The organism is Micromonospora phaseoli (genome assembly GCF_900109115.1).
GTDB lineage: Bacteria > Actinomycetota > Actinomycetes > Mycobacteriales > Micromonosporaceae > Micromonospora > Micromonospora phaseoli.
Genome location: NZ_FNYV01000003.1, coordinates 319,378 through 376,370 on the forward strand (window position 1 = coordinate 319,378; position 56,993 = coordinate 376,370).

The following is a 56,993-nucleotide window of genomic DNA, read 5'->3' on the forward strand; positions in this document are numbered from 1 at the left end:
CGAACAGGTTGAAGGCGAAGACCAGCGCGAAGATCGTGACGCCGGGAAAGAACACGAAAGCCGGATCGGTCTGCAGGTACTCCAGGCTCTGGTAGATCATCCGGCCGAAGCTCGGGATCTCCTCGCCCAGCCCGACGCCGATGAACGACAGCGCCGCCTCACCGGTGATGAACTGCGGCACCGCGAGCGAGAACGACACCAGGATCGGCGCCCAGATGTTCGGCAGCAGCTGCCGGAACAGCATGTGGCCGAGCCCGGCCCCGCTGGCCCGGGCCGCCTCCACGAACTCCCGCTCCCGCAGCGCGATCACCTGGCCCCGGACCAGCCGGGCGGTGCTCGTCCAACCGAAGACGGCGAAGATGGCGATCAGCACCGCGATACCGAAGGCCGGCGGCACCGCGTCCCGCTGACCGTAGAAACGCAGCGTCACCGTGGGGGTCAGGGCGAGCGCGACGACCAGGAAGGGCATGGCCAGGGTCAGATCGGTGATCCAGCTGACCACCGCGTCCAGCCAGCCGCCCAGGTAGCCGGCGAGGGTGCCGAGCACGACACCGATCACCGCGGTCAGCACCGCCGCCGCGAGGGCGATGACCAACGACCAACGCAGGCCGTGGACCAGGCGGATGAAGATGTCCCGGCCGAGCCCCGGCTCCAGCCCGAAGAAGTGCTCCGTCGAGATACCGCCGGCGTAGCCGAGCGGCATCCCGGACCCGTCCAGCTTGCCCTGGAACTGGTCCCGGGGATCGATGCCGTAGGCCAGCTCGATCAGCGACGCGCCGCACGCCACCAGTACGAACAGGGTCAACACCGCCCCGCTCACCAGCGCGGTGCGATCGCGACGCAGCCGCAGCCAGGCGAGCTGCCCGGGTGATCGGCCGGCGAGCCGGCGGTCCTGGCGTTCGGCGCGCTCGCTCACCCCACCGCCCCCGGCTCCGGCTCCGGATAGTGACACGCGATGGCCTGGTCAGCGCCGTCGCGCCGGGTCAGGGCCGGTTCCTCGACGGAGCACCGGTCGCGGGCCTTGGGGCACCGGGTGCGGAACCGGCAGCCGGACGGCGGGTCGAGGGCGCTCGGCACGTCACCGGTGAGCCGGATCCGATCGGCCGGGCCGGATCGGGTCACCTCCGGCACCGCCGACAGCAGCGCCCGGGTGTACGGGTGCCGGGGCCGTTCGTAGATGTCGTCCCGCGCGCCGATCTCGACGATCCGGCCGAGGTACATGACCGCCACCCGCTGACAGAAATGCCGCACCACGGCCAGATCGTGGGCGATGAAGACGAAGGCCAGCCCCAACTCGCGTTGCAGATCCCGCAGCAGGTTCACCACCTGCGCCTGAATCGAGACGTCCAGCGCGGAGACCGGCTCGTCGGCCACCACCAGCCGAGGTCCCGGCGCCAGGGCGCGGGCGATGCCGATGCGCTGGCGCTGGCCGCCGGAGAACTCGTGCGGGTACCGGTCGTAGTGCTCCGGGTTGAGGCCGACCAACTCCATCAGCTCCCGTACCCGGGCCTTCCTCCCACCGGCCGGAGTGATCCCGTTGACCTGCAACGGCATCGCGATGATCCGGCCGACCGTGTGACGAGGGTTCAGCGAGGCGTACGGATCCTGGAAGATGATCTGCAGATCGGGCCGCAGCGGGCGCAGCTTCCGGCGTCCGGCGTGGGTGATGTCCCGGCCGGCGAACTCGATGCTGCCACCGGTCGGCTCCAGCAGCCGCACCAGCAGCCGGCCCGTGGTGGTCTTACCACAGCCGGACTCCCCCACCAGGCCGAGCGTCTCGCCCGCCCGGACCTCGAAGTCCAGCCCGTCCACCGCCCGCACCGGACCAGACCGACGCCGGCCGCCCCGGGCCGGGAAGTGTTTGGTCAGCCCACGTACCCGCAACAGCGGCTCGGGGGTCGCCGCGTCCGTCACCGGGCCACCCCGACGCGGGCGACATCCTCGGCGTAGCGCCGGGCGCGCTCCTCGGTGCGCAGGTGGCAGGCCACCCGATGCCCCGCCGTCCCGGCCGCTCGCAGCTCGGGCAGCTCGGTGCCGCACCGGCCGGCGGTGTGCTCGGCGTACCGGCAGCGCGGGTGGAAGGCGCAGCCGGCCGGCACGTCGATCAGGCTCGGCGGGTTCCCCGGGATCGGCCGCAGGTCCGCCTCGGCGTCGCCGCGCAACGACGGCACGCTGGAGAGCAGCCCCCAGGTGTACGGATGCTGTGGCCGAAGCAGCACCTGTTCGACAGTGCCCTGCTCGACGGCCCGGCCGGCGTACATCACCAGCACCTCGTCTGCGACCTGGCTGACCACGCCGAGATCGTGGGTGATCAGGACGATCGCCGTGCCGGACTCGGCCTGAAGATCGGCCAGCAGTTCCAGGATCTGTGCCTGCACGGTGACGTCCAGCGCGGTCGTCGGCTCGTCGGCGATCAACAGGTCGGGGTCGTTCACCAGCGCCATCGCGATCATCACCCGCTGCCGCATGCCGCCGGAGAACTCGTGCGGGTACTGGTCGTACCGCCGGCCCGGCTGGGGAATGCCGACCCGGTCCAGCAGCTCGATCACGCGCCGGCGCGTCTCGGCCCGCCCGGCCCCCCGGTGGTGCACCCGGTACGCCTCGGCGATCTGCCTGCCCACCGGGTAGTAGGGGTGCAGCGCCGAGAGCGGATCCTGGAAGATCATGGCCGCGTCCCGGCCACGCAGTCGGCGTACCTCCGACTCCGGCCGGCCGATCAACTGCCGTCCGCCGACGGTGATCCCGCCGGTGACGGTGGCCCGCCGGGGGTCGTGCAGACCGAGGATCGCCAGCGAGGTCACGCTCTTGCCCGAGCCGGATTCGCCGACCACGCCGAGGGTGCGCCCGCGCTCGACCGAGAAGGAGAGCCCGTCGACCGCACGTACCACGCCGTCGGTGGTGTTGAAGCTGACCCGCAGGTCCTCCACCCGAAGGTAGGGGTCCACGATCGCCTCCCTCCGATCCGACGAAGGGAAGCTACCGCAATTCACGAACCCTGTTCGCCCGCCCACCGCCGGGCGGTGCCGTGCCGGCTGCCGCGCCGGGCGCACGGTAGGTGCGACGATGGAGGCAACCAGGCAGGCAGGATTCCGGCGGTACGAGCGGAGGTGACCATGACCGTGGCGGTGTTCGACCACGAGGGCCCGTGGACCGAGGAGGAGTACCTCGCCCTCGGCGAGACCTCCCAGCGCGTTGAACTCTTCGACGGGAGCCTGCACGTGACCCCAGCCCCCACCCCACGCCACCAGAACATCTCCGGCGAGCTACGCGTACTGTTCCGGGGCCCGGCCCGGGATGCCGGCCTGCACGTTCTGGAAGGGGTGAACGTACGGCTCAAGCCCGGCCGCATTCCCATCCCCGACCTCGTCATCACCGGCCCTATCGATTTCGACGCCCTCAACGTCGAGGCATGCGACGTCAGGCTCGTGTGCGAGATCATCTCGCCGAGCAACGCCGCCACCGACAAGGTGCTCAAGATGCACTACTACGCCGCCGCAGGCATCGAGTGGTACCTGCTCGTCGAGCAGGCGACCGCCGCGCTGCACCTCTACCGCAAGCGCGGTGCCCACTACGTCGTGCAGAGCGTCACCGAGCCCGGTGCGGTGCTGGTGCTCACCGAGCCGGTCAAGGCGACCATCCGTCCCGAGGATCTGCTTCCCTGACGGATGTCGGTCGGCTCGCTAGGGTCGGGCCATGAGCGAGCGTCAGCGAGTGAATCATCGCCGCAGCGTGAAAGTGCCTCATGGCGGCGCGCAGCGCAGCGGAGCGCCGACATGAGCGAGTTCGACGCGGCCGAGGCGGCCGTGCAGGCGGCGCTGGACGCGGGGGCCCGCTACGCCGACGCCCGGGTGATGCACCGGCGCTACGAGTCGATGACCGCCCGCAGCGGCGAGGTCGAGGCGCTGACCCAGGACGAGAATGTCGGGCTGGGGGTACGCGCGCTGGTGGGGTCGAGCTGGGGCTTCCAGGCCGTACCGGAGCTGTCCGACCGGGCCGCCCGCGACGCCGGCCGCCGCGCCGCGCGGACCGCGACGGCGAGCGGCCTGGTTCCCGGCCCGCCCGTCGATCTGGTCCCGGCCACGCCGGTCACGGCGAGCTGGTCCGCACCGTGCGAGGTGGACCCGCTCGGCGTCTCCCTCGCCACCAAGGGCGACCTGCTGGTGGCCGCCACCCGCACGATGGCCGACCACGGGGCTGACCTCGCCGAGGGCCTGTACCAGGTCTGGGACACCGCGAAGTGGTTCGTCTCCAGCGAAGGACACCGCATCGACCAGCGCATCCGCGAGTGCGGTGGCGGCATCTCGGCCACCTCGGTCGGTGACGGCGAGACGCAGCGGCGATCCTGGCCGAGCTACCGCGGCCAGTACGGCACGACCGGCTGGGAGCTGGTCGACTCGCTCGACCTGACCGCCCACGCCGCGCGGATCGCCGAGGAGTCGCGGGAGCTGCTGAGCGCGCCGCTCTGCCCGGCCGGCGAGACGGATCTGATCCTCGGTGGCGAGCAGTTGGCGTTGCAGATCCACGAGTCGGTCGGGCACGCCATCGAGCTGGACCGCATCCTGGGCTGGGAGGCGGCGTTCGCCGGCACCTCGTGGCTCGATCTCGCCCAGCTCGGCTCGCTGCGGTACGGCTCCGAGCTGATGAACGTCACCATCGACCCGACCATCCCCGGTGCGCTGGGCAGCTTCGGGTACGACGACGAGGGCTCGCCGGCGGTCAAGCGCGACGCGGTGCGCGCCGGGCGGTGGGTGGGCGTGCTGGCCGGCCGGGACTCGGCCGCCGTCGCCGGCCTCGACTACGGCGGCAGCGTCCGCGCCGACGGCTGGGCGCGGCTGCCGATGGTACGGATGACGAACGTGGGCCTGGAGCCCGGCCCGCACAGCCTGGAGGAGATCATCGCCGCCACCGACCAGGGGGTGCTGATGGACATCAACCGGTCCTGGTCCATCGACGACAAGCGGCTGAACTTCCAGTTCGGCTGCGAGATCGGTTGGGAGATCCGCAACGGCCGGCGCGGGCGGATGCTGCGCAACCCTACGTACACCGGCATCGGGCCGCTGTTCTGGCGCTCGATGGACATGCTCTCCGCCGAGATCGTCTCGTGGGGCACGCCGAACTGCGGCAAGGGTCAGCCCGGCCAGGTCGGGCACACCGGCCACCCGGCCGCGCCGGCCCGGTTCCGTAACGTCCGGGTCGGGGTGCACGCGTGAGTACCGGTTCGACCTGGGCCGCCGACGCCGAACTGGAGGTCGCCGGGCAGGTGGTGGAGCTGGTGGCCCGGCTGGCCGGAGCGGGCGCGCAGGCCGAGGTGACGGTGAGCCGCACGGAGTTGGCCCTGACCCGCTTCGCCAACTCGGCGATCCACCAGAACGTCGCCGGGTCCGCCGTGGACGTCCGGCTGCGGGTCCACGTGGCCGGGCGTACCGCCACCGGCGGCGGCAACGCGGTGCTGGCGGACGGGCTGCGTGCGCTGGTGGAGCGGGTACTCGCGGCAGCCCGGTTCACCCCACCCGACCCGGCCTGGTCGGGGCTCACGCCGCCGGTCACGGTGCTCGCCTCGACGGATTGGGACCCGGCCACCGCAGACGCCGGTCCGGACGAACGGGCGGCCCTGGTCCGGGCGTTCGTCGACGCGGCCGACGGGTTGGCGACCGCCGGCTACTGCCGCACCGCGTACCGCGCGGCGGCGTTCGCCAACTCGGCCGGGCACTCGGCGCGGGGCCGGGCGGCCGAGGCGGCGATGGACGGGATCGCCCGGGACGGTGGCGCGGACGGCACCGCCCGGCACTGGGTCGACCGACTCGCCGATCTCGACGGCGCCGCTCTCGGGCGGCGGGCCGCCGCGAAGGCACGGGCCGCGGCCGACCCGGTGGAGCTGGCGCCCGGCCGCTACCCGGTGGTGCTGGAACCGGCCGCCGTCGGGGACCTGCTGGAGAACCTGTCCTGGTACGGCTTCAACGGCAAGCGGTACGCCGAGCGACAGTCGTTCGCCGCACCCGGGGTGGCCCAGTTCGACCGCGCGGTGACCCTGGTCGACGATCCGCTCGCCGCGTCCGGCCTGCCGTTCGACCTGGAGGGCACCCCGACGCGAGCGCTGACCCTGGTGGACGCGGGCACCACCAACGCCGTGGCACACGACCGGCGCAGTGCCGCCGAGGTGGGTACCGCCTCGACCGGGCACGCCGGGCCCGACAGCTCGACCTTCGGCCCCGTCCCCCGCAACCTGCGCCTCGCCACGGCCGGCACGGCTGGCAGCGCGAGCACGGCCGGCAGCGCGAGCACGGCCGGCAGCGCGAGCATGGCCGGCGGTGACCTGGCCGGCGCGATCGCCGATCCGGAGACCGCCGCGCTGGTCTCCCGGATGCAGCGCGGTCTGCTGGTCAGCGACCTCTGGTACACCCGGGTGCTCGACCCGTTGAGTTTGGTCATCACCGGCCTGACCCGTAACGGGCTGTGGCTGGTCGAGGACGGCCGGGTCACCCGCGCGGTCCGCGATCTGCGCTTCACCGAGTCCTACCCTCGGGCGCTCGCGCCCGGCGCGGTGCTGGAGGTGGGGCGCCGGGCGCAACGCCTGCCGGACCGCACGGTCGGCGCCTGGTCGGAGGCACCGTCGCTGCGGCTGGCCTCCTGGAACTTCACCGGCGGGGCGTCCGGCTGACCGGCCGCCCGCCGTTGGACGATCTTTTTCGGACGCCCACATATTGATCATGGAGAGAGGCTTTCCAAAGGGCGGGACACACGGGACACTGCCTTGCGCGGACGGCCCGCCTAGATCGGCGTAACGTGTGTCACTTAGCTGCCCGGTACGCCCGGTGCGGCCGTTGGTGTGCGCATGACGTGGCACGTGGGCGCGGGTTAGCCGGTCCGCCTGCCGACCGGAAGTGTTCCGCCGCCCGTGACAGGGCCCCGTCAGGGAGACAACACGAATGACATCATCGGCAACGAAACCGCGAGGCGCGCGGGCACGCGCGGCCATCGCGGCGAAGACGTTGCGTACGGACCGTTGGTGGCTTGCCCCACTGATCACCGTCATCGGACTCGGTGCCTGGGTCACGTACGCGACGGTCCGGGTCTTCATGCACAAGTGGTACTGGGTGGAGGACTACCACTACCTGACCCCCTTCTACTCCCCGTGCGTGACCGACCGGTGCATTCCGGAGGCGTCCCACTTCGGGCAGTACCTGCCCGGCTGGTGGATCATCCCGGACGCCGCGTTCACCCTGCCGTTCCTGCTGCTGTTCCGGCTGACCTGCTACTACTACCGCAAGGCGTACTACCGGTCGTTCTGGCTCTCCCCGCCGGCCTGCGCGGTGCCCGACGGCCACGCCTCCTACGGCGGTGAGACCCGGTTCCCGCTGATCGTGCAGAACTCGCACCGGTACTTCTTCTACTTCGCCATGGTCATCTCGCTGATCAACACCTGGGACGCGATCCTGGCCTTCCACAGCCCCGAGGGCTTCGGTTTCGGGCTGGGCAACCTGATCCTGCTCGGTAACGTGATCATGCTCTGGGCGTACACCATCTCCTGCCACTCCTGCCGGCACATCATCGGCGGTCGGCTGAAGAACTTCTCCAAGCACCCGGTCCGCTACCGGGCCTGGGGCTACGTCTCCTGGCTGAACGTCCGGCACATGCAGCTCGCCTGGATCACGCTCGGCACGCTGGCGCTGGCCGACTTCTACGTCATGTCCGTCGCCGCCGGGTGGATCTCCGACCTGCGGTTCATCAACTGAGGGCCCTGAACATGACGACCACAACCACTCGCATCGAACGACACCACTACGACGTCGTCGTGATCGGGGCCGGCGGCGCCGGCCTGCGCGCGGCGATCGAGGCACGGCTCGCCGGCAAGAAGACGGCCATCATCTCCAAGTCGCTGTTCGGCAAGGCGCACACGGTGATGGCCGAGGGTGGCGCCGCCGCGGCCATGGGCAATGTGAACAGCCGGGACAGCTGGCAGGTGCACTTCCGCGACACCATGCGCGGCGGCAAGTTCCTCAACAACTTCCGGATGGCCGAGCTGCACGCGAAGGAGTCGCCGCAGCGGATCTGGGAGCTGGAGACCTACGGGGCGCTGTTCGACCGCACCAAGGACGGAAAGATCTCACAGCGCAACTTCGGCGGCCACGAGTACCCCCGGCTGGCGCACGTCGGCGACCGGACCGGCCTGGAGCTGATCCGCACCCTCCAGCAGAAGATCGTCTCGTTGCAGCAGGAGGACAAGCGCGAGCACGGCTCGTACGACGCACGAATCAAGGTCTTCTCCGAGACCACCATCACGGAGCTGCTGCTCGACGGCGACCGGGTCGCGGGCGCGTTCGGCTACTACCGGGAGTCCGGCGAGTTCGTCCTCTTCGAGGCGCCCGCCGTGGTGCTCGCCACCGGTGGCGTCGGTCGGTCCTACAAGGTCACCTCGAACTCGTGGGAGTACACCGGGGACGGCCACGCGCTGGCGCTGCGTGCCGGGGCGACTCTGATCAACATGGAGTTCCTCCAGTTCCACCCCACCGGCATGGTCTGGCCGGTCTCGGTCAAGGGCATCCTGGTCACCGAGTCGGTCCGTGGTGACGGTGGCATCCTCAAGAACTCCGAGGGCAAGCGGTTCATGTTCGACTACGTCCCCGACGTCTTCCGCAAGCAGTACGCGGAGACCCCGGAGGAGGCGGACCGCTGGTACACCGACCCGGACAACAACCGGCGCCCGCCGGAGCTGCTGCCCCGCGACGAGGTCGCGCGAGCGATCAACAGTGAGGTCAAGGCCGGTCGCGGTACGCCCGCCGGCGGCGTCTACCTGGACATCGCCTCCCGGCTGCCGGCCGAGGAGATCCGCCGTCGACTGCCGTCGATGCACCACCAGTTCAAGGGGCTGGCCGACGTCGACATCACAAAGGAGCCGATGGAGGTCGGGCCGACCTGCCACTACGTGATGGGCGGCATCGAGGTCGAGCCGGACAGCGGCGCCGCGCACGGCTCGGTACGCGGCCTGTTCGCCGCGGGCGAGGTCTCCGGCGGCATGCACGGCTCCAACCGCCTCGGCGGCAACTCCCTGTCCGACCTGCTGGTCTTCGGCAAGCGGGCGGGCGGTCACGCGGCCACCTACGTCGACCAGCTCGCCGCCCGGCCCAAGGTGGAGGTGGCCGCGGTGGAGACGGCGGTGGAGACCGCCCTTGCTCCTCTGCAGCGTGACACCGGCGAGAACCCGTACACCCTGCAGCAGGATCTCCAGGCGGTGATGGGGGATCTGGTCGGGATCATCCGGCGGGAGGCCGAGCTGGAGGAGTCACTGGTCCGGCTGGCCGAGCTGCGCGAGCGGGTGGCGAAGGTCAGCGCGACCGGTGGCCGGCGGTACAACCCGGGCTGGCATCTCGCGCTCGACCTGCGCAACATGCTGGTCGTCTCCGAGTGCACCGCGAAGGCCGCGCTGGAACGCCGGGAGTCGCGCGGCGGCCACACCCGCGAGGACTTTCCCACGATGGATCCGCAGTGGCGGCGGGTGAACCTGGTCTGCTCGCTTGAGGGCGACACCGTGCGGCTGAACCGCAAGCCGCTGCCGAAGATGCGTACCGAGCTGGTCGGCCTGTTCGACCGCGCGGAGCTGGCCAAGTACCTCACGGACGAGGAACTCGCCGAATTCGACGCCCTCTCCGCCGTCGACGCTGCCGCCGCCACCGACGACGCCACCGACGCCGCCGAGAAGGAGCGCTGAGGAATGGGTACTGAAACGTCTGGGGCGCCCGGCAAGCCGGGCGCGAAGCGCCAGTTCCGGATCTGGCGGGGCGACGCCGACGGCGGCGAACTCCAGGACTACATGGTCGAGGTCAACGAGGGCGAGGTCGTCCTCGACGTGATCCACCGGTTGCAGGCCACCGACGCTCCCGACCTGGCCTGCCGGTGGAACTGCAAGGCGGGCAAGTGTGGCTCCTGTTCGATGGAGATCAACGGGATGCCCAAGCTCGGCTGCATGACCCGGATGTCGACGTTCGAGGAGAACGAGACGGTCACGGTGACCCCGCTGCGCACCTTCCCGGTCATCCGGGACCTGGTCACCGACGTGTCGTTCAACTACGAGAAGGCCCGCGAGACGCCGGCCTTCGCTCCCCCGGCCGACCTGGCCCCCGGCGACTACCGGATGCAGCAGGTCGACGTGGAGCGCTCGCAGGAGTTCCGCAAGTGCATCGAGTGCTTCCTGTGCCAGAACGTCTGCCACGTGATCCGCGACCACGACGAGAACAAGCCGGCGTTCTCCGGCCCCCGGTACTTCATCCGGGCGGCGGAGCTGGACATGCACCCGCTGGACACCAGGACCGACCGCAAGGAGTACGCGCAGTCCGACCAGGGACTCGGCTTCTGCAACATCACCAAGTGCTGCACCGAGGTCTGCCCCGAGCACATCAAGATCACCGACAATGGGATCATCCCCATGAAGGAACGGGTCGTCGACCGCAGGTACGATCCACTCGTGTGGCTCGGTAGCAAGATCTTCCGGAGGGGTCAGGTGCCTCAGACCAACGTGACCAGCGAACACTCCCCGGGCGCGGTGCGCTCCACCGCCGCGATGGGCGGTGTGCACTCCCACGCTGGCGGCTCGCACGACGCCCAGGCCGAGGTGCAGGCCCAGCAGGGTGTCAACTGGCATCGAGAGGTGCCCCACCCGACCGCCCCGGCGACCGACGCGAGCGGCAGGCTGCCGCTGACGGAGCTCACCTTCGACCGCGCGGCGGCACCCTCGCCCTTCGGCGACGACGTGACCTTCCCGCTGCCCCCGGAGCACCTCAACTTCGCCCACCCCGAGCAGGACGAAAAGCACCACTGACCACCCGAACCAGCACTGCACCCGAACCACACGGGGGCCGCGGCATCCGCCGCGGCCCCCGTCCCCATCCCCCACCCCACCCGCCGACTCCCGGTTTGATCATGAGGTTGGCGGCAGTCAAGAAGAGTCAGGGGCGAGGAGGGGGCGCAGGGCGGCGACTATCGGGGCGTCGGCGGGGAGCCAGGTGACGGTGTCCAGCTCTGCCGCCGAGAGCCAACGCAACGCGGAGTGCTCCAGCGCCTGCGGCTCGTCACCATGCAGCAGGCGGGCCGCGTACACCTTGAGCACCGATCGGCCGTGCGCCATCCGGACGTTACGGCCGACCCGCTCGCCGATCTCCACGCGTACGGCCAACTCCTCGACGCATTCGCGGGCCAGTGCCGCCGTCTCGCTCTCCCCCGGCTCCACCTTGCCACCGGGGAACTCCCACATGCCCGCCACCTCGGGCGGGGCCGACCGGGCGCAGGCCAGCACGCGCCCATCCCTGATGATGGCCGCCCCGACGATGACTTTCGGATCCCGCTGGACGGCCTGTCCGCCGTCGTTAGCCCGTTCGGTCCGCACGGGCGTCCAGGGTGCCAGATCAATCGGCGGTTTGGGTAGCGTGGTCAGCCGTCAGGCCAGGAATACCCGGAAGTGTGGGCGTGGACACACCATCCGTGCGAGGTAAGACTAGGGGGCACCGACAAAGACACGGGGCGGCGACGATTTGGCCACAAGCCGGCAACGAAGCCTGGGAGGTGCGGTGATGCGTGCGCTGTTCGGCGGTCGCGCTAAGCACGACTACCTCAGCGACGCTCTCACCCTACTGAACGGGTGGACGCGCGAGGGCGAGCAGATCCGGCGCACCTTGGTCATCGACGACACCCAGCACGCGGCGCTGACCGAGCGGGTCAAGGTGGTCGCCGACGCGCTGCGGCTACGCCCGGAGATCAGCCGGCGGGCCGACCACACCCAGATCCGGGTCGGGCACGGCAACGAGCCGCTCTCTGAGGGCGAGGTCCTGCTGGCCGCCCGCATCGAGGACGCGTACCGCGCCGTCACCGCGGACTGACCGCGCACCTGATCCGCGCCATACCGCCGGAACGGCGCTCAGCGCCCCGACGCCACCATCCCGGGAGAACCGGAGCGGATCTTGCCGTTGGCGCGGGCCACCTACCGTTGGGTACATGACCAACGCGACCTATGACCGCAAGGAGCAGTTCCAGCAGATCCAGAGCGGGCTGCTCGACGGAGAACAGATCATCGCCGTCTACGACGCGGTCGGCACCGGCACCGGGTTCATCGGGCTGACCGACCGACGCGTGATCATCCAGGACCGCTCATTCGTCGGCAAGCGGTACGCGATCACCAGCATTCCGTACTCGAAGATCACCAGCGTGAGCGTGGTCAGCAACAAGTCCTGGGGCGGATCGTTCTTCTCCACCGGCGCCATCGCCATCCACGTCGGCACCCACACCTACGAGGTGGAGTTCCGGGGCGAGAAGAAGAGCCACCACGTGCACAACGTCATCCTGCACTACATCAGCTGAGCGATCGGCAACTCTATCAATCGATGAGATTCAGTGTGACGATGTTGCGAGGGTAAGTTGCGTGGGCGGGTGCCCGCCACGTCGGAGGGAGCACCTGATGCCGCTGTCGTCACACCGTGACGAATCACGTCGAGGCTGGCGGCGGGCAGCGGTCGGCGCGGGTGCCGCCCTTATCCTTGCCGCCGGCGGTGCCATCGCGGCCACCGGACCAGCCAACGCCGCTACCGGACCGGCCACCGTCAGCCACATCGGCACCTGGGCCGGCGAGCGGCAGACGCCGGGTCCAGCGGCGAAGGTGTCACTCACCAGCCCGGCAGAGGGCACCGTGCTCGTGTCGGTGTGTGCGATCCGGATGACCGCCGTGGCGCAGGCCCAGATCGGGACCATCGATCGGGTCGAGTTCTACATCAATGATCAGCTCGTCGGCAGCGACGCTCACGAGCCGTACGGGATCGACGTTCCGCCCGGCCACCCGGCGCTGCAGGGCAGCACCCGACACACCGCCTTCGCGCATGTCGTCACGGTCTCCCCGGCCGCCACCGCCGACTCGACGAGTGTCACCTTCGGTTATGGGCCGCCGCCCCCGGCGCTCATGGTGATCGCCTGCCCATCGCGGGTGGAGGTGCCCGCAGGTGGCTCGACGACCGTGACGTTCGTGACGGCGTGCGGCGGCGCACCCGGCCTACTGTTGACCGTCAGCGGTGGCCCCGAAATCAGCGTCACGCCGAGGGTCTCGCCGCCGGGCAACCGAGAACATCGGATCACCGTGTCAGCCGCGCCCGGCAGCACCGGCTCCGTCGCGTGGATCACCGCCAACGCCGACACGGGTGGCTGCATGCCCGCCACTGCGGCGGTCACTGTCAGCTGATCAGGCCCAGCCCCCGCAGGGGCGTCCCCCAGCGGCGAGCCGGAGCAGGTCGGCCAGGGACGGCACGTCGGGGCGGCGGGCCACCACGATCAGCCGGGCTCCAGGCCGCCCGGCGACGGCCCGGGCCATTCACGCCGCCCACGTGAACGCCGCCGCATTCCACCTCCACAACGTCATGAGGTGGGTGGCGAGCGCTGGCTGCTGGCCCGGTCGCGCGCGAGATCTTGGCACAGAGACATCCCCGTGGCACTTCGTGCCAAGATCTTCCGCCGTGCACGGGTGCGCAACGAACGCGCAATTGGGTGTGGGTTTGGTCGATCATGGGGGCGCGGCAGTCAGGACGAGGGTGCCTGAGGGCCGCGCCGGACGGGGTTGCGGTCAGCGCTGGTTGATCGAGTAGGTGACGCCGGTCGCACCGATGTGGACGTCGACGTACTGCCCGTCGAGGGAGGCCGGCACCAGGGCACCGACGAGGTGTACGGGGACTACGGGTTGGGCGGCCTGCCTGATCTGGGCGGCGGCGATGACGCGACTGAACTCTTCGTACGCGATGCCGTTGTCCTGGCTGCCACCGATCGCATACAGCTCGACCGGCCCGGTGTTGGGGTCCGGGCTGATTTTGGACATCTCCGTCAGCAGCCGGTTGAGCGAATCGGCGGCCAGTTTGAGGGTACTCATGTCGTTGGCGCTGAGATGGATGCAGCCGACCCTCAGACGGTTGCCGACCGGGACGCGGGCCAGGAGGGCAACGCACGGGCCGACGCCTCCGGTGCCGGCCGTGACATTCGACCCGATAGCGGCGACCGGCATGGCCAAATCAAAGAGCTTAGCCATCTTGGCCGAGGCATCCGGGAAGACGGTCTTGGTGTTCCCGGCGACGATCCGACCGTTGTGCGGCAACGCAGCGATGGCCTGGCCGAGCGCCTGCTGGTGGATCGCCTGGAAAGCTTTCGCGTCGCTGTGGTCCGGCTCGTACGTCTCATCGGTCCGGTCGAGGGTCGGCGCAGCAGTCCCGTCCACGGACGGGAGCACTTTGTAGATGGCTAGGTCGAAGGGGTCGATCAATTCGTTGGCATCAAGCGCGTCCGGGTCGGTCAGCCACTTCCACGCCGTACCCGCGAACGGAAACTTCGTTGCCTGGAGCATCCAGCACCACCTCAGGGCGTATTTGTCGGGTAGACCCGCCGCTTGACGCCGGGCCCCTGGGTTGCACCTTCCTGCCGCGGCACCGCCGGAATCCGGGCCACCGAAGGCGGTGGCGCGATCTTCGTCAACGGACCCGGAACGGCCAGTTGCTCGACCACCTGGATCTGGCCCGGCGGGATCGTCTCAGTGGTCTGGAAGTTGTTGCTGTCGCCGCTCTTGTCCTGGCGCCACCGATCGCTGCCGGCGATGCTCGCCTCCACCACGTCGAAACAGAGCACGAGCCCACCATGATCGGCCACGTCCCGCAGGGCCGGCTCGTGCGCCTTCATTCCCATGGCCCACTCGGTGTGCTGCCGCGCGTAGGAGAGCGCCACGTCGAAGCTGAGCGTGACGGTGTGCCAGCCCTGGTCCTTGTACTCCGAGGCGACGATGTGCTTCTCCCACCGCTTGCAGCCAAGGCCACTGCCGGCCTTGGCCGGCTGGAGTCCTGCGGCCGAAATGCTGGTCGGCCCGTGGTGGAAGTTCTCCCGGTTGGTGCCCTGGTAGAACCGGCGCACCCCGGGCGGTACGGGGCCGGGCGTCGGATTCGCCAGCCGCCACAGGTGCTCCTGTCGCGTGTTGTGCGCCTGGAGCGCGACCGGGTCGTTCAGATCCACAACGAGCTGGTGCAGGCCGGTGGTCAGCCGATAGAGGATCAACTTGTCGGCGAGGGCGGCGAAGCTCGGCGCGGAGTACTTGGTGGAGAGAACGATCATGTTGGCGGTCGGTAGATAGTCGCTGCCATCCGGGCTGTCGAGAAGCGCCACGCAGAGCGACGTCGTGTGGGCGGCGTTGAGCGACGCCACGGCACCAGCGACCACCTGATCGGCCGTGCACAGCTGGATGAGGCGCGCGGTCAGTTCCGGGTGTGCTGATGGAGGTGCCACGCTTTTCTGGCCCGTGCCGGGGTTTGGTTGCATTCCGCGACACTAGGCCCGCCAATAACTCCACGTCACGACACAGTCACGAAGCAGACGGGGCGGCTGACCGTTTTATCAGTTGCGACGGCCATCGATGGGCGATTGGCTGGGCAGCCTACGGAAAGGATGACGACATGAGGCACGCGACAAGGTCCATCCCGCTCACACCTGTTGGCGACTTCATCGAAACGAGGCTCTGTGCGTACGTGGAAATCATCGGACAAGGCGCCGCGCGGCGCTGGTAGCACCGACGGAGGCCGCTGATGTCGGTCTTCGACGACCCGGGACACTTCGGCCGGATGTGGGCCGACCGTTACGACCTGCCCGGTAACCCCGACCCGACGACGGCGGTGGAGTTCCTCGCCGACCTGGCCGGGGACGGCCCGGCGCTGGAACTCGCCATCGGCACCGGCCGGGTGGCCCTGCCGCTGGCCGCCCGCGGCATCGCCGTGGCAGGGGTCGAGGCGTCGCCGGAGATGGTGGCGAAGCTGCACGCCAAGCCCGGCGGCAGCGACATCCCGGTCGCCATCGGCGACATGGCGGACGTACCGGTGACCGGGACCTACCGGATGGCGTACCTGGTCTTCAACACCCTGTTCAACCTGGTCCGGGCCGAGCGGCAGGCGGACTGCTTCCGCAACGTCGCGCGGGTGCTGGAGCCCGGGGGCGCGTTCGTCATCGAGACGTTCGTGCCCGATCCGGCGGACTTCGACCGGGACGAGCAGGTCCAGATGCGGGAGGTGACCGAGGAGTCGGCCACCATCCGGCTGCACCGCTACGACCGCGAGGCGCAGACGTTCCTCCGGCAGACCATCACATTCGACGGTACGGGGGTGCAACTGCACCCGTTCGCCATGCGGTACATGTGGCCCGACCAGATCGACGAGATGGCCGGCGGGGCCGGGTTCCGCCTCGCCGAGCGGTACGCCGACTGGGATCGGGCGCCCTTCGGGCCGGACAGCACCTCGCACGTCTCCGTGTACCGGCTCGGCTGACCGCGCCACGGTGCGGGCACGGATCGGCGGCTCACCGCCGTGCCCGCACCACCGGCCGGGCCAGACCGCGCCCGCGCGGCCGGCACCTGCCGACCTCGGGCTCGGCTGGTGGGCTCGCCTCGGGCTGGGATACTCGATCACATGCCGACCCGTACGTCGCTCACGGTCAGACTTCGCCGGGCCGTCGCCGGCGGCCGGGGTCGCTGGCTTCGCCGGGCGGTACTGGCCGGCGTGATCGGGGTCGCGCTGCTGGTGGCCGGCGCCTGGGCCAGCGTGAGTTGGATCCGGTCCGGTGCCGAAGGGCGGACGTACACGGCCCAGACGGTCCCCGAAGCCCCCGTCGCCCTGGTGCTGGGCACCCGGGTCCAGCCCGACGGCACCCCGTCGCCGTTCCTCAGCGCCCGGCTGGAGATCGCCCGCGAGCTGTACGCCACCGGCAAGGTCCAGGCGATCCTGGTCTCCGGCGACAACATGCGCCACGAGTACAACGAGCCGGAGGCGATGCAGCGCTGGCTGGTCGACCGGGGCGTACCCGCCGACAAGGTGGTGCTGGACTACGCCGGCTTCGACACGTACGACTCGTGCGCCCGGGCAAAGCGGATCTTCGGCGTGGACCGGGCCACGGTGGTGACCCAGGCGTTTCACCTGGCCCGCGCCGTCACGGTCTGCCGGCACCTCGGTGTCGACGCCAACGGCGTCGGCGACGAGACGGCCCGGGAACTGAGCCACCGCACCTGGCGGATCAGCTCCACCCGGGAGTACGGCGCCGGGCTGAAGGCCGCGTTGGACGTCCTCTCCGGCCGCGACCCGGCGCACCTCGGCCGACGCGAAACCGGCATCGAAGACGCCCTGCGCGCCAGCTGACCGACCGCGCAGCAATCGCGGTGCCCCCAGTCCCGACCGTGGTCAGGAGCTAGCGCGGTCGACGCCCTTGTGCACCCGCGCCGAGCGGTCCACTAGTTCGCGCAGGACGGCCAGATCGACGCGGTCGAGGCTCTTCAGATAGAGGCAGCCCTTGCCGGTCTTGTGCGGCCCGAGCCGCGCGAGCGCCGACGCGTACCGGTCTTCGAACCCGCCGACGAGGTAGACCACGAGGTGCTGCTTGCGCGGCGAGAAGCCGGCGAGGGCGCTGTCGCCCTCGCGGCCGCTGTCGTACCGGTAGTGGTAGCGGCCGAAGCCGATGATGCTCGGCCCCCACATCACCGGTTCCTCCCCGGTGACCTCACGCATCAGCGCAATGAGTCGTTGGGCGTCGGCCCGCCGGCTTTCGTTCGGCACGGCGGCGAGGAACTCCTCGACCGGCTGGCCGGTAGGCGCTGTCATTCCCGCATCGTAGGCGCTCCCGTGATCCGCACGGCCGAGGCGCCTGCGCCGAGAAGCAGCAGCGCGCCGCCCACGCCGGCCACGGTCGCCGTCCGCGTACCGGTCGACCGGCAGTCCGTCAGCGGAGGCACCGCTGTCCCGGACCGCCTCGGTGCCCTGCCCGGCCTGACCGTCGGCCTTCTTCGGGTGCGGTCGGACGGCCGGCCACTCAGACGTTGAAGCGGAACTCCACCACGTCGCCGTCCTTCATGACGTACTCCTTGCCTTCGATGCGGACCTTGCCCGCCGCCTTCGCTGCCGCCATCGAGCCGGCCTCGACCAGGTCGGCGTAGGAGACGACCTCGGCCTTGATGAAGCCGCGCTGGAAGTCTGAGTGGATCACCCCGGCGGCCTCCGGCGCGGTGGCGCCGACCGGGATGGTCCAGGCCCGCGCTTCCTTCGGTCCGGCGGTGAGGTACGTCTGCAGGCCGAGCGTCCGGAAGCCGACCCGAACCAACTGGTTCAGGCCCGGCTCGGACTGCCCGATCGACTCCAGCAGCTCGCGGGCCTCCTCGTCGGGCAGGTCCACCAGCTCGGATTCGATCTTGGCGTCCATGAAGACCGCCTCCGCCGGAGCGACCAGCGCCCGCAGTTCGTCGAGGAACTCGGCGTTGTTCAGCTCGGCCTCGTCGACGTTGAAGACGTACAGGAACGGCTTGGTGGTGAGCAGGTGCAGCTCACGCAGGTGCTCCAGCTCGACCCCGGCCGCCGCCGCACCCGTGTACAGGGTGGTACCGCCGTCCAGGACGGCGACTGCCTTGCGGGCGGCATCCACCGCGGCGGCCCGGTCCTTGCGGAGCTTGGCCTCCTTCTCCAACCGGGGCAGCGCCTTGTCCAGCGTCTGCAGGTCGGCGAGGATCAGCTCGGTGTTGATCGTCTCGATGTCGTCGGCCGGCGAGATCTTGCCGTCGACGTGCACCACGTTCGGGTCGGAGAAGGCCCGCACCACCTGGCAGATCGCGGAGGCGTCGCGGATGTTGGCCAGGAACGCGTTGCCCCGTCCCTGCCCCTTCGACGCGCCGCGCACCAGCCCGGCGATGTCGACGAACGACACCGGAGCGGGGATCACCTTCTGCGAGCTGAAGATCTCGGCGAGCTCGTGCAGCCGCTCGTCCGGCAGCCCGACCACGCCGACGTTGGGCTCGATGGTCGCGAACGGGTAGTTCGCGGCGAGCACGTCGTTCTTGGTCAGCGCGTTGAACAGGGTGCTCTTGCCGACGTTGGGCAGGCCGACGATGCCGATGGTGAGACTCACGACGAGCCAGCTTACGCCCTGCGCCGCCCGGCCCTGGCAGCTAGCCCCGCCGCGGATGGCTCAGGGGCCGACCCGGACCAGACGAAGCTGATCGATCATCGTGGTGGCCCGGTTCAGGTCACCCGGGGTGAGCGGGAGATGCCGCATCGTCAGCCGGTGGGCACCTGCGGTGAGCCGGGTGGTGCCGTGCGACGTCCAGCCGGTCAGCCGAGATCGGGAGGACGACTCGGCGAACTCGCCACCGATCGGACGGTCAGCGATCAGATACACCGTTCTTCCCGATTGCGGCGCGAGGAGTCGAATGTCGGAAAGCTCGTACTCGCCGTCCTGGGGCACGGTGACGGTGACGGTGAATGAATCCAGTGGGCGGGCGTAGAAGCCCAACGCATTGCCACCTGAATAGCCGTAGTTGCAGCAGTCCTTGGTCACGTACAGCTCGCAGGGACGCCCTTCACACGCCGGTCTGGCCGGCACACTGCCGACGGTAACCGCCGTCTCCGGGTCGGCGACGAACTCCTCCATCTCGAACGTCACCACGACCGGGGCGACCGGCGGCGTCGGCGCGACCGGGGGCGTCGGCTCGACGTCCGGCTCGCGGTCAGGGCGCAGCAGGAGCACCGCCACGGTCGCCAGCGTGACCACGAGAACCGCCGCCCCGACCGCGACCGGGATCCACCGCCGACGGCGCGGCCCGGCAACCGGCCGACGCACCTCAACGGCGACCCGGCCGCTGAACCGGGAACTCTCCTCGGGGGGTGAACCGGCCGAGGACACCAGCGCGCGCACCTCGTACGTGCCGGCGGGCACATTGGCTGGCACGTTCACCGTCACGAGGTAGGAGACGGTGCTGTTGGTGGGAACGTTGCGCTGCGGTCGGTCGACGGCGAACCAGGCCCGTGGCACGCCGTCGTCGGTGACAAGTTGCAGCACTGCGGTGTCGTCTGCGTCAGCTGGATTGGACACCGTGAAGACGATCTCGCCATGCCCGGCCTGATCGAGAACGAGGTGCGCGGCGACCGCGTCGACCGCCCAGGAGGTGGTCATGAATTGACTCCGAGAGAAGACACGAAGAACGTTGACGAGTGAACCGTAGAAGGTGCAGCGCTCTGGTGAGGAGATGCGTCACAAAGGCGACTATCGATCAATGTGAGCTCAGCGGGCGCCACCTGAGAACGCCCTTCAAGTGACCAGGAACGGGATTCGCGCCAGGCTGTGGACCGGCGCGGCTCAGTCCCGCTCGACTGGACCCGGCTGGCGCGGCAGCACGGTTCCCGCCCACGGCGGCGAGACCGGCGCCAGCTCACCGGCCGCGGCAAGTGGCAGCGTGAACCGGGCGCCGGCTGTCGGACCGGCGTGCTCCGACTCGCGGAGCATCCAGTGGATCTCGTCGGCCGTCCAGCCCAGCGCCGCCCGGCCGGCGATCTCCCGGAGCAGCCGCAGCGCGGCCCGGGTGTCGTCGTCGTAGAAGCGCATGCACCAGTGGTGCACCCACATGCCCAGCGCCCGTACGCCGTCGTGGTCCAGCGAGCGCACCAACCGGCCGCAGGCGGTGTCGCCGAATGCGCGGCCCGGGTCGCCGGCGCGGTCCCGCTCGATGGCGCCGAGCGCCGCGGGAGCGACCGCGCGCATCCGCTCGTAGAAGCGTTGGACCACGACCTCGTCCAGTGGGGCGCCCCCCTGGCTCGACGCCGCCGCCCGACCCACCACGCTCGCCATGCCGCGCCCCTTCTTCAGTTGGTGGCCGCACGCTACCGACCACAACCGACACTTTCGCCCGGCACCGCCCCGCCGACCGTCGACCGGGTGTTAATAGGGGGCCCTTCCTCTACCGCAGGCGTTAACAGGGGGCCCCTCCTTAAGCTCAGGTCCGAATTCCGCCAGCCGGGTTGTCGGAGGCGGGCGCATGATCGGTGGTGTGGAACTGGACTTCGAGCGGTGTTACCGGGCCGTCGACAGCCGCGACCAGCGGTTCGACGGCTGGTTCTTCACCGGGGTGACCTCAACCGGGATCTACTGCCGGCCGTCCTGCCCGGCGATGACGCCGAAGCGGCAGAACGTGCGTTTCTTCCCGTCGTCGGCCGCGGCGCAACGCGCCGGCCTGCGGGCCTGCCGCCGTTGCCGCCCGGACGCCTCCCCCGGGTCACCGCAGTGGGACGTCCGCGCCGACGTGGTGGGCCGGGCGATGCGGATGATCGCCGACGGGGTGGTCGACCGCGACGGGGTGCCCGGGCTGGCCGCCCGGCTCGGTTACACCGAGCGGCACCTGCACCGGATGCTGCGGGCGGAGCTCGGCGCCGGGCCGCTGGCGTTGGCCCGCGCTCAGCGCGCCCAGACCGCCCGCATCCTGATCGAGACCACCGGACTGGGCCTGGCCGAGATCGCGTTCGCCGCCGGTTTCGGCAGCGTCCGGCAGTTCAACGACACCGTCCGGGAGGTCTACGGAGCGCCGCCGTCACAGCTGCGTACCGCCGGCCGGGGCCCCCTGGTCGGCGGCGCGGGCACGGTCACGCTGCGGTTGGCGTACCGGCCGCCGCTGCACGCCGCCGCGCTGCTGGACTTCCTGGCCCGACGCACCCTGCCGGGGGTGGACGAGGTACGCGACGGGTCGTACCGCCGGGGCCTGCGGTTGCCGCACGGCACTGGCGAGGCGACGCTGACTCCTGCGGCAGGGCACGTGGCCGCGACGCTGCGCCTGACCGACCTGCGGGACCTGGCCCCCGCCGTGGCCCGCTGCCGACGCCTGTTCGACCTCGACGCGGATCCGGTGGCCGTCGACCAGACACTCGCCGCCGATCCGGCGCTGGCACCGGCCGTGGCCGCCGCGCCGGGGGTACGCGTTCCCCGGGCGGTGGACGGCTTCGAGATGGCCGTCCGCGCCATCGCCACCCAGCAGGTCTCCCTGACCTCCGCTCGCACCACCCTCACCCATCTGCTCGCCACCGTCCCCACCCCCAGCGACGTTGATCAAGAGGATTTGGTCGCGGAGAGCGGTTCCGCGCGACGCAAACCTCTTGATCAACCCGGCTCGGCGGGGGAAGGGGCGCTGCGGGGGTTCGTCACGGCGGAGGAGCTGCTGGGGGTGGCGGATGCCGGGTTTCGAATGCCGGTGGGGCGGCGGGAGACGATCCGGGCGGTGGCGCGGGCCGTTGTCGACGGCCGGCTCGACCTGGAGCCGGGCGGGGACCGGGCGGAGACGGCGCGGCAACTGACCGCGATCCCGGGCATCGGCGGTTGGACGGCGGGCTACCTGGCGATGCGTGCGCTCGGCGACCCGGACGTGTTCCTCGCGACCGACCTCGCGGTGCGCCGGGGCGCCACCGCCCTCAACCTGCCCGACGATCCGAAAACCCTCGACGCGTACGCCACCCGCTGGAGCCCCTGGCGCTCCTACGCGGTGATCCACCTCTGGAGAGCGGCATGAGCCCGACTGGGAGAGCAGCATGAGCAGCACGATCGACAGCACGGTCATCGACACCCCCGTCGGGCCGCTCGCCATCCTCGCCGGCCCGGACGGCGCGGTGCGGGCCGCCGGCTTCACCGCCGACCCGGCGAGCCTGCTACCGCTGGTGCACCCCAGCCTGCGCGGCGAAGAGGGCCGGCGACCGGCGCTCGGCGAGCCACGGCAGCGGCCGGATCTCGGCCCGATCACCACCGCCGTGACCGCCTACCTCGGCGGCGACCTCGCGGCGATCGACGACGTCCCGGTCGAGCAGCACACCGCTGGGGCGTTCATGTCCCACGCCTGGCAGGTGCTGCGCGAGGTGAAGCCGGGCGACCCGATCACCTACACCGGGTACGCCGCTCTGGCCGGCCGCCCTGCCGCGGTACGGGCAGCCGCAGCGGCCTGCGCCCGTAACGCCGCTGCCCTCTTCGTCCCCTGCCACCGGGCGCTGCGCACCGACGGGACGCTCGGCGGCTATCGCTGGGGGCTGCCGGTGAAGCGCTGGCTCCTCGACCACGAGCGACGCGCCTAGCCCGTGTTTCAGACACCGCGCTGGGCACCTCACCGGGGGCCGCTGGCCACGACCGCAGGGTACGGTCCCCGTACTGCTGACAACAAGCCGACAGCGGCCCGACTCCCGTTTGCCGCTACCGTCGGGTAGTGGCTGCGGGGAGCGACGGCGGCCCGACCGACCGGGGCGAGGTCCGTCGGCGTCCGCTGCGCAACCTCTGGCGGCTGCGCCGATACCTGCGCCCGCACACGGTCGAGTTCAGTTGGCTGATGCTGGCCGGGCTCGCCGCCACCGGGGCGGGCATCGCCGTACCCCTAGTGGCGCAGCAGGTGGTCGACGGTCCGGTCGCCCGGCGCGACCTGACCGGGCTGTACCAGCTTGGTGCGCTCGCCCTGCTGCTCGGCCTGGCCGAAGCCTCGCTCATCTTCATTCGTCGGTGGGTCCAGTCGTCGTCCTCGGTGACGATGGAGGCGGCCATCCGAGCCGACGTCTACGCCCACCTGCAACAGCTGCCGCCCAGCTTCCACGACCGGTGGCCGTCCGGCCAGCTGCTGTCCCGGATCACCAGCGACCTGTCGGTGCTGCGCCGCTTCCTCTCCTTCGGACTGTTCTTCCTGATCCTCAACGTGGTCACCTACCTCGTCGTGGTGGTGCTGCTGATCCGCCTGCACCCCGCGCTGGGCCTGCTGGTGGGAGTCAGCGCGGTGCCGCTGTTCGTGATCGCCCGCCGCTTCGGCCGGCACTACCACACCGCGTCCAGACGGATGCAGGACCAGCAGGGCGACGTGGCCACGCTGGTCGAGGAGACCGCGCAGGGCCTACGCACGATGAAGGCGTACGGGCGGGGACCGCAACTGACCGCCCGGTTCACCGCCGGCACGGAGGCGTTGCACGACACCGGGGTCGGCAAGGGGCGACTACTGGCCCGTACTGCCGCGCTGCTCGACCTGGTGCCCAACCTGACCCTGAGCATCGTGCTGGTGGCCGGTGCCGCGGCGGTCGCCGCCGGACGGCTCACCGTCGGGCAGCTCGTCGCCTTCGTCAGCCTCCAGCTGATGCTGATCTGGCCGGTACAGGCGCTCGGTTGGATCATCGCCAACGGGCAGGAGGCGGCCACCGCCGCCGACCGGATCCAGGAGGTGCTGGACACCCCACCAGCCATCGTCGACGCACCCGGCGCCGTCGCGCTGGCCCGCTCGACGGTGCACGGCCGGCTCCGCTTCGAAGCGGTCGGCTTCCGCTACCCGGGCAGCCCCGCCCCGGTGCTGCGCGGCATCGACCTGACCGTCGAACCAGGCGAGACCCTGGCGGTGGTCGGCGCCACCGGCAGCGGCAAGAGCACCCTGCTGTCCCTGGTGCCCCGGCTGCACGACGTCGGGACGGGCCGGATCACCCTGGACGGGCACGACCTTCGTGACCTGCGGCTGGCCTCGCTGCGCCGGCTGGTCGGGATGGCCTTCGAGGAGCCGACGCTCTTCTCGATGTCGGTGTGGGAGAACCTCACCCTCGGTCGGCCCGACGCCGGGGAGGACGAGGTGCGGGCCGCCCTCGCACTGGCCCAGGCCGAGTTCGCGTACGACCTGCCCTGGGGGTTGCGTACCCGGCTCGGCGAGCAGGGCCTGTCGCTCTCCGGCGGGCAGCGGCAGCGGCTGGCGCTGGCTCGGGCGGTGCTGGTACGCCCGGCCGTGCTGGTCCTCGACGATCCGCTCTCCGCGCTCGACGTACACACCGAGGCGCTGGTGGAGTCGGCGTTGAAGCGGGTGCTGCGCAACACCACCGCGCTGCTGGTGGTGCACCGGCCCTCCACCATCGCGCTCGCCGACCGGGTGGCGCTGCTGGAGCAGGGCCGGTTCACGGCCGTCGGCCCGCACACCGAGTTGCTGGCCACCGTGCCCGCGTACCGTGCGGTGCTCTCCGCCGAGCCGGCCACGCCGCCACCTCCCCGCAGCCCACCCGGCGGGCCGCCGCTGGTGCGCTCGTGAACGCCCGAGGACGCCGGCCGGCGAGCGGAGCCGATCGGCCGCGTGGCTCGCGCCTACCGGAAACCGATCCGGCCTGGTGGCGCGGGATCGCACCGGATCCGCACGCCGATCGAAGCCACGCCGAGGACACCGATCCGGCGGCGGTGGCCCGGCTGCGTGCCCGCAGCCGGACGCTGCTGGCCGAGGTGCTGCGCCCGCACCGGGGCCGACTGGGCGCGGCGGTCGCGCTGCTGCTGACCCAGAACGCCGCGGCCATGTCCGGGCCGTACCTGGTCATGCTCGGCATCGACCGGGCGATCGAGCCGCTGCGGGAGGGTCGGTCCGGCCCGCTGGCCGCCGTCGCCGTGTCGTTCGCCGCGGCGACCGGGATCGAGTACGCGGCCCGGCGCGGTTTCCTCACCCTCTCCGCCCGGGTCGGCCAGGCCGTCCTGCTCGACCTGCGCCAGCGGGTGTACGCGCACTTCCTGCGCCTGCCGGTGGCCTTCCACGAGCGGTACACCTCGGGTCGGATGATCTCGCGGTTGACCAGTGACATCGACTCGATCGCCGAACTGGTCGACGGGGGTGTGGAGTCGCTGGTGATGGCCGCCCTGACGATCGTCTCGGTGGCCGCCATCCTGCTCTGGCTCGACCTGCCGCTGGCCGCGGTGACCCTGCTCGCCTTCCCGTTGCTGTTCTGGCTGTCCCGCTGGTTCGCCCGTGCGTCGGCCGCCGCGTACCGCCACACCCGGGAGGCCATGGCCCTGGTCATCGTCCACTTCGTCGAGTCGATGCGGGGCATCCGGGCCGTGCAGGCGTACCGCCGCGAGCCACGCAACCAGCGGATCTTCGACTCCGTCAACGACGACTACCGCCGGTCCAGCCGGCAGGCGTTCCGCCTGATCGCGACGTACTCGCCGAGCATCAAGCTGATCGGCAACGTCACCGTGGCGGGGGTGCTCTGCTATGGCGGCGCCCGGGTGCTGGGCGGCGAGACCGCCGTCGGCGTGCTCGCGGCCTTCCTGCTCTACCTGCGCCGGTTCTTCGAGCCGATGCAGGAGCTGAGCCAGTTCTACAACTCGTTGCAGTCGGCGACGGCGGCGTTGGAGAAGCTCGCCGGGGTGCTCGACGAGCGGCCCGCGGTCGCCGAACCCGTTCGCCCGGTACCGCTGCCCCGCCGCCCCGGACGCGGCGCGGTCCACTTCCAGGCGGTGTCGTTCGGGTACCGCCCGGACGCGCCGATCCTGACCGGGCTCGACCTCACCATCCCCGCCGGACAGACCGTGGCGCTGATCGGGCCGACCGGCGCCGGCAAGTCCACCGTCGCCAAGCTGCTGGCCCGGTTTCACGACCCGGCCACCGGCACGGTCACCCTCGACGGTGTGGACCTGCGTCAGGTGGCCGACGCCGAACTGCGCCGGACGGTGGTGCTGGTGACCCAGGAGACCCACCTGTTCGGCGGCACCGTGGCGGAGAACATCCGGTTCGGTCGCCCGGACGCGGACGACGCCGCCGTCGAGGCCGCCGCCCGGGCGATCGGCGCGCACGACTTCATCGCGGCGCTGCCCGACGGGTACGCCACCGAGGTGCACCGCCGCGGCGGGCGACTCTCCGCCGGTCAGCGGCAGCTCGTCGCCTTCGCCCGGGCCTTCCTGGCCGACCCGGCGGTGCTGATCCTCGACGAGGCCACCTCGTCGTTGGACGTGCCGACCGAGCGCCTGGTGCAGCACGCGCTCAGCACCATCCTGCGGGACCGGACCGCGGTGGTGATCGCGCACCGGCTCTCCACGGTGGAGACCGTCGACCGGGTCCTCGTCCTCGACGACGGCCGGATCGTCGAGGACGGCCCGCCGGCCGAGCTGATCGCCGACGGCGGCCGGTACGCGGCCCTGCACCGCCAGTGGCGCGACTCGCTGCTCTGATCCGCCCCTTGGCTAATGGCATGCCCGCACGGCAGGGGATGCCTACCATCGACGGATGACTGATACGGCGAGGACGGCCCGCACCGGCGTCCCCGAGCGTCCGAGTTTGGACGGGCTCGAGGAGACCTGGTCGCGCCGCTGGCAGGAGGACGGCACGTACGCGTTCGACCGGAGCAAGGAGCGGTCGGACGTATACGCGATCGACACCCCGCCGCCGACCGTATCGGGCGAGCTGCACATGGGGCACGTCTTCTCGTACACGCACACCGACCTGGTCGCCCGGTTCCAGCGGATGCGCGGCCGGACGGTCTTCTACCCGATCGGCTGGGACGACAACGGCCTGCCCACCGAGCGTCGGGTGCAGAACGTCTACGGGGTGCGCTGCGAGGTGTCCCTGCCGTACGACCCGGACTGGCAGGCGCCGCAGGCTCCGGTGGACGACGCCGCCCGCAAGGACCCGACGCCGATCTCCCGGCGCAACTTCATCGAGCTGTGCGAGCGACTCACCGACTCCGACGAGCAGGTCTTCGAGGCGCTGTGGCGTCGGCTGGGGCTGTCCGTGGACTGGTCGCTGATGTACACCACCATCGGCCCGGTGGCCCGGGCCACCTCCCAGCGGGCGTTCCTGCGCAACCTGGCCCGGGGTGAGGCGTACCAGGCCGAGGCGCCGACGCTGTGGGACGTCGGTTTCGCCACCGCGGTGGCCCAGGCCGAGCTGGAGGACCGGGAGCGGCCCGGCGCGTACCACCGGTTGCGGTTCCACTCCCCCGGCGGGCGGGAGGTGCTGATCGACACCACCCGGCCGGAGCTGCTGCCGGCCTGCGTCGCGCTGGTCTGCCACCCCGACGACGAGCGGTACGCCGAACTGGTCGGCACGGCTGTGCGTACGCCCGTCTTCGGCGTCGAGGTGCCGGTGCGCGCGCACCCGCTGGCGGACCCGGCCAAGGGCACCGGCATCGCGATGGTCTGTACCTTCGGCGACCTCACCGACGTGACCTGGTGGCGGGAGTTGGCCCTGGACACCCGGGTGGTGATCGGGCGGGACGGTCGACTGTTGCCGGAGCCGCCGGCCGGGGTGCCCGCGCGACCGTACGCGGCGCTGGCCGGGCAGAGTGTGAACGGCGCCCGGCGCAGCGTCGTGGAGTTGCTGGCCGACGACGGTGATCTCGTCGGCGAACCGCGCCCGATCAGCCACCCGGTGAAGTTCTACGAGCGCGGCGACCGGCCCCTGGAGATCGTCTCGACCCGGCAGTGGTACCTGCGCAACGGCGGCCGGGACGCCCAACTGCGGGCGGAGTTGCTGGCCCGGGGGCGGGAGCTGCGCTGGGTGCCGGAGCACATGCGGCACCGTTACGAGCACTGGGTGGGCGGCCTGACCGGCGACTGGCTGGTCAGCCGGCAGCGCTTCTTCGGGGTGCCGGTGCCGGTGTGGTACCGGCTCGACGACGATGGCGAGCCGGACTGGTCCAACCCTCTCACGCCGGACGAGGCATCGCTGCCGGTCGACCCGTCCGAGGACGCCCCGCCCGGGTACGACGAGTCACAGCGCGGCGCGCCGGGCGGTTTCGTCGGCGACCCGGACGTGCTCGACACCTGGGCCACCTCGTCGCTGACCCCGCAGATCGTCGGCGGCTGGGAACGCGACCCGGACCTGTTCCGGCGGGTCTTCCCGATGGACCTGCGCCCGCAGGGCCACGACATCATCCGGACCTGGCTGTTCGCCACCGTGGTGCGGGCGCACCTGGAGCACGGCACGCTGCCCTGGCGGACGGCCGAGCTGTCCGGGTGGATCCTCGACCCGGACCGCAAGAAGATGTCGAAGTCCAAGGGCAACGTGGTCACCCCGATGGCCCTGCTGGAGCAGCATGGCTCCGACGCGGTGCGCTACTGGGCGGCCAGTGGCCGGCCCGGCACCGACCTCGCCTTCGATCCGGCCCAGATCAAGATCGGCCGGAGGCTCGCCACCAAGCTGCTCAACGCGTCGAAGTTCGCGCTCGGGCTGGGCGCCGCCGACGCGCTGCGCGCTGCGGCGACCGAGCCGCTGGACCGGGCCATGCTCGCCGAGCTGTCCTCCGTGGTCGCGCAGGCGACCGCCGCATTCGAGGCGTACGACCACACGGCAGCGTTGCAGGCCACCGAGTCGTTCTTCTGGAGGTTCTGCGACGACTACATCGAGCTGGTGAAAGAGCGCGCCTACGGCACCGGTACCGGGGGCGATTCGGCCCGTGCGGCGCTGGCCAACGCGCTCTCGGTGCAGCTGCGGCTGCTCGCCCCGGTGCTGCCGTACGCGACCGAACAGGTCTGGTCCTGGTGGCGGTACGGCTCGGTGCACCGGTCGCCGTGGCCCACCACGTACGAGGTCGACCGAGCCATCCAGGGTGGTGCCGGCGACCCGGAGCTGCTGCGGCTGGCCTCCGACGCGTTGGGGCAGGTCCGGCGGGCCAAGTCCGAGCGGAAACTGTCGATGAAGGCAGAGGTCCCGCTGGCCGAGGCGCTCGGCCCGGCCGCCCTGCTCGACCAGCTCACCCTGGTCGTCGACGACCTGCGGGCGGCGGGCCACATCGGCAAGCTCGACCTGCTCCCCGACCGCACTCCCACCCTCGTCATCGCCTGCGCCTTCTAGCCCTGCCGGTAAGGAAGGGCCCCCTATTAACGCCTGGTGTATAGGAAGGGCCCCCTATTAACACCCGCTGACGCCAGAGGCGTCCGCGAACTGTTAATAGGGGGCCCCTGCTCTACCGGAGGCGTTAATAAGGGGCCCTTCCTTACACCTCAGCTGGTTTCGCCGGCGACGGAGAAGGAGCGCAGGCGGTCGATCGCGAGGAAGGTGGCGGCGACGCTGATCAGCACGGTCATCACCACCGCCACCGACACGGAGACCGTTGTGCTGAGCAGGTCGGTGGGGGCAAGCTGATCGGCCAACGCGATCACGTAGTGCTGGATGGACAGCACCCGGGTACCGGTGATCACGTTCCCGAGCAGCCCCTCCCAGATCAACACGTAGACCAGGCCGAGCAGCACGGGCCGACGGGTGAGCAGACTGACGGCCACGAACAGCGCCGAGTAGGCGAGCGCCCCGACCGCCGCGGCGATGGCGAGCGCCAGGCCGAGGCGTACCGAATCGGCCAGCAGACCCGCGACGAACAGCGGGATCGCGACGGTGACCGCGGTGACCCCGGCCGCCACGGCCAGCTTCGGCAGCACGATCTGCCAGCGCGGCAGCGGCGTGGTGAGCACATGCACGACCGTGCCGTCGTCGATCTCGGCGCCGAGCACGCCGGTGCCGACGATCAGGGCGACCACCGGCAGCACCACCGCCAGCCCGAGGCCGACGAGCACCGGCGGCCCCCAGTCGGTGGGCTCCACCCCCAACCCACGGGACAGCACGGCCAGCAGCACCAGCAGTAATGGCAGCGGCAGCAGCAACAGGAACCGGCGGCGTCCGAACAGCCCACGCACGGTGATCCATGAAACAGTGGACATCAGGCCTCCACCAGGTAGGAGAAGACGCTCTCCAGGGATTCGTCCTCGGGCACGAGCTGGTGCACCCGTACGCCGCGGGCCAGAGCGACCTTCGGCAGCGCCCGGGTGAAGGCACCGTAGTCGCCGGCCCGGACGGTCAGCCCGTCCCGGCCCAACTCCACGCCGCCCACCGACGGTTCGGCCATCAGGGCGACGGCCAACGCACGGTCGTCGGTCGAGCGGATCGCGAAGACGTGCGGCCGGTTGGTCATCAGTCGGCGGATGGTCCGGAAGTCGCCGGAGGCCGCGAGCCGGCCGGCGACCATCACCTGCACGGTGCCGGAGACCTGCTCGACCTCCTCCAGGATGTGCGAGCTGAACAGGATGGTGCGGCCGCCGTCGCCGAGCGAGTGCAGCAGCTCCATCATGTGCAGCCGCTGCCGCGGGTCCATGCCGTTGAACGGCTCGTCGAGCAGCAACACCTGCGGGTCGTGCACCAGGGCCGCCGCGACCCGGGTCCGTTGCCGCATGCCCTTGGAGTACGTGCCGATCCGGCGGTCCTGTGCGTCCTCCATCTCGACCAGGGCCACTGCCCGACGGGCCGCCGACTGCGGGTCCGGCAGCTTGTGCAGCTTCGCGGTGGCCAGCACGAACTCGTACGCGGTGAGGAAGGTGTGCACCGCCTCCCGCTCGCTGACCAGCCCGAGGCGCCGGTAGACCTCCGGGTTGCGCCAGGTGGACCGGCCGTCCAGGCTGACGGTGCCCCGGGAGGGGGCGAGGAAGCCGGCCATCATGTGCAGCAGCGTGGTCTTACCCGCGCCGTTGGGGCCGAGCAGCCCGGTCACTCCGGGCCCCAGGCTCATGCTCACGTCGTTGACCGCGACCACGTTGCCGTACCAGCGGGAGACCCCGGCGAGGTCGAGGGTGCTGGTGGCGGTGGCCGGCCGGGTGGCGGAATCGGTCGTGGTCATCGTGCGGCCACCTTCCGGTAGCGGGCCAGCAGCAGGGTGACGCAGGCGGCCACGAGCGCGACGGCGGCCAGCGCGTACACCGGGCCGAATGGTCCGAGGTCGGGTACGACACCGTCCGGGTCGGTGATCAGCAGGTCGCGCATCGTCCAGACGCCGACGCCCTGCACCAGGGTGGGCGGCGAGGCGATGCCCGCCAACTGGTTCGCCGCCTGTGCGGGCAGGATCGACAGGACGCCGACGACCGGCGTGGTCATCAGGAACACCGCGACGATCCCGCCGGCGGCGAAGGCCCGCTTGCCGGTCAGCGAGGCGATCAGCAGGCCGATCGAGGCGAAGACCGCCGCCCACAGGCCGGCGTAGAGCAGCCCGGGCAGCAGGTCCAGCAGTTCGTCCCAGACTCCGCCCATCCCGTCCGAGGTGAACGCCGCGCCGAGGAACATCACCAGCTGCGGCGCGCCGAGCAGCAGGAAGAGCGCGGTGACCAGTGCGAGCAGCTTGGCCAGCGGGTAGTCCGCGTGCGACAGCGGCCGGGAGAAGTACAGCGGGAGCACGCCGCTGCGCAGGTCGCGGGAGACCAGTTCGGGCGCGGCCACCGCGGTGAAGAAGATGACCAGCCAGCTCATCGAGTCGGCGAACTGGGCGTACGTCATGACCGTCTCGCCGATCTGGCTGCGGATCGCGGTCACCGCCGCAGCCACCATCAGCACGATGCCGACCACCAGCCAGGGGAAGATCTTGGCCTTGGCGCTGCGGCCCAACCCGAAGGCGGTCCGCACGCCGTGCAGGTACAGCGCACCGAAGACGTACCGGCGGCCGAGCCGGGGGCCGGTGTAACGCTGGTAGCCGATGTCGTGGATGACGCCGGTCGGCTCAGGCATGGCTGCTCTCCCTCCGGGCGAATAGCTCGGCCACCCGGTGCCGACGCTGGTCCAGCCGGTGCAGCGGCAGGTCCAGTTCGGCCACCGCGCCGAGGATCTGGTCGTAGGTGCCCTGGTCGGCGAGCGGAACGAGCAGCAGCCGTCCCTCCCGCCCGACCGGCAGGTCGAGCGCGGCCAGCCGGGCGGCCAGCGCCTCGGTGCCCTCGCTGACCTCGACCGCGAGCACGTCGGTGGCCGTCGTCATCGCGGCGATGTGGTCGGCTCGCAGCAGCCGCCCACCGTCGATGGCGACCAGGGTGTCGCAGATCCGCTCGACCTCGCCGAGCAGGTGCGAGCAGACCAGCACGGAGATGCCGAACTCGGTGCCGATCCGCTGCACCAGGGCGAGCATCGCGTCCCGACCGGCCGGGTCGAGGCCGTTGGTGGGCTCGTCGAGCAGCAGCAGGTCGGGGTCGTGCACCAGCGCCTGGGCGAGCTTGACCCGCTGTTTCATGCCGGTGGAGTAGCCGCCCACCGGCCGGTGGCGCTCCTCGTGCAGCCCCACGTGGCGTAGCGCCTCGGAGGCCCGTTCCCGGGCGACCGTACGCGGCAGGCCGCTGATCCGCCCGAGATGGGTGACCAGTTCGGCGGCGGACAGGTCGGGCGGCAGGCAGTCGTGCTCCGGCATGTAGCCGACCCGGGCGCGCACCGCCGCCGTGTCGACGGTCGGGTCGAGCCCCAGCACCTGTATCCGGCCGCGGGTCGGGGTCAGCAGGCCGAGCAGCAGCTTGATGAGGGTCGACTTGCCGGCGCCGTTGGCGCCGACCAGGCCGACTATCCCAGGCTCCACCGCGACTGTCAGCTCGGACAGTGCGGTGACGCCGCCGCCGTAGACCTTCGTCAACGACTCGGTTGCGATCAGTGTCACGCCGACAGCCTAGGGCCGTCGGACAACGCGACGCGCTCCGGAAGGCACCCCGGTTTCCCCTGATCCCCGTCCGACCTCCCCCTAGGGAAGATGCCGCGCAGTCGGAACATCGCCACCGGCCGTGGCGGCTGACCGGCTGGTGGCGGTTGGGTCACGAGACGGAGTCCGGGGCAGACCATCGCGGCGGCACGAGACACACTGGGGGCATGTTTGCCCGCCTCTTCCGCACCCCGTTGACCTGGATCGCGGTCGTCGTACTGGCCACCGGCGCAGCGTTCGGGCTGTACTGGTTCCAGCCCTGGAAACTGCTCACCGACACCGAGGTGGCCGAACAGCTGACCACGGTCGCGACGCCGGCCGGGTCCGCCGCGCCCGACTCCCCGACGCCCGACTCCCCGACGCCCGAAGGCAGCGCTGCGGCCCTGGTCAGCTCCGGCGACTTCGTCAGTCACGAGCACGACACGTCGGGCGGCGCCCGCATCGTCCGCACCGGGGACGGGCGGCACCGACTCGAACTGGTCGGGCTGAGCACCTCCAACGGCCCGGATCTGCGGGTCTGGCTCACCGACCAGCCGGTCGTCGAGGGTCGGGCCGGTTGGCACCTGTTCGACGACGGCCGCTGGGTCGAGCTGGGGCGACTCAAGGGCAATCTCGGCGATCAGGGCTACGAGATCCCCGCCGACATCGAGCTGGACGATCTGACCAGCGTCTCCATCTGGTGCAAGCGGTTCGCCGTCTCGTTCGGCGCGGCGGCACTGAGCCGCGCCGGCTGAGCAGGTCGCTGATCTGCCGGCCGCTGCCAACTGCGGGAGATGCCGGCCCGGGACACGCGGGATGTCGGGCCTTCCCCCGCCCGGACACCGCGTGATGCCGCATCCCGTGGCGCCGACTCTCCGGCAGCCAGGCGCAGCGAGCCAGGCGGCCCGGACGCCGGGAGGAGTGGCGCTCTCGACCGATCGACGGGCGGCTGCGAAACTGTGTGCCGGTCGCCGGAGTTGGGGGTTTGATGAGCAACGGGTGGGTGCTGCCCGACGAGGTGCTGCGGGAGGCGCCGACGTACACGCCGCGTCCCGGTGAGCTAGCGGATCTGGAGCTGCTGCTGACCGGTGCGTACGCGCCGCTGACCGGGTTCATGACCAGGGCCGACCTGGTCTCCGTCAGCCGGCGCGGCCGGCTGGTGGACGGGGCCACCTGGCCCGTCGCCGTCACCCTCCAGGTGCCCACGGCGCTGGTGCAGAAGTTCGACCTCACCGACCCTGGCCGCCGGACGCTCGTGCTCACCGACGGCGAGGGCGCACCGACCGCGGCGCTGGAGGTGGCCGACACCTGGGTGGTCCGCGACGGGGTGGCCGGGGTCGGTGGCAGCGTCCACCGGCTCGGCGACGGTGGCCACGGCCCGTTCCAACGGCTGCGGCGTACGCCCGAGGAGATCCGACCGCTGCTGCCGCCCGGCCGGGTACTCGGGGTGGTCGCCGACCGCCCGCTGCACCGGCCGCAACTGGCCCAGATCGCACATGCCGTGCGTACCCTGAGCGCGCATCTGCTGGTCATGATCCCGGTGGGTGAGGACGGCACCGGCGGGCTGCCGCCGGAGTCGCTGGTGCGCAGCATCTTCGCCGCCCGCGACCGGATGCCACCGGCGACCCTCTTCGCCGTGCCGTTCTCCCGGCGGCGGGACGAGATCAGTGACGCCCTGCTGCTGGCCCGGGTCTCCGCCGCGTACGGCGTCACCCACCTGCTCTCCACCGGCGACATGCTCTCCGGAGCCGGGCTGCGGGTGCTGGTGCCCCGCGAGCTGGCGTACGACAACCGGGACGGCCAGTGGCGCTGGCGCGAGGACATCCCGCCGCGTAACCGGCGGCTGGCGCTGACTCAGGAGGAGATCGACGACCTACTGGACCGGGGCTTCCCGCTGCCCGAGTGGCACACTCCGCCGGCGGTGGCGAAGGAGTTGAGCCGGGCCCGCCCGGCCCGACGGCACCGGGGCCTGGTGGTGTTCCTGACCGGGCTCTCCGGGTCCGGGAAGTCGACCGTCGCCCGTGGCCTCGCCGACGCGCTGCGCGAGGAGGGCGAACGCACGGTCACGCTGCTCGACGGCGACGTGGTGCGCCGTGAGTTGACCGCCGGCCTGGGCTTCAGCAAGGCCGACCGGGACACCAACGTCCGCCGGATCGGTTGGGTCGCCGCCGAGATCGCCCGGCACCACGGGATCGGCATCTGCTGCCCGATCGCCCCGTACGCCAAGGCCCGGGCGACCGCCCGGGAGATGGCTGCGGCGGCGGGCGCGGGGTTCGTGCTGGTGCACGTCGCCACGCCGCTGGAGGTCTGTGAACGACGTGACCGCAAGGGCCTGTACGCGCGGGCGCGGGCCGGACTGCTCACCGGGATGACGGGCATCGACGACCCGTACGAGGAGCCGACCGACGCGGATCTGGTGCTGGACACGACCGACCTCAGCGTGGACGAGGCGGTCCACCGGGTGCTGCACCATCTGACCGAGACCGGGTGGGTGGAGCCCCGTCTACCGTCGATCTGAGCACGGCGTCGTCCCATCCGGTGCCCGCCCGTCGGCTAGTGTTTATCTCTGTTCGGAGATGTTCATTCATGTGAGCCGGGAAGGTGGCGGATGCTCGCGCAACAACGCCAGGCGGCGATCCTCGACCGGGTCCGCACGACCGGTGGCGTACGCGTCGGTGAGCTGGCCGCCGAGCACGGCGTCTCCGACATGACCATCCGACGCGACCTGGACCTGCTGCACGAACGCGGCCTGCTCGCGAAGGTACATGGTGGGGCCACCGTCGCCGGCGCCACCGACGAGCCCGGATTCCAGGCCAAGTCGGTGCGCCAGCAGGCCGAGAAGGCCGCCATCGCCGCCCGCGCCGCCCGGCTCGTCCGGCCCGGGGCCGCGATCGCGCTCTCCGCCGGCACCACCACCGCCGAGCTGGCCCGGCAACTCGTCGACGTGCCGGGCCTGACCGTGGTGACCAACTCGCTGCCGGTCGCCGACATCCTGCACGACCGGGGCCGCGACGACCAGACAGTCGTGCTGACCGGCGGGGTACGCACCCCCTCGGACGCCCTGGTCGGGCCGCTGGCCGTCGCGGCCGTCCGCGCCCTGCACCTGGACCTGCTCTTCCTCGGCGTGCACGGGATCACCGAACGGACCGGCTTCACCACACCGAACCTCATGGAGGCCGAGACGAACCGCGCTCTGGTGGCGGCGGCGGACCGCCTGGTGGTCCTCGCCGACCACACCAAGTGGGGCACGGTCGGCATCTCCGCGATCGCCCCGTTGACCGACGCGCACCTGCTGGTCACCGACGACCGGCTGCCGCCGCAGGCCCGCCGGCTGCTCACCGAGCGGGTCGGCGAGCTGGTCGTGGTGTCGATGGCCGGGCAGGGCACGCCGCGATGAGGCGTACCGAGATCACCCTGGCCGACGGCCGCGAGCTGGTCTACTTCGACGAGCGGGACGACGCCGTCCGGGACCAGCCGGACCGGCGTGAACTGCCTGCTCCCCCGCCCGCCTCCCAGCTGCGCCACGACCCGCTGACCGACGAGTGGGTGGCGCTCGCGGCGCACCGGCAGGCGCGGACCTTTCTCCCACCGGCCGACCAGTGTCCGCTCTGCCCCTCCACGGCGGAGCGGCTCAGCGAGATCCCGGCGCCGGAGTACGCCGTCGCGGTCTTCGAGAACCGGTTCCCGGCGCTGAGCGACCGGGTGGTCGACGAACCGGCCGAGATCACCCCGTTCACCGCCGTCCGGCCCGGACAGGGACGCTGCGAGGTGGTCTGCTTCACCGACGACCACCACGCCTCCTTCGCCGGGCTGCCGCCGCACCGGGTGCGCACCGTGCTCGACGCGCTGGCCGACCGGACCACGGTGCTCGGCGGACTGGCCGGCGTGGAGCAGGTGTTCTGCTTCGAGAACCGGGGCGTGGAGATCGGGGTGACCCTGCACCACCCGCACGGGCAGATCTACGCGTACCCGTTCCTCACCCCGCGTACCCGGTCGTTGCTGGGCGCGGCCCGCCGGCACGCCGCGCGTACCGGCGGCGGCAACCTCTACGCCGACGTGCTCGCCGCCGAACGTGCCGCCGGTGAGCGGGTGGTGGCGACCAACGAGCACTGGACGGCGTACGTGCCGGCCGCCGCCCGCTGGCCGTTCGAGGTGCACCTCGCGCCGCACCGACCGGTGCCCGACATTCCGGCGCTGACCGATGTCGAACGGGACGCCTTCGGCCCGCTCTACCTGGATCTCCTGCGCCGCTTCGACGGCCTGTTCGACACGCCCATGCCGTACATCGCCGCCTGGCACCAGGCCCCGGTACGCATCGACCGCGAGCTGGCGCATCTGCACCTGCAACTGTTCAGCGTCCGACGGGCGGCGGACAAGTTGAAGTACCTGGCCGGTTCGGAGTCGGCGATGGGAGTGTTCATCAACGACATCGCCCCGGAACGGGCGGCCGACCTACTGCGCGCGGTGTGACCGCGCCCCTTCGCCGGCTGGACGCAGGGCGCGGGGGGCCCGGGACAGGGCCCCCCGCAGGGAAGGGACGGCTGGCTGTGCACGACAGCCGGGAAGGCTGGCTGCTGGGCACGCGCGCCGCGCGGCGGCGACGGTCAACCTTCCAGGACGGGACTGGCATCTCGTCCACCCAGGTCAACGAGGCGCGCCGGGCGGGGTTACGTCATCCTGCGTGTCTCGGCGGGACACGCCGTCCCACCGCCGAAAATCCCCGCGTACCGGAGACAACCGCACCCGCCGGAGCTTGGGCCGGCGGGTGCGGTGGGTGCTGACGGGGCTCAGGCGAGGCGGCGCGCCAGGTTCTCGTCGAGCGCGTTCATGAACTCGTCGGTGGTCAGCCACGGGGCGTCCCGCGAGATGAGCAACGCCAGGTCCTTGGTCATCTGACCGCCCTCGACGGTGTCGACGATGACCTGCTCCAGCGTGTTGGCGAACTCGGTGACCGCCGGGGTGCTGTCCAGCTTGCCCCGGTGGGCCAGGCCCCGGGTCCAGGCGTAGATCGAGGCGATCGGGTTGGTCGAGGTCTTCTCGCCCTTCTGCCACTGCCGGTAGTGCCGGGTGACCGTGCCGTGGGCGGCCTCGGCCTCGACGGTACGACCGTCGGGGCTGAGCAGGACGGAGGTCATCAGGCCGAGCGAGCCGAAGCCCTGCGCGACGGTGTCGGACTGCACGTCACCGTCGTAGTTCTTGCACGCCCAGACGTAGCCGCCCTCCCACTTGAGCGCGGCAGCGACCATGTCGTCGATGAGCCGGTGCTCGTAGGTCAGACCGGCGGTCTCGAACTCCGCCTTGAACTCGTTCTCGAACACCTCGGCGAAGATGTCCTTGAACCGGCCGTCGTAGGCCTTGAGGATGGTGTTCTTGGTCGACAGGTAGACCGGGTAGCCGCGGTCCAGGCCGTAACGGAACGAGGCCCGGGCGAAGTCGCGGATCGACTCGTCGTAGTTGTACATGCCCATCGCGATGCCGCCACCGGTGAAGTTGGCGACCTCCATCTCGACCGGCTGCGAGCCGTCGGTCGGGGTGTAGGTGATGGTCACCGTGCCGGGGCCGGGGACGACGAAGTCGGTGGCCTTGTACTGGTCGCCGTGGGCGTGCCGGCCGATGATGATCGGCTTGGTCCAACCCGGTACGAGCCGCGGCACGTTGGACATGATGATCGGCTCACGGAAGACCACGCCGCCGAGGATGTTGCGGATGGTGCCGTTGGGCGACCGCCACATCTTCTTCAGGCCGAACTCCTCCACCCGGGCCTCGTCCGGGGTGATGGTGGCGCACTTGACGCCCACGCCGTGCTGCTTGATGGCGTTGGCGGCGTCGACAGTCACCTGGTCGTCGGTGGCGTCGCGGTGCTGGATCGACAGGTCGTAGTAGTGCAGGTCGACGTCGAGGTAGGGCAGGATCAACTGCTCCCGGATCTGCTTCCAGATGATCCGGGTCATCTCGTCGCCGTCGAGCTCCACGACCGGGTTGTTTACCTTGATCTTCGCCATCGGCCGGCGCTCCTCTCAGGGGACACATGCTCAAGCAGTACGAGCGTACTGGATCGGATCAGCTGACATCCTCCGGGCCGTGTACCCACTGCACCAGCTGAAGGATCACCCCGTTGGGGTCGGCGACCTGGAAGAAGCGCTCACCCCAGGGCTCGGTCTGGATCTCGGTCGCGATGGGCGCGCCGGCGGCCGTGAGCCGGGCGTACTCGGCGTCGATGTCGTCCACCACGAAGGCGACGATCACACCCTCGGCCCGCTGGGCCCGCAGGCGCTCGGGCTGGAGGCTTGCCAACCCGGTACGCAGGAAGATCAGGTTGAAGCCGACCCCGTCCCTGGCCAGCGAGACGAACCCGTCGGCCGCCATCTCCTCCCGGAAACCGAAGTGCTGCTGGGCGAAGGCGGCAGAGGCCGAGACGTCGTCGACGTTGAGTGAGATGGCCGATGCGGTGATCTGCACGTGCGCTCCCCGGAGTAGGACCTTTTACTTCGTACATTGTACAGTGTACTCCGTACGGCGATTAGACCTGCGAAGATCGGAGGGTGTCCCACCACCGCACCGGAGCCGGCGACCCGGCCCGCACCCTGCGACTGCTCTGGCGGCAGCCCGACGAGGGCCCCCGACGGGGCCCGCGCCAGGGCCGCTCGCTGGACGACATCGTGACGGCCGCGGTCGAGCTGGCGGACACCGAAGGGTTGGACGCGGTCACCATGCGGGCGGTCGCCCAGGCCGTCGGCGTGGCGCCGATGACCCTCTACACGTACGTACCGGGCAAGGCCGAGCTACTCGACCTGATGCTGGACGCAAGCTACGCACGGATGCCCAGACCGGACCGGGACGGCGATCCGTGGCGCGCGCGGGTGGCGGCGCTCGCCCGGGACAACCGGGACCTCTTCACCGCCCACCCGTGGGCCGCCGAGGTCGGCACCGGCCGGCCACCACTGGGGCCGGGACTGATGGCCAAGTACGAGTACGAGCTACGCGCCTTCGACGGCACCGGCCTGGACGACGTGACCCGCGACGCCGCGTTGACCTACGTCCTCGACTTCGTCCGGGCCGCCGCCCGCTCGGCGGCCGAGGCCCGGTCCGCTCAACAGGAGAGCGCCTGGACCGACGAACAGTGGTGGACGGCGAACGCCCCTCTGCTGGCTCAGGTTCTCGACGAGCGGCGCTTCCCGACCGCCGTCCGGGTCGGCGCGGCGGCGGGAGCGGCACAGAACGCCGCGTATGACCCCGATCAGGCGTACGAGTTCGGCCTGGCCCGGGTCCTCGACGGCCTGGACGCCCTGATCACCGGCGCCCCTCCGAATTGATCAAGAGGTTTGCGTCTCGGATCGGCTTTCCCGAGACGCAAACCTCTTGATCAACTCAGGTCACTCCGCTTACATGGCGGCGACGTCGGCCTGCTTGGCGCGGACGGCCTCGGCGGCGGCCTTCAGACTGGTCAGCTCGTCGGCGTCCAGGTCGGTCTCGACCACCCGCTTGACGCCCTCGGCACCGATCGAGGCCTCCACGCCCAGGTAGACGCCGGAGATGCCGTACTCGCCGTCGACCCAGGCGCAGACCGGCATGACCTCGCCGGAGTCCTCCGCGACGGCCTTGGCCATCCGGGCGGCGGCGGCCGACGGGGCGTAGTACGCCGACCCGGTCTTGAGCAGCGCGACGACCTCGGCGCCACCGTTGCGGGTCTTGACGACCAACTCCTCGATCTGCTCGGCCGGCATGGCGTCGCGCAGCGGCTTGCCGTCGACGGTGCTCTTCGACGGCACCGGAACCATGGTGTCGCCGTGCGAACCGAGAGTCAGCGTGCGTACCGACTTCACCGGTACGTTCAGCGCCTCGGCCACGAAGTTGGTGAACCGGGCGGTGTCCAGCATGCCGGCCTGGCCGAGCACCCGGTTGCGCGGGAACTGGGTGGCGAGCTGGGCCAACGCGGTCATCTCGTCGAGCGGGTTGGAGACCACGATGACGACGGCGTTCGGGGCGTACTTGGCGACGTTCTCCGAGACCTGACGGACGATCTTGGCGTTGGTCTCCAACAGGTCCATCCGGCTCATGCCCGGCTTACGCGGCAGACCGGCGGTGATGACGACGACGTCCGAGCCCTCGATGCCCTCGTAGCCCTCGCCGTTCGGGCCGGTCGTGATGCCGACCACCTTGGTCTCGAAACCCTCAACGGCCCGCGACTGGTTGAGGTCCAGGGCGAGACCGGCCGGCTTGCCCTCCACGATGTCGGTGATCACGACGGTGTCGAAGATGTCGTACTCGGCCAGGCGCTGTGCGGTGGTGGAGCCGTAGAAACCGGCGCCGACGACAGTGACCTTCTTACCCATGGTCGTCCCACTCCCTGATACCAGTCGGTTTTTTGGACGGTATCAGCCATCCTGGCACCGATCGGGCCAGGGGCGGATGGTTATGACCAGCCGGAGTGGCCTGCCTCACCGCGCGTCAGCCGCGTTCGGCCCGCTCGACGACGTTGGTGAGCAGCATGGCGCGGGTCATCGGGCCGACCCCGCCGGGCATCGGCACCAGCTTGCCGGCCACCTCGGCGACCTCCGGCTCCACATCGCCGGTGTAACGGCCCTTGCCGTCCGGCCCGATGACCCGGGTGATGCCCACGTCGACCACGACCGCACCGGGAGTGATCATGTCCGCGGTGAGCAGGCCGGGCACGCCGGCCGCGACGATGACGATGTCGGCGGCCCGGGTGTGCGAGCTGAGGTCAAGGGTGCCGGTGTGACAGAGAGTCACCGTGGCGTTCTCACTGCGCCGGGTGAGCAGCAGACCCAACGGGCGGCCGACCGTGTTGCCGCGGCCCACCACGGCGACGTTGGCCCCGCGCAGCGGCACGTCGTGCCGGCGGAGCAGCTCGACGACGCCCCGGGGGGTGCATGGCAACGGCGCGTCGTACCCGAGCACCAGCCGGCCCAGGTTGACCGGGTGCAGACCGTCGGCGTCCTTCTCCGGGTCGATCAGCTCCAACACCCGCTGCGTGTTCAGGTGGGCCGGCAGCGGCAGCTGGACGATGTAGCCGTGGCACGCGGGGTCTGCGTTGAGTTCGGCGAGGGTCGCCTCCACCTGCTCCTGGGTGGCGTCCGCCGGTAGCTCCCGGCGGATCGAGGCGATGCCGACCTCGGCGCAGTCGCGGTGCTTGCCGTTCACGTACGCCTGGGAGCCGGGATCGGCACCGACGAGCACCGTGCCGAGCCCTGGCACGGTGCCCCGTTCCGCCAGCGCCTTCACCCGCACCCGCAGCTCGTCCTTGATCTCGGCCGCGGTCGCCTTGCCGTCCAGAAGCGTCGCCGTCACGACCAGATCGTCTCACGTCCGGTGTCGTCGGCTGTGCCGACCTGGACGGCCGGCCACCCTCGACCACTGAACTACTTTCCGTTACGTGTCGTTCTTCACTTTGAGTGACGGCCTGTGGAGCCCGACACAGCAGTTCCGGACGGCGAGGCACGAAGGCCCACAATCCGACGATCGTGAGCATCCGCCCGACGGGAGGCCAGCCTGCACCGGAACCGGCCCAACAGTCCCATATTTTCCCACGTGAGACGGCAAATCCTCAGGAGGGCGTAGCACGGGCCCAGCAGGCCGACAAGGCGGGGGCCCACGTTCCGTTACACCTTCGCAACCGCTACGTTGCCGAGTTGCGGCATACGACCTACCGTTGCCGATCGTTGCGCAGCGTCACCCAATGCCGGGCCTGACTGCGCAGCGTAGTGGAGATGAGGAGGCTAGATGCGTGTTCGTAGGCTTGCCGCCTGGACCGCCCTCCCGCTCGCGGTGACCCTGGGCCTGGCGGCCTGCGGCTCGGGCGGCGACGGTGGATCCGGCGAGAGCGACCCCAACGCGGCCGTGCGGATCGAGATCGCCGAGCCGCAGCACCTGGTGCCGACCAACACCAACGAGACCAGCGGTTCCCAGGTGCTCGCCGCCCTGTTCAGCCCGCTTGTCGACTACGACGAGGCGCACAAGCCGTACGAGGTTGCGGCCGAGTCGATCACGTCCGAGGACAACACCACCTGGACGATCAAGCTCAAGGACGGCTACACGTTCCACAACGGCGAGGACGTCACCGCCGACAGCTACATCGACGCCTGGAACTACGGCGCGTACGCCCCGAACGGGCAGAACTCCAGCTACTTCTTCGAGAAGATCGCCGGATACGACGACCTGCAGGGTGAGAGCCCGAAGGCCGAGACGCTCAGCGGACTGAAGAAGGTCGACGACCAGACCTTCGCGGTCACGCTGTCGCAGCCGTACAGCGAGTTCAAGGCCATGCTCGGCTACACCGCCTTCTACCCGCTGCCCGAGGCCGCCTTCTCCGCTCCCGGCGAGTTGGCCGAGGGCTTCGAGCAGGCGCCGATCGGTCAGGGCCCGTTCAAGATGAAGGGCACCTGGCAGCACGACGCCAAGGTCGAGGTCGAGCGGTACGACGCCTTCCCCGGCGAACGGCCGAAGGTGGCCGGCGTCGAGTTCCGGATCTACCAGCAGCTGACCGCCGCGTACGCGGACGTGCTGTCGGACAACCTCGACGTGATCAAGACCATCCCGACCGAGAACCTCTCGACGGCCGAGACCGACCTGGGCGACCGGTTCCTGCAGAGCCCCGCGTCGTCACTGCACTTCCTGGCCTTCCCCACCTTCCAGGAGGAGTTCAGCAACCCGGACGTGCGCAAGGCCATCTCGATGGCGATCGACCGGGACGAGATCACCACGTCGATCTTCAAGGACTCGCAGCAGCCGGCCCGTTCGTTCGTCTCGCCGGCCGTCGCCGGCTACCGGGAGAACACCGTCGGCGCCCCGGGTGAGTTCGACCCGGCCAAGGCCAAGGCGCTCTACCAGGCCGCGGGCGGCCCGTCGAAGATCACCCTGTCCTACAACGGCGACGGTGGCCACAAGGACTGGATCGACGCCACCTGCAACCAGCTCAAGGCCAACCTGGGCGTGGACTGCGTCGGCAACGCCGAGCCGAAGTTCGCCGACCTGTTGACCAAGGTCAAGGCCAAGCAGCCGGTCGGGCTGTTCCGGATGGGCTGGATCATGGACTACCCGTCCATGGAGAACTACCTGGGCCCGCTGTACAGCACCAACGGTTCGTCGAACTACTACGGCTACAGCAACCCGGACTTCGACCGTCTGCTCGCCGAGGGCGCCAGCGCCCCCAGCGAGGAGGAGGCGATCAAGAAGTACCAGGAGGCCGAGGACCTGCTGGCGGAGGACCTGCCGGTGGTGCCGCTGCGGTTCGGCCAGAACAACTTCGGCCACTCCACGAAGGTCCAGAACGTCGAGATGGACCTCTTCGACCGGATCGACCTGATCAAGATCGAGGCCGTCAAGTAACACCCACGCAGGCGGGTCGGGTCATCGCAAGGTGACCCGACCCGCCACGCGGTTCGCCCCTTTTCAGAGAGACTGCCTAGTATGTTCCGCTTCATCGTGCGGCGTCTGCTCCAGATGGTCCTGGCCTTCTTCGGGACCACGCTGATCGTCTACGCCCTGATGTTCGCCGGCCAGGGCGACCCGATCCAGGCCCTCGCGGGTGAGCGTCCGGTCACCGCCGCACAGCGGGCGTACCTCACCGAGAAGTACCACCTCGACGCCACCGGGGTCGGCGGCTTCTTCTACCGGTACTTCGACTACATCTCCAACCTGCTCCGAGGCGACCTGGGTGAGTCGCTCACCGGGCGTTCGATCGGCGACATCCTCGCCGCCGCCTGGCCCGTCACGATCAAGCTGGCGCTGATCGCCATCGCGGTCGCCGTCATCTTCGGTGTCACCGCCGGTGTGCTCGCCGGCATCCGGCGGGGCAGCATCTTCGACAACGCCACCCTGCTACTGACCCTGCTGGTGCTCGGTATCCCGACCATCGTGCTCGCCCCCCTCGCGCAGTACTTCCTCGGCGTCAAGTGGCAGGTCTTCCCGCCCACCGCCGGCGCGGACCCCGGCTTCGGGGCGCTGCTGCTGCCGGGCATCGTGCTCGGCTCGCTCTCCCTGGCCACCGCGCTGCGGCTGACCCGCACCTCGGTGGCCGAGAACCTGCGCGCCGACTACGTGCGTACCGCCCGGTCGAAGGGCTTGCCGAGCCGCCGGGTGGTCAGCGTGCACGTACTGCGCAACTCGCTCATCCCGGTGATCACCTTCCTCGGCGTCGAGGTGGGCAACCTGATGAGCGGGGCGATCATCACCGAGGGCGTGTTCAACATCCCCGGCGTCGGCTTCAACCTCTTCCGCGGCATCCGCACCGAGGACGGCCCACTGGTGGTGGGCATCGTCAGCGTGCTCGTCGTGGTGTACCTCGTCGCCAACCTGGTGGTCGACATCCTGTACGCCGTACTCGACCCGAGGATCCGCTATGAGTGAGCACAGCGAGGTGGCGGAATGAGCGAGCGTAGCGAGCGAATCATCCGGCTCAGTGCGAATGTGCCTCGTGACGGCAGGCAGCGAAGCGGAGCGGCGTCATGAGCGACTTCGAGACGGTGGCGGCCAGCGAGAACCAGGCCGCCCGGCGGGGTCCCTCCGGTGAACCGGGCACGCCGAACCAGGTGGGTCAGCCCCGCAAACCACGCAGCCTGACCGGCGACGCCTGGCGCGACCTGCGCCGCAAGCCGATCTTCTGGATCAGCCTGATCCTGGTGCTGCTGGTGACCGCGATGGCCGCCGTGCCGGGCCTGTTCACCAGCAACAACCCGACCGACTGCGCGCTGTCCCGACAGCACGCCGCGCCGTCCGGCGGGGCCATCTTCGGGTACGACTTCCAGGGCTGCGACACGTACGCCCGAGCGGTCTACGGCGCTCGCGCCTCGCTGCTGGTGGGCGCCCTCTCCGCGCTGCTCACCGGCGCGATCGCGTTGCTCGTGGGGATGCTCGCCGGCTACTTCGGCGGCTGGGTCGACGCGGTGCTGTCCCGGGTCATCGACGTCGTGCTCGGCATCCCACTGCTGCTGGCCGCGATCGTCCTGCTCAAGCGGGTCGGCAGCGACAGCGCCACGGTCCGCGTCGGCGCCGTCATCTTCGTGCTCGCGGTGCTCGGCTGGACGACGGCCGCCCGGGTGGTCCGCTCCTCGGTGATCACCGCCCGCGAGCAGGACTACGTGGCCGCGGCCCGGATGCTGGGTGCCGGCGACGGGCGCATCATGTGGCGGCACATCCTGCCGAACGCGCTGGCCCCGGCGATCGTCGTGCTGACCATCGCGCTCGGCTCGTTCATCGCCGCCGAGGCGACACTGTCGTTCCTCGGTATCGGCCTGCAGGAGCCGACCATCTCGTGGGGCATCGACATCAACAACGGTCGGGTGCACATGCGCGAGTCGGCGACCCCGTTGGTGGTGCCGTCGGCGTTCCTGGCGCTGACCGTGCTGGCCTTCATCATGCTCGGCGACGCGATCCGCGACGCCTTCGACCCGAAGCTCCGGTGAGCCACCTATGAGCCAGAACGCCGTCCGGCCGACACCGGCCTCACCCACCCCGCCCGGCGGGCACCTGCTGGAGGTACGCGACCTGCACGTCGAGTTCCGCACGAGCGAGGGCGTGGCCAGGGTCATCAACGGAGTCAGCTACCACCTGGACCCGGGCGAGACGCTGGCCGTGTTGGGCGAGTCCGGCTCCGGCAAGTCCGTCACCGCCCAGGCCGTCATGGGCATCCTGGACACCCCACCGGCACACATCAGCTCCGGTGCGATCCTCTACTCCGGTCAGGACCTGCTGACCCTGCCGGAGGCGCAGCGCCGGCAGGTGCGGGGCAAGGAGATCGCCATGATCTTCCAGGACGCACTCTCCGCGCTGAACCCGGTCTTCCCGGTCGGTTGGCAGATCGGCGAGACGCTGCGCCAGCGACTCGGGATGTCCCGTGCCGACGCCCGCCGCCGTTCGGTGGAGCTGATGGACCTGGTACAGATCCCGGCCGCGGCGAAGCGTCTCGGCGACCACCCGCACCAGTTCTCCGGCGGCATGCGTCAGCGGGTGATGATCGCGATGGCCCTGGCGATGGAGCCGAAGGTGCTCATCGCCGACGAGCCGACCACCGCCCTCGACGTCACCGTGCAGGCCCAGATCATGGACCTCCTCGCCGACCTGCGGCGGGACCTGGACATGGCCATGATCCTGATCACCCACGACCTCGGCGTGGTCGCCGACGTGGCGGACCGCATCGCCGTCATGTACGCGGGCCGGATCGTCGAGCACGCCGACGTCCGATCGCTGTACCGGGCACCCGCCCACCCGTACACCAAGGGGTTGCTGAACTCGATCCCGCGCCTGGACCAGCGCGGCGGCAAGCTCGCCACGATCCGCGGCCTGCCGCCCAACCTGATGCGCATCCCGAGCGGCTGCCCCTTCCACCCCCGGTGCCCGTACGCGCAGCAGGTCTGCGTCGACGTGGTGCCGCACGACCTGGTCCTGGGCGACGGCCGGACCAGCGCGTGCCACTTCGCGCAGGAGGTACGTGATGACCGCGCCAGCTAGCCCCACCAAGGTGCGCGGCGAGACGATCCTCGACGTCAACCACCTGGTCAAGCACTTCCCGATCACCCAGGGTGTGCTGTTCCAGAAGAAGGTCGGCGCGGTCAAGGCCGTCGACGGGGTCAGCTTCGAGCTGCGCCGGGGCGAGACGCTGGGCATCGTCGGCGAGTCGGGCTGCGGGAAGTCCACCCTCGCCCGACTGCTGATGCGGCTGGAGAAGCCCACCGCCGGGCGGGCCACCCTGGCCGGGCGGGACCTGTTCGCCGCCTCCGGCGGCGAACTACGTCGGATCCGGCGCAACATGCAGATGGTGATGCAGGATCCGTACACCTCGTTGAACCCGCGAATGACCGTCGGCGACATCATCGGCGAACCGTTCGAGATCCATCCCGAGGCGGCACCGAAGGGCAGCCGCCAGCGCCAGGTCCAGGAGCTGCTCGACGTCGTCGGACTGAACCCGGAGCACATCAACCGCTACCCGCACCAGTTCTCCGGCGGCCAGCGGCAGCGCATCGGCATCGCCCGGGCGCTGGCACTGCGGCCCGAGGTGATCGTCTGCGACGAGCCGGTCTCCGCGCTCGACGTCTCCATCCAGGCCCAGGTGATCAACCTGCTGGAGCAGCTTCAGGAGGAGTTCGGCCTCTCGTACATCTTCATCGCCCACGACCTGTCGGTGGTCCGGCACATCGCCGACCGGGTCGCGGTCATGTACCTGGGCCGGATCGTGGAGATCGGCACCGAGGACCAGATCTACGAGCGGGCCACCCACCCGTACACCCAGGCGCTGCTCTCGGCGGCGCCGGTGCCGGACCCGGAGGCCCGGGGACATCGCAGCGTCATCCGGCTCAGCGGCGACGTGCCGAGCCCGGCGGACCCGCCGAGCGGCTGCCACTTCCGGACCAGGTGCTGGAAGGCCCAGGAGATCTGCGCCACCCAGGACCCGCAGGCCGTACTACGCGCCGCCGACCCGCACCCGTCGGCCTGCCACTTCGCCGAGCTACTCCCGGGACGCTGAGAACGGATTTCCTCCTCAGTGGACTCTGCCGCACCGATTTCTGCATAGAAGAAGCACCCGATGACGGATGTCGTGCCCCTGCCCACTCACTAGGGTCAGTGCCGTGACGCAGGTGGCGCTACGGCCAACGACGGGCCCCACGGTCGGGGTCGCCGCGACGAACAGCCGGATCACCGTACGGTATGTGCAGGCCACCGTCGCGGTCGCCGCCCTCGGCACCGCCTGGTGCGTCGCGAACTTCACGGTCGGCGCCGGCACCGAGGCGCTCGCGTACACCTTCGTTCCCGTCGGTGGGGTCCTCGCCGCCGGGTCCGTCGTACACCTGCTCCGCCGCGCCGACCTCGACCCGGTCACCCGACGCTTCTGGCGTGCGCTCCTCGTCGCGGCGGTCACCATCACGATCGGGTACGGCTGGCTGGCGCTGGACATGCTGACGCACGCCGCCGAGGCCCGTACGCGAAGCATGCCGTTGCCGGCCGCGGCCTGCGTGGCGATCGGATTCGTCGTCGCCATCTGGGCGGTGGCCCGGGTGCCCGTCGTCGCGGCCGGCGGTGTCGAGCGGTGGCGCCTCCTGCTCGACCGCATGATCGCGTTCCTCGGCTGCGCGGCCCTGCTCTGCTACGTCGGGCTGGCCCCGATGCTGACCGCCGACGAGCCGTGGAGCCCGCAGGCGATGGCGCTGGTCGGGCTCGCGTTCCTGGTCGCGGTCGGCGCCGCGACCAAGGTGTCCTTCATCGCTGGTGGCCCGGTGGATCGCGTCGCCCTACGATTCGTCGCGGCCAGCGGCGGCGTCACCGCCGGCATCGTCGCCGTGCTCGCGGTCCGGTACGGGTACGTCGCCGCCATCCCGTCCCAGGCGATCGTGATGCCGCTGACCCCGGTGTTCTGCACCCTCGGCGTCACGGCGCAGTGGCGGGCCGGACTCGGTATCCGGCGCGATCAGGCCCGCAACGGCATGCTCCTGCCGTACCTGGCCGTGGTGGCGGTCGACGTGCCGCTGCTCGCGGTCGCGTTCGGCGCCCCCCTGACCTGGCCGGTCCGGGTGGTCCTGATCGCCGCCGTGGTGGTGACCGCGCTGGTCAGCGCCCGGCAGTTCATCGCCTACCGGGAGAACGCCCGGCTGCTGCGGGAAACCCGTCTCCAGGAGGAGCGCCTCCAGTACGAGGTCAGCCACGACGGCCTCACCGGGCTGGCCAACCGGGTGCTCTTCCGGGACCGGCTCGCGTCCGCGCTCACCGCGACGACACCCGCGTCGGTGCTCCTGGTCGACCTGGACGACTTCAAGACCGTCAACGACCTGCTCGGGCACGGCGTCGGTGACCGGCTGCTCGTCTCGGTCGCCCAACTGCTGCGCGCCGAGGTCGGCGACGACGGCCTGCCGGTACGGGTCGCCGGTGACGAGTTCGCCGTCCTGCTCACCGGCGCGGACGCCGACCCCGAGGAGCTGGCCGGCCGGCTGCTGGCCGCGCTCGACCACCCGATCAGCCAGCACCGCCTGCTGGTGCAGGCCAGCATCGGCATCGCCGACGCCGCGCCCGGGGCCACCGTCGACTCGGTGCTGCGGGACGCCGACGTCGCCATGTACACGGCCAAACAGCGCGGAAAGGCGAGCTTCGTACGCTACGTGGACGGCATGGGTGAGCCGGTGCTGGCACACATGCAGCTCGGCGGCGAGCTGCGGCGGGCCCTGGACCACAACGAACTGCGGGTCGTCTACCAGCCGATCCTGCGGCTCGACGACAACCGGTTGGTCGGGGTCGAGGCGCTGGTCCGTTGGCACCACCCGACCCGCGGCGTCGTCGGCCCGGCCGAGTTCATCCCGGCCGCCGAGCGGACCGGTCTGATCGTGCCGCTGGGCCGGTTCGTGCTGCGCGAGACGTGCCGCCAGGCGGCGGCGTGGTCACGGGAGTTCGGGCCGGACGCACTCCGGGAGGTGGGACTGAACGTCTCCGCGCGGCAACTGCACGACCCCGACTTCGTCTCCGACGTGACGGCCGCGCTCGCCGAGAGCGGGCTTGGCTGCGAGCGGCTGGTGCTGGAGGTGACCGAGTCCGCGGTACTACGCGGCCAGCAGGTCTCGCGGACCCTCTTCGAACTCGACCGGATGGGGATCCGCCTCTCGCTGGACGACTTCGGCACCGGCGAATCGTCGCTGAGCCTGCTGCGGGCCTTCCCCGCCGCGATCGTGAAGCTCGACAAGTCCTTCGTCGACGGAATCGAGATCGACGACGGCCAGGCTGCGGCGGCCGACGCCCGGCAGGCGGTGGCCCGCGCGGTGATCCAACTCGCCGACGCGCTCGGCCTGGAGACCGTCGCCGAAGGCGTCGAGAGCGCCGAGCAGGTCGCCGTGCTCCGCGACCTCGGCTACACCCGTGGCCAGGGCTATCACCTGGCCCGGCCGATGACCGCCGAAGGCATCTCCTGCCTGCTGGCCCGCCAGCGGACCGTGGCAACCGTCCCACCGGCGACCTGAACGGGAAGCCGCCGGCGATACCGCACTAGTGGAAGAAGTGGCGAGTGCCGGTGAGGTACATGGTGACCCCGGCCTGCTTGCAGGCGGCGATCACCTCCTCGTCGCGGATCGAGCCGCCGGGCTGCACGATCGCCCGGATCCCCGCGTCGAGGAGGATCTGCGGGCCGTCGGCGAACGGGAAGAACGCGTCCGAGGCGGCGACCGCGCCGCGCGCCCGGTCGGCGCCCGCGCGGCTGACCGCCAGCCGGGCCGAGTCGACCCGGTTGACCTGCCCCATCCCGACCCCGACGGTCGCACCGTCGTGGGCCAGCAGGATCGCGTTGCTCTTCACCGCGCGCACCGCCCGCCAGGCGAAGACCAGGTCGGCGAAGGTCTCGGCGTCGGCGGCCTCGCCGGTGGTCAGCCGCCAACTGGCTGGATCGTCGCCCTCGGCGTCGATCGCGTCGCGCAACTGCACCAGTACGCCGCCGGTGATCTGCCGCCACTCGGCCGGCCGCGGGCGGAACTCCGGCGCGCGCAGCAGCCGGATGTTCTTCTTGGCCTGGAGCACCTCGGCGGCCCCCGGCTCGTACCCGGGCGCCACCACGACCTCGGTGAAGATCTCGGCGATCTGCCCGGCCAGCTCGACCGAGACCGGCCGGTTCACCGCGATGACCCCACCGAAGGCGGAGACCGGATCGCAGGCGTGCGCCTTACGGTGCGCCTGCGCCACGTCCGCGCCGACCGCGATACCGCACGGGTTGGCGTGCTTGATGATGGCCACCGCCGGCCGGTCGGCGAAGTCGTTGGCGGCCCGCCAGGCGGCGTCCGCGTCGACGTAGTTGTTGTAGGACATCTCCTTGCCGTGCAGCTGCTCCGCCTGGGCCAGCCCGGCGTGGCCGGCCGGGTCGGCGTAGAGGGCGGCGGCCTGGTGCGGGTTCTCGCCGTAGCGCAGCACCGCCTGGCGACGCAGCGCCAGCCCGGCGAAGTCGGGCCAGCCGTCGGCCGGCGGAGCGAGGCTGGCGGCGAACCACTCGGCGACCGCCACGTCGTACTCGGCGATGTCGGCGAAGGCACGGGCGGCCAGCGCCTGACGCTGGGCCAGGGTGAAGCCGCCGGCGTCGAGCGCGGCCAGCAGCACCGGGTACGCCGCCGGGTCGGTCACCACCGCCACCGAGGCGTGGTTCTTGGCCGCGGCCCGCACCATCGCCGGCCCACCGATGTCGATCTGTTCCACGCACTCGTCCTGGCTGGCGCCGGAGGCGACGGTGGCCTGGAACGGGTACAGGTTGGACACCAGCAGGTCGACCCCGGTGATGCCGTGCTCGTTCAGCTGGGCGGCGTGCTCGTCCTTGCGCAGGTCGGCGAGGAGCCCACCGTGGATCTTGGGGTGCAGGGTCTTCACCCGGCCGTCGAGGATCTCCGGGAAGCCCGTCACCTGCTCGACGGCGGTCACCGGCACGCCCGCACCGGCGATCGTCGACGCGGTGCTGCCGGTGGAGACGATCTCCACACCGGCGGCGTGCAGCGCGCGAGCGAGTTCGGCCAGGCCGGTCTTGTCGTAGACGCTGACCAGCGCCCGCCGGATCGGGCGGCGTCCGTCCTGCATGGAACTCACTCCAACCGTGACCTTTCTACCGGTGATCGTCCAACCTTCACGGACCAGTCGACCCACCTGCTCGACGAGCTGCTGCCGCTCGGCTTCCTTGATTCGCTCGGTGAGCGTGTCGACGTCGTCGTCGGCGTGCACGGGTACCGCCACCTGCGCGACGATCGGCCCGGTGTCCATGCCGGCGTCGACGAAGAAGAGGGTCGCGCCGGTCACCTTCACCCCGTAGTCGAGGGCGTCGCGCGGGCCGTGGATGCCGGGGAAGGCCGGCAGCAGCGTGTTGTGCGTGTTGAGGTAGCGGTCGCCGAAGGCGGCGAGGAACCGCGCGCCGACCAGCTTCAGGAACCCGGCGGAGATGACCAGGTCCGGCTGGTGTTCGGCGACCCGAGCGGTGAGCGCAGCGTCCCACCGCGCCCGGTCGGGGTGATCCTGGACCCGCTCGACGAAGGTCGGCACACCCGCGGCAGCGGCCCGGTCCAGGCCGACGATCCCGTCCCGGTCCGCGCCGACCGCGACCACCCGTGCGCCGTACGCGGGGTCGGCGGTCGCGTCCAGCAGGGCCTGCAGGTTGCTCCCGGAGCCGGAGACGAGGACGACGATGCGGGCGGGCTCGGTCACCGGCACACCCTATCCGGCCGCTGACCGGCGCCCAGCCGCTGGGCGGCACGCCGCTCGAGGCCAGCCTCACTGGCGCCGACCGGGTACGCTGCCGGTCGCTTGGGACCGGCGCATGCCCGGCCCGCACCCGTCAGCGAACATACGTGAGGAGCACGTCATCATGCAGCCCGGATACCCGTCCCAGCCGCCCCAGCCCGTCGACAACAACATGACAATGTCGATCGTCGCGATCTTCCTGTTCTGGCCACTGGCGATCCCCGCGATCATCAATGCCTCGAAGGTCAACCCGCTGCTCCAGCAGGGTGACCACGCCGGTGCCCAGGCCGCGGCGGCGGAGTCGAAGAAGTGGTCCAAGTGGGCCCTCATCGTCGGCATCGCCTGGATCGCGATCGTCCTGGTGTGCTGCGTGGGCGGCAGCCTGCTCGGCGCGATGACCGGCAACAACGCCAGCGGTTACTGAGCCGGATGCAACCCGGTAACCCCGGTCAGGACCCGTACGGCCAGCAGCCGCCGTACGGGGACCCGACGTCGTCGCCTCCGGACAATCCGTACGCCCCGCCGGGGACGAACCCGTACGCCCCGCCGCCGGCCAACCCGTACGGTCCGCCGGCCGACCCCTATGCGCCGCCGGCCGATCCGTACGGCCAGCAACCGCCGGACGCTGCGCCGCCGGCCTCTCCGGCGCCCTACGACCCGTACGCTCCGCCGGCGGGTCAGCCGCCGACCTCCGGCCAGCCCGCATACGGCCAGCCGGGCTACGGCCAGCCGGGCTACGGCCAGCCGGGGTATGGGCAGCCGGGGTATGGGCAGCCGGGCTACGGCCAGCCGGGGTACGGGCAGCCCGCGTATGGGCAGCCCGCGGCGGGCCAGCCGTACGGCCAGTCCTACCCCGACCCGTACGGCACGCCGCAGCCGTACGGTGGGGCGCCGATGTACCCGCACGCGGGCTTCACCGGCATGCCGGGACAGCAGAACACCCTCGGCCTGGTGGCGATGATCCTCGGCATCGCGTCGATCCCACTGAGCTGCTGCTACCTCGGTATCCCGCTGGGGTTGGCCGCGGTCGTGACCGGCTGGCTGGGCAAGCAGAAGGCCAACCAGGGTCTGGCCGGCAACTCCGGGCAGGCGCTCGCGGGCATCATCTGTGGCGCGGTCGGCCTGTTGTTCGGCCTGCTCCAGATCGTGCTGCTGGCGGTGAACTTCACCGTGCCGATGCAGCCCTGAACGGGATCAGGTCGAGGGGCGCTCCGGTGTACCGGGGCGCCCCTCGGCGTAGGAACGATGCCGGTAACGGCGGGTCTCACCCGGCTCGCCGATTGAGCAGGCGGGTGGCGACGGCACCGAGCAGGGCACCACCACCGGTGACCAGGGTCGCGGCGAGCGCGACCTGCCAGCCGACCGGTCCCACCTCCGCCAGCCGACCAGCGCCCAGCGGCCCGCCGGAAGCCTCCGCGGCGGCACCCAGCACCAGACCGGCCACCGGACCGGCGAGCGCGGCCGGGCCGAGCAGCCGCCCCCAGGGCAGCGGTGCCCGCTCGGCGACGGACGTCCGCAGCAACCGGCGGGCCAGCAGCCAGCCGGTTGCCATTCCCACCAGGACGGGGAGCGCGAGGACGGCGGCCGCGTCGAGCCCGTCGACCGGTCCGCCGGGCAGGCCGGCGAACAACGGCAGGGCCGGTAGCGCGCCGACGGAGACCTCGCTGGTGCGTACCGCCGTGTCGGTGCCCACGGCGAAGCCGGGGCCGAGCAGATAACTGGCCGACCACACGGTCGCGTTGGGCGCGTAGGCCAGGCTGACCAGAGTGATCCCGGCCTGTCCGGCCACCCCGGTGCGGTAGGCGCCGATCAGGTCCGCGGCGTCACCGCCACCGGTCGCCACGGCAAGCCCTGCCACCGCCGCCCCGGCGCCGAGCAGCACCAGCCCGGCCACCAGGCCGGCGCGGACGCCCTCGCGCACCGGCACCGGCACCTGCCCGGTGAAGACCTCCGCCACCCCGGTCGTCCGGGCGGCTCCGACCCCGGCGCAGAGCGTGCCGATCAGCGCGAGCGTCAGCCCGGCACGCACCGGCGACACACCCGGACCGCCGGCACCGACCAGCACCGCGGCGAGCGCTCCCAGCAGCCCGTACGCCACGCCGACCGCCGCTGCGGCGGCGGCCGTGCGCCCCGGTGACCGGCCACCGCGGGAACCGATGGCGCGGCTGGCGTGCACCCCCGCCCGGGTGAGTCGCCACCCGGCCAGCGCGGTGACCGCGAGCGGCGCCAGGCCCAGCGGCCCGGTCTCCGTGGCCAGCGGCACCCCGTGCCCGAGCAGCCATCCGGCAGCTCCGGCCCGCACGGCGCCGAGCAGGCTGGCGGCACCGCCGCTGAGTTGCAGCAGCCAGAGCACCAACGTCACGGGCAGCCAGGAGGTGAGTGCCGCCCCGGCGGCGGCGACCAGCGCGGCGACCGCGAGCGGCGCATGGCTGCGGCCCGGAGGCGACGCTCGTGGAGCCGGCACCCGGCGCGGGGGGCCGGCACGGCCGGGCGGCCGGCCGCCGGCTCCACGGGCGTCGGTGGCCCGGCGAGGCTGGTCAGGGGTGACAAAGGACATCGGCTCTACTCTGGCATGCCGGACCCGCCTCGGCTGCCCGACACCACCCCACCTCCGGCGGAGAGTTCGCCCGATCCGCCCTGTGGGGCACTGGCCTCATCTAGCCTCGGGCTCAGTGGCCGTGACCGACGTCGCGGCAGCAAGCGACCGGAGGAGAGCCGTGAACGCTCCGTATCCACCGCCCCCACCGCCGCCCGCCGGCCGGGACCGCACCACCCTCTGGGGGGTGCTGGGCATCGTGACCGGCGTGCTCTGCTGCGGCATCCTCGGCATCGTCTTCGGCTGGCTGTCGGTCCGCGACGCGAAGCGGTACCGGCAGTCGCCGGTGTTGGGCTACGTGGCCATCGCCCTGGGTGTGCTCAACATCGTCGTCAGCCTGATCCTGCAGGCGACCGGGAACTACCCGTTCTGGAACCGCTGAGGGGCCGACCAACCGGTCGGCCCCTCAGCGGTGTCAGCGCTCCGCTCAACCGGCGGACATGATCTCGCGCATCAGCTTGGCGGTCTCGGTCGGCGTCTTGCCGACCTTGACGCCGACCGCCTCCAGCGCCGCCTTCTTCGCGTCGGCGGTGCCCGCCGAGCCGGAGATGATCGCACCGGCGTGCCCCATGGTCTTGCCCGGGGGCGCGGTGAAGCCGGCGATGTAGCCGACGACCGGCTTGGTGACGTTGGCCTTGATGAACTCGGCCGCCCGCTCCTCCGCGTCACCGCCGATCTCGCCGATCATGACGATGGCGTCGGTGTCCGGGTCGGCCTCGAAGGCCGCCAGCGCGTCGATGTGGGTCGTTCCGATGATCGGGTCGCCACCGATGCCGACACAGGTCGAGAAGCCGATGTCGCGCAGCTCGTACATCATCTGGTAGGTCAGCGTGCCGCTCTTGCTGACCAGGCCGATCCGGCCGGTGCCGGTGATGTCGGCCGGGATGATGCCGGCGTTCGAGGCACCGGGCGAGGCGATGCCGGGGCAGTTCGGGCCGATGACCCGGGTCCGCTCGCCCTTCGCCACGTTGTAGGCCCAGAAGGCGGCGGTGTCGTGCACCGGCACCCCCTCGGTGATCACCACGGCCAGCGGGATCTCGGCGTCGATCGCCTCGATGACCGCGCCCTTGGTGAACTGCGGCGGCACGAAGATGACGGTGACATCCGCGCCGGTGTCCTTCATCGCGTCCGCGACGCTGGCGAAGACCGGCAGTTCGGTGCCGTCGAAGTCGACGGTGGTACCCGCCTTGCGCGGGTTGACG

The 56,993-nt window shown here is 71.0% G+C and carries 51 protein-coding genes and 1 pseudogene (2 of these 52 only partly in view); 30 read left to right on the forward strand and 22 right to left on the reverse strand.

Features of this window, described 5'->3' with window-relative positions:
• The 3 genes in view from BMY89_RS09740 to BMY89_RS09750 are tightly spaced (each overlapping or abutting the next) and all read right to left on the reverse strand, a layout consistent with a single transcriptional unit that may run on beyond the window.
• Window positions 1-916, reverse strand: partial view of an ABC transporter permease gene (locus tag BMY89_RS09740; RefSeq protein ID WP_232521160.1) — the 5' portion only. The gene continues 44 nt to the left of window position 1, outside the view; only the first 916 of its 960 coding nucleotides appear in the window; its start codon is at window positions 914-916; its stop codon lies off the left edge, out of view.
• Window positions 913-1,914, reverse strand: coding sequence for an ABC transporter ATP-binding protein (locus BMY89_RS09745; protein ID WP_092378268.1), 1,002 nt, complete (start codon window positions 1,912-1,914; stop codon window positions 913-915). The genes BMY89_RS09740 and BMY89_RS09745 overlap by 4 nt, the downstream gene beginning before the upstream one ends.
• Window positions 1,911-2,945: an ABC transporter ATP-binding protein gene (locus tag BMY89_RS09750; protein ID WP_175510334.1), complete on the reverse strand. Its 1,035-nt coding sequence runs from the start codon at window positions 2,943-2,945 to the stop codon at window positions 1,911-1,913. Before BMY89_RS09750 ends, BMY89_RS09745 begins: the two co-directional genes overlap by 4 nt.
• 168 nt (window positions 2,946-3,113) lie before the next feature.
• Here BMY89_RS09750 and BMY89_RS09755 point away from each other — a divergent pair, with 168 nt between their 5' ends.
• The 6 genes from BMY89_RS09755 to BMY89_RS09780 all read left to right on the forward strand — a co-directional run bounded on the left by BMY89_RS09755 (window position 3,114) and on the right by BMY89_RS09780 (window position 10,813).
• Entirely contained in the window at window positions 3,114-3,662 is a 549-nt protein-coding gene (locus tag BMY89_RS09755) for a Uma2 family endonuclease (protein WP_092379225.1), read from the forward strand.
• A 111-nt stretch (window positions 3,663-3,773) separates the two neighbouring features.
• Window positions 3,774-5,210, forward strand: a complete 1,437-nt coding sequence (locus tag BMY89_RS09760) for a TldD/PmbA family protein (RefSeq protein WP_092378274.1) — start codon at window positions 3,774-3,776, stop codon at window positions 5,208-5,210.
• On the forward strand, window positions 5,207-6,658 hold the full coding sequence (locus BMY89_RS09765) for a TldD/PmbA family protein (RefSeq protein WP_232521163.1): 1,452 nt from the start codon (window positions 5,207-5,209) through the stop codon (window positions 6,656-6,658). Before BMY89_RS09760 ends, BMY89_RS09765 begins: the two co-directional genes overlap by 4 nt.
• Before the next feature lie 268 nt (window positions 6,659-6,926).
• Entirely contained in the window at window positions 6,927-7,733 is an 807-nt protein-coding gene (locus BMY89_RS09770; protein WP_092378277.1) for a hypothetical protein, read from the forward strand.
• A gap of 11 nt (window positions 7,734-7,744) precedes the next feature.
• Entirely contained in the window at window positions 7,745-9,706 is a 1,962-nt protein-coding gene (locus BMY89_RS09775) for a fumarate reductase/succinate dehydrogenase flavoprotein subunit (protein WP_092378280.1), read from the forward strand.
• A 3-nt stretch (window positions 9,707-9,709) separates the two neighbouring features.
• Window positions 9,710-10,813, forward strand: a complete 1,104-nt coding sequence (locus BMY89_RS09780; RefSeq protein WP_092378283.1) for a succinate dehydrogenase/fumarate reductase iron-sulfur subunit — start codon at window positions 9,710-9,712, stop codon at window positions 10,811-10,813.
• Window positions 10,814-10,930: 117 nt separating this feature from the next.
• On the opposite strand, the gene BMY89_RS09785 is transcribed toward BMY89_RS09780, so the two are convergent.
• On the reverse strand, window positions 10,931-11,377 hold the full coding sequence (locus BMY89_RS09785) for a (deoxy)nucleoside triphosphate pyrophosphohydrolase (protein WP_092378286.1): 447 nt from the start codon (window positions 11,375-11,377) through the stop codon (window positions 10,931-10,933).
• Window positions 11,378-11,561: 184 nt separating this feature from the next.
• Between BMY89_RS09785 and BMY89_RS09790 the strand changes: the two genes are divergently transcribed.
• The 3 genes from BMY89_RS09790 to BMY89_RS09800 all read left to right on the forward strand — a co-directional run bounded on the left by BMY89_RS09790 (window position 11,562) and on the right by BMY89_RS09800 (window position 13,213).
• Window positions 11,562-11,867 carry a 4a-hydroxytetrahydrobiopterin dehydratase gene (locus BMY89_RS09790; RefSeq protein ID WP_092378289.1) on the forward strand — a complete coding sequence of 102 codons (306 nt, stop codon included), beginning with the start codon at window positions 11,562-11,564 and terminating at the stop codon, window positions 11,865-11,867.
• Between the two features lie 115 nt (window positions 11,868-11,982).
• Complete coding sequence (locus BMY89_RS09795) at window positions 11,983-12,345, forward strand: PH domain-containing protein (RefSeq protein WP_092378292.1); 363 nt, start codon at window positions 11,983-11,985, stop codon at window positions 12,343-12,345.
• Window positions 12,346-12,442: 97 nt separating this feature from the next.
• Window positions 12,443-13,213 carry an Ig-like domain-containing protein gene (locus BMY89_RS09800; RefSeq protein WP_092378295.1) on the forward strand — a complete coding sequence of 257 codons (771 nt, stop codon included), beginning with the start codon at window positions 12,443-12,445 and terminating at the stop codon, window positions 13,211-13,213.
• Window positions 13,214-13,591: 378 nt separating this feature from the next.
• Here BMY89_RS09800 and BMY89_RS09805 read toward each other — a convergent pair whose 3' ends face one another.
• Entirely contained in the window at window positions 13,592-14,359 is a 768-nt protein-coding gene (locus BMY89_RS09805; protein WP_092378297.1) for a hypothetical protein, read from the reverse strand.
• 11 nt (window positions 14,360-14,370) lie between these two features.
• A complete protein-coding gene (locus tag BMY89_RS09810) occupies window positions 14,371-15,285 on the reverse strand; it encodes a hypothetical protein (RefSeq protein WP_170147622.1) in 915 nt (304 codons plus the stop codon).
• 296 nt (window positions 15,286-15,581) lie between these two features.
• Here BMY89_RS09810 and BMY89_RS09815 point away from each other — a divergent pair, with 296 nt between their 5' ends.
• Both BMY89_RS09815 and BMY89_RS09820 read left to right on the forward strand, forming a co-directional pair.
• Complete coding sequence (locus BMY89_RS09815; RefSeq protein WP_092378302.1) at window positions 15,582-16,313, forward strand: class I SAM-dependent methyltransferase; 732 nt, start codon at window positions 15,582-15,584, stop codon at window positions 16,311-16,313.
• A gap of 141 nt (window positions 16,314-16,454) precedes the next feature.
• Complete coding sequence (locus BMY89_RS09820; RefSeq protein WP_092378305.1) at window positions 16,455-17,177, forward strand: SanA/YdcF family protein; 723 nt, start codon at window positions 16,455-16,457, stop codon at window positions 17,175-17,177.
• 42 nt (window positions 17,178-17,219) lie between these two features.
• Here BMY89_RS09820 and BMY89_RS09825 read toward each other — a convergent pair whose 3' ends face one another.
• From BMY89_RS09825 to BMY89_RS09840, 4 genes are all read right to left on the reverse strand, one after another.
• Complete coding sequence (locus BMY89_RS09825; RefSeq protein ID WP_092378306.1) at window positions 17,220-17,636, reverse strand: DUF1801 domain-containing protein; 417 nt, start codon at window positions 17,634-17,636, stop codon at window positions 17,220-17,222.
• A 208-nt stretch (window positions 17,637-17,844) separates the two neighbouring features.
• Entirely contained in the window at window positions 17,845-18,930 is a 1,086-nt protein-coding gene (ychF, locus tag BMY89_RS09830) for a redox-regulated ATPase YchF (RefSeq protein ID WP_092378309.1), read from the reverse strand.
• A gap of 60 nt (window positions 18,931-18,990) precedes the next feature.
• A complete protein-coding gene (locus BMY89_RS09835; RefSeq protein ID WP_092378312.1) occupies window positions 18,991-19,974 on the reverse strand; it encodes a carbohydrate-binding protein in 984 nt (327 codons plus the stop codon).
• Between the two features lie 183 nt (window positions 19,975-20,157).
• Window positions 20,158-20,646, reverse strand: a complete 489-nt coding sequence (locus BMY89_RS09840; RefSeq protein WP_092378315.1) for a hypothetical protein — start codon at window positions 20,644-20,646, stop codon at window positions 20,158-20,160.
• A gap of 199 nt (window positions 20,647-20,845) precedes the next feature.
• Here BMY89_RS09840 and BMY89_RS09845 point away from each other — a divergent pair, with 199 nt between their 5' ends.
• The 5 genes from BMY89_RS09845 to valS all read left to right on the forward strand — a co-directional run bounded on the left by BMY89_RS09845 (window position 20,846) and on the right by valS (window position 29,389).
• Window positions 20,846-22,351 carry a DNA-3-methyladenine glycosylase 2 family protein gene (locus BMY89_RS09845; protein ID WP_092379231.1) on the forward strand — a complete coding sequence of 502 codons (1,506 nt, stop codon included), beginning with the start codon at window positions 20,846-20,848 and terminating at the stop codon, window positions 22,349-22,351.
• Window positions 22,352-22,370: 19 nt separating this feature from the next.
• Window positions 22,371-22,904, forward strand: a complete 534-nt coding sequence (locus BMY89_RS09850; RefSeq protein ID WP_092378318.1) for a methylated-DNA--[protein]-cysteine S-methyltransferase — start codon at window positions 22,371-22,373, stop codon at window positions 22,902-22,904.
• 128 nt (window positions 22,905-23,032) lie between these two features.
• Window positions 23,033-24,865, forward strand: a complete 1,833-nt coding sequence (locus BMY89_RS09855) for an ABC transporter ATP-binding protein (protein WP_092378321.1) — start codon at window positions 23,033-23,035, stop codon at window positions 24,863-24,865.
• Window positions 24,862-26,766, forward strand: a complete 1,905-nt coding sequence (locus BMY89_RS09860) for an ABC transporter ATP-binding protein (protein WP_170147623.1) — start codon at window positions 24,862-24,864, stop codon at window positions 26,764-26,766. The genes BMY89_RS09855 and BMY89_RS09860 overlap by 4 nt, the downstream gene beginning before the upstream one ends.
• Before the next feature lie 55 nt (window positions 26,767-26,821).
• The gene (valS, locus tag BMY89_RS09865; RefSeq protein ID WP_092378324.1) at window positions 26,822-29,389 is read left to right on the forward strand and encodes a valine--tRNA ligase; all 2,568 of its coding nucleotides are present in this window, start codon (window positions 26,822-26,824) and stop codon (window positions 29,387-29,389) included.
• Between the two features lie 149 nt (window positions 29,390-29,538).
• Here valS and BMY89_RS09870 read toward each other — a convergent pair whose 3' ends face one another.
• From BMY89_RS09870 to BMY89_RS09885, 4 genes are read right to left on the reverse strand one after another with little or no spacing between them, the layout of a single operon-like run.
• Entirely contained in the window at window positions 29,539-30,249 is a 711-nt protein-coding gene (locus tag BMY89_RS09870) for an ABC transporter permease (RefSeq protein ID WP_092378327.1), read from the reverse strand.
• Entirely contained in the window at window positions 30,249-31,199 is a 951-nt protein-coding gene (locus BMY89_RS09875) for an ABC transporter ATP-binding protein (RefSeq protein ID WP_092378330.1), read from the reverse strand. Before BMY89_RS09875 ends, BMY89_RS09870 begins: the two co-directional genes overlap by 1 nt.
• On the reverse strand, window positions 31,196-32,077 hold the full coding sequence (locus BMY89_RS09880; protein WP_092378332.1) for an ABC transporter permease: 882 nt from the start codon (window positions 32,075-32,077) through the stop codon (window positions 31,196-31,198). The genes BMY89_RS09875 and BMY89_RS09880 overlap by 4 nt, the downstream gene beginning before the upstream one ends.
• Window positions 32,070-32,984, reverse strand: a complete 915-nt coding sequence (locus tag BMY89_RS09885; RefSeq protein ID WP_092378335.1) for an ABC transporter ATP-binding protein — start codon at window positions 32,982-32,984, stop codon at window positions 32,070-32,072. The genes BMY89_RS09880 and BMY89_RS09885 overlap by 8 nt, the downstream gene beginning before the upstream one ends.
• Window positions 32,985-33,190: 206 nt before the next feature.
• Between BMY89_RS09885 and BMY89_RS09890 the strand changes: the two genes are divergently transcribed.
• The 4 genes from BMY89_RS09890 (at window position 33,191) to galT (ending at window position 37,472) form a co-directional block, all read left to right on the forward strand.
• Complete coding sequence (locus tag BMY89_RS09890) at window positions 33,191-33,757, forward strand: DM13 domain-containing protein (RefSeq protein ID WP_092378337.1); 567 nt, start codon at window positions 33,191-33,193, stop codon at window positions 33,755-33,757.
• A 233-nt stretch (window positions 33,758-33,990) separates the two neighbouring features.
• The gene (gene cysC, locus BMY89_RS09895; protein WP_092378339.1) at window positions 33,991-35,520 is read left to right on the forward strand and encodes an adenylyl-sulfate kinase; all 1,530 of its coding nucleotides are present in this window, start codon (window positions 33,991-33,993) and stop codon (window positions 35,518-35,520) included.
• Window positions 35,521-35,610: 90 nt separating this feature from the next.
• Complete coding sequence (locus BMY89_RS09900; RefSeq protein ID WP_092378341.1) at window positions 35,611-36,399, forward strand: DeoR/GlpR family DNA-binding transcription regulator; 789 nt, start codon at window positions 35,611-35,613, stop codon at window positions 36,397-36,399.
• A complete protein-coding gene (galT, locus tag BMY89_RS09905; protein WP_092378343.1) occupies window positions 36,396-37,472 on the forward strand; it encodes a galactose-1-phosphate uridylyltransferase in 1,077 nt (358 codons plus the stop codon). Before BMY89_RS09900 ends, galT begins: the two co-directional genes overlap by 4 nt.
• 317 nt (window positions 37,473-37,789) lie before the next feature.
• Here galT and BMY89_RS09910 read toward each other — a convergent pair whose 3' ends face one another.
• Together BMY89_RS09910 and BMY89_RS09915 are read right to left on the reverse strand one after the other, a co-directional pair.
• Window positions 37,790-39,004: an NADP-dependent isocitrate dehydrogenase gene (locus BMY89_RS09910; protein ID WP_092378345.1), complete on the reverse strand. Its 1,215-nt coding sequence runs from the start codon at window positions 39,002-39,004 to the stop codon at window positions 37,790-37,792.
• 58 nt (window positions 39,005-39,062) lie between these two features.
• Window positions 39,063-39,461, reverse strand: coding sequence for a VOC family protein (locus BMY89_RS09915; RefSeq protein WP_092378348.1), 399 nt, complete (start codon window positions 39,459-39,461; stop codon window positions 39,063-39,065).
• 83 nt (window positions 39,462-39,544) lie between these two features.
• Between BMY89_RS09915 and BMY89_RS09920 the strand changes: the two genes are divergently transcribed.
• Window positions 39,545-40,315, forward strand: coding sequence for a TetR/AcrR family transcriptional regulator (locus BMY89_RS09920; RefSeq protein WP_092378351.1), 771 nt, complete (start codon window positions 39,545-39,547; stop codon window positions 40,313-40,315).
• Between the two features lie 69 nt (window positions 40,316-40,384).
• Here BMY89_RS09920 and BMY89_RS09925 read toward each other — a convergent pair whose 3' ends face one another.
• Both BMY89_RS09925 and BMY89_RS09930 read right to left on the reverse strand, forming a co-directional pair.
• Window positions 40,385-41,335 (reverse strand): malate dehydrogenase, encoded by a 951-nt coding sequence (locus BMY89_RS09925; RefSeq protein ID WP_092378354.1) that lies wholly within the window; start codon window positions 41,333-41,335, stop codon window positions 40,385-40,387.
• Window positions 41,336-41,450: 115 nt separating this feature from the next.
• Window positions 41,451-42,311 (reverse strand): bifunctional methylenetetrahydrofolate dehydrogenase/methenyltetrahydrofolate cyclohydrolase, encoded by an 861-nt coding sequence (locus BMY89_RS09930; RefSeq protein WP_092378357.1) that lies wholly within the window; start codon window positions 42,309-42,311, stop codon window positions 41,451-41,453.
• A 432-nt stretch (window positions 42,312-42,743) separates the two neighbouring features.
• Here BMY89_RS09930 and BMY89_RS09935 point away from each other — a divergent pair, with 432 nt between their 5' ends.
• The 6 genes from BMY89_RS09935 (at window position 42,744) to BMY89_RS09960 (ending at window position 50,953) form a co-directional block, all read left to right on the forward strand.
• Window positions 42,744-44,348: a peptide ABC transporter substrate-binding protein gene (locus BMY89_RS09935; protein WP_092378361.1), complete on the forward strand. Its 1,605-nt coding sequence runs from the start codon at window positions 42,744-42,746 to the stop codon at window positions 44,346-44,348.
• Window positions 44,349-44,429: 81 nt separating this feature from the next.
• Window positions 44,430-45,368, forward strand: coding sequence for an ABC transporter permease (locus BMY89_RS09940; RefSeq protein WP_092378364.1), 939 nt, complete (start codon window positions 44,430-44,432; stop codon window positions 45,366-45,368).
• 98 nt (window positions 45,369-45,466) lie between these two features.
• Entirely contained in the window at window positions 45,467-46,423 is a 957-nt protein-coding gene (locus BMY89_RS09945) for an ABC transporter permease (RefSeq protein ID WP_092378367.1), read from the forward strand.
• A gap of 7 nt (window positions 46,424-46,430) precedes the next feature.
• Window positions 46,431-47,468 carry an ABC transporter ATP-binding protein gene (locus tag BMY89_RS09950; RefSeq protein ID WP_092378368.1) on the forward strand — a complete coding sequence of 346 codons (1,038 nt, stop codon included), beginning with the start codon at window positions 46,431-46,433 and terminating at the stop codon, window positions 47,466-47,468.
• Window positions 47,452-48,480 carry an ABC transporter ATP-binding protein gene (locus BMY89_RS09955; RefSeq protein ID WP_092378370.1) on the forward strand — a complete coding sequence of 343 codons (1,029 nt, stop codon included), beginning with the start codon at window positions 47,452-47,454 and terminating at the stop codon, window positions 48,478-48,480. Before BMY89_RS09950 ends, BMY89_RS09955 begins: the two co-directional genes overlap by 17 nt.
• A 103-nt stretch (window positions 48,481-48,583) precedes the next feature.
• Window positions 48,584-50,953, forward strand: coding sequence for a putative bifunctional diguanylate cyclase/phosphodiesterase (locus BMY89_RS09960; protein ID WP_232521164.1), 2,370 nt, complete (start codon window positions 48,584-48,586; stop codon window positions 50,951-50,953).
• A 25-nt stretch (window positions 50,954-50,978) separates the two neighbouring features.
• On the opposite strand, the gene purH is transcribed toward BMY89_RS09960, so the two are convergent.
• The gene (purH, locus tag BMY89_RS09965) at window positions 50,979-52,550 is read right to left on the reverse strand and encodes a bifunctional phosphoribosylaminoimidazolecarboxamide formyltransferase/IMP cyclohydrolase (RefSeq protein ID WP_198413992.1); all 1,572 of its coding nucleotides are present in this window, start codon (window positions 52,548-52,550) and stop codon (window positions 50,979-50,981) included.
• A 3-nt stretch (window positions 52,551-52,553) separates the two neighbouring features.
• Window positions 52,554-53,159: pseudogene (purN, locus tag BMY89_RS30695) on the reverse strand (phosphoribosylglycinamide formyltransferase); the annotation flags it as partial.
• 160 nt (window positions 53,160-53,319) lie between these two features.
• Between purN and BMY89_RS09970 the strand changes: the two are divergent.
• Both BMY89_RS09970 and BMY89_RS09975 read left to right on the forward strand, forming a co-directional pair.
• Window positions 53,320-53,619 carry a CD225/dispanin family protein gene (locus tag BMY89_RS09970; RefSeq protein ID WP_092379234.1) on the forward strand — a complete coding sequence of 100 codons (300 nt, stop codon included), beginning with the start codon at window positions 53,320-53,322 and terminating at the stop codon, window positions 53,617-53,619.
• Between the two features lie 5 nt (window positions 53,620-53,624).
• Window positions 53,625-54,383, forward strand: a complete 759-nt coding sequence (locus tag BMY89_RS09975; protein ID WP_092378378.1) for a DUF4190 domain-containing protein — start codon at window positions 53,625-53,627, stop codon at window positions 54,381-54,383.
• Between the two features lie 76 nt (window positions 54,384-54,459).
• On the opposite strand, the gene BMY89_RS09980 is transcribed toward BMY89_RS09975, so the two are convergent.
• On the reverse strand, window positions 54,460-55,752 hold the full coding sequence (locus BMY89_RS09980) for a cell division protein PerM (RefSeq protein ID WP_092378379.1): 1,293 nt from the start codon (window positions 55,750-55,752) through the stop codon (window positions 54,460-54,462).
• A gap of 160 nt (window positions 55,753-55,912) precedes the next feature.
• Between BMY89_RS09980 and BMY89_RS09985 the strand changes: the two genes are divergently transcribed.
• A complete protein-coding gene (locus BMY89_RS09985) occupies window positions 55,913-56,173 on the forward strand; it encodes a hypothetical protein (protein WP_092378380.1) in 261 nt (86 codons plus the stop codon).
• Window positions 56,174-56,218: 45 nt separating this feature from the next.
• Here the strand turns inward: BMY89_RS09985 and sucD are convergent, their stop codons facing one another.
• Window positions 56,219-56,993, reverse strand: partial view of a succinate--CoA ligase subunit alpha gene (sucD, locus tag BMY89_RS09990; RefSeq protein ID WP_092378383.1) — the 3' portion only. The gene runs 113 nt beyond the window's last position; 775 of the gene's 888 nt are visible here — the last part of the coding sequence; its start codon lies beyond the right edge, outside the window; it ends in the stop codon at window positions 56,219-56,221.

Bases quoted from the DNA above. Each gene is read 5' to 3' on its own strand.
- BMY89_RS09770 (WP_092378277.1), top strand. From the start codon at position 6,927: ATGACATCATCGGCAACGAAACCGCGAGGCGCGCGGGCACGCGCGGCC.
- BMY89_RS09890 (WP_092378337.1), top strand. From the start codon at position 33,191: ATGTTTGCCCGCCTCTTCCGCACCCCGTTGACCTGGATCGCGGTCGTC.
- BMY89_RS09805 (WP_092378297.1), bottom strand. From the start codon at position 14,359: ATGCTCCAGGCAACGAAGTTTCCGTTCGCGGGTACGGCGTGGAAGTGG.
- BMY89_RS09840 (WP_092378315.1), bottom strand. From the start codon at position 20,646: ATGGCGAGCGTGGTGGGTCGGGCGGCGGCGTCGAGCCAGGGGGGCGCC.
- BMY89_RS09980 (WP_092378379.1), bottom strand. From the start codon at position 55,752: ATGTCCTTTGTCACCCCTGACCAGCCTCGCCGGGCCACCGACGCCCGT.
- BMY89_RS09760 (WP_092378274.1), top strand. From the start codon at position 3,774: ATGAGCGAGTTCGACGCGGCCGAGGCGGCCGTGCAGGCGGCGCTGGAC.
- BMY89_RS09975 (WP_092378378.1), top strand. From the start codon at position 53,625: ATGCAACCCGGTAACCCCGGTCAGGACCCGTACGGCCAGCAGCCGCCG.
- BMY89_RS09935 (WP_092378361.1), top strand. From the start codon at position 42,744: ATGCGTGTTCGTAGGCTTGCCGCCTGGACCGCCCTCCCGCTCGCGGTG.
- BMY89_RS09970 (WP_092379234.1), top strand. From the start codon at position 53,320: ATGCAGCCCGGATACCCGTCCCAGCCGCCCCAGCCCGTCGACAACAAC.
- BMY89_RS09900 (WP_092378341.1), top strand. From the start codon at position 35,611: ATGCTCGCGCAACAACGCCAGGCGGCGATCCTCGACCGGGTCCGCACG.
- BMY89_RS09795 (WP_092378292.1), top strand. From the start codon at position 11,983: ATGACCAACGCGACCTATGACCGCAAGGAGCAGTTCCAGCAGATCCAG.
- BMY89_RS09945 (WP_092378367.1), top strand. From the start codon at position 45,467: ATGAGCGACTTCGAGACGGTGGCGGCCAGCGAGAACCAGGCCGCCCGG.
- BMY89_RS09850 (WP_092378318.1), top strand. From the start codon at position 22,371: ATGAGCAGCACGATCGACAGCACGGTCATCGACACCCCCGTCGGGCCG.
- BMY89_RS09775 (WP_092378280.1), top strand. From the start codon at position 7,745: ATGACGACCACAACCACTCGCATCGAACGACACCACTACGACGTCGTC.
- BMY89_RS09835 (WP_092378312.1), bottom strand. From the start codon at position 19,974: ATGACCACCTCCTGGGCGGTCGACGCGGTCGCCGCGCACCTCGTTCTC.
- BMY89_RS09940 (WP_092378364.1), top strand. From the start codon at position 44,430: ATGTTCCGCTTCATCGTGCGGCGTCTGCTCCAGATGGTCCTGGCCTTC.
- BMY89_RS09825 (WP_092378306.1), bottom strand. From the start codon at position 17,636: ATGACAGCGCCTACCGGCCAGCCGGTCGAGGAGTTCCTCGCCGCCGTG.
- galT (WP_092378343.1), top strand. From the start codon at position 36,396: ATGAGGCGTACCGAGATCACCCTGGCCGACGGCCGCGAGCTGGTCTAC.
- BMY89_RS09870 (WP_092378327.1), bottom strand. From the start codon at position 30,249: ATGTCCACTGTTTCATGGATCACCGTGCGTGGGCTGTTCGGACGCCGC.
- BMY89_RS09755 (WP_092379225.1), top strand. From the start codon at position 3,114: ATGACCGTGGCGGTGTTCGACCACGAGGGCCCGTGGACCGAGGAGGAG.
- BMY89_RS09820 (WP_092378305.1), top strand. From the start codon at position 16,455: ATGCCGACCCGTACGTCGCTCACGGTCAGACTTCGCCGGGCCGTCGCC.
- valS (WP_092378324.1), top strand. From the start codon at position 26,822: ATGACTGATACGGCGAGGACGGCCCGCACCGGCGTCCCCGAGCGTCCG.
- BMY89_RS09955 (WP_092378370.1), top strand. From the start codon at position 47,452: ATGACCGCGCCAGCTAGCCCCACCAAGGTGCGCGGCGAGACGATCCTC.
- BMY89_RS09790 (WP_092378289.1), top strand. From the start codon at position 11,562: ATGCGTGCGCTGTTCGGCGGTCGCGCTAAGCACGACTACCTCAGCGAC.
- BMY89_RS09875 (WP_092378330.1), bottom strand. From the start codon at position 31,199: ATGACCACGACCGATTCCGCCACCCGGCCGGCCACCGCCACCAGCACC.
- BMY89_RS09815 (WP_092378302.1), top strand. From the start codon at position 15,582: ATGTCGGTCTTCGACGACCCGGGACACTTCGGCCGGATGTGGGCCGAC.
- BMY89_RS09950 (WP_092378368.1), top strand. From the start codon at position 46,431: ATGAGCCAGAACGCCGTCCGGCCGACACCGGCCTCACCCACCCCGCCC.
- BMY89_RS09800 (WP_092378295.1), top strand. From the start codon at position 12,443: ATGCCGCTGTCGTCACACCGTGACGAATCACGTCGAGGCTGGCGGCGG.
- BMY89_RS09910 (WP_092378345.1), bottom strand. From the start codon at position 39,004: ATGGCGAAGATCAAGGTAAACAACCCGGTCGTGGAGCTCGACGGCGAC.
- BMY89_RS09925 (WP_092378354.1), bottom strand. From the start codon at position 41,335: ATGGGTAAGAAGGTCACTGTCGTCGGCGCCGGTTTCTACGGCTCCACC.
- BMY89_RS09880 (WP_092378332.1), bottom strand. From the start codon at position 32,077: ATGCCTGAGCCGACCGGCGTCATCCACGACATCGGCTACCAGCGTTAC.
- BMY89_RS09780 (WP_092378283.1), top strand. From the start codon at position 9,710: ATGGGTACTGAAACGTCTGGGGCGCCCGGCAAGCCGGGCGCGAAGCGC.
- cysC (WP_092378339.1), top strand. From the start codon at position 33,991: ATGAGCAACGGGTGGGTGCTGCCCGACGAGGTGCTGCGGGAGGCGCCG.